Source organism: Tersicoccus phoenicis, from assembly GCF_001968835.1.
In the GTDB taxonomy this organism is placed as follows: Bacteria; Actinomycetota; Actinomycetes; order Actinomycetales; family Micrococcaceae; genus Tersicoccus; species Tersicoccus phoenicis.
Map to the genome: position 1 here is coordinate 1 of NZ_MRDE01000015.1, position 43,194 is coordinate 43,194.

31 protein-coding genes are annotated in these 43,194 nt (G+C 70.6%); 16 read left to right on the forward strand and 15 right to left on the reverse strand.

What is annotated here, in order from left to right; translation table 11 throughout:
* Positions 1–372 precede the first annotated feature (372 nt).
* The 4 genes from BKD30_RS16985 to BKD30_RS02435 all read right to left on the reverse strand — a co-directional run bounded on the left by BKD30_RS16985 (position 373) and on the right by BKD30_RS02435 (position 9,260).
* A complete protein-coding gene (locus tag BKD30_RS16985) occupies positions 373–2,376 on the reverse strand; it encodes an HNH endonuclease signature motif containing protein (protein ID WP_076701495.1) in 2,004 nt (667 codons plus the stop codon).
* Between the two features lie 439 nt (positions 2,377–2,815).
* Positions 2,816–6,493 (reverse strand): thiol reductant ABC exporter subunit CydD, encoded by a 3,678-nt coding sequence (gene cydD / locus BKD30_RS02425; RefSeq protein ID WP_076701557.1) that lies wholly within the window; start codon positions 6,491–6,493, stop codon positions 2,816–2,818.
* A gap of 61 nt (positions 6,494–6,554) precedes the next feature.
* The gene (gene cydB, locus BKD30_RS02430; RefSeq protein ID WP_076701498.1) at positions 6,555–7,598 is read right to left on the reverse strand and encodes a cytochrome d ubiquinol oxidase subunit II; all 1,044 of its coding nucleotides are present in this window, start codon (positions 7,596–7,598) and stop codon (positions 6,555–6,557) included.
* A gap of 48 nt (positions 7,599–7,646) precedes the next feature.
* The gene (locus BKD30_RS02435; protein WP_076701500.1) at positions 7,647–9,260 is read right to left on the reverse strand and encodes a cytochrome ubiquinol oxidase subunit I; all 1,614 of its coding nucleotides are present in this window, start codon (positions 9,258–9,260) and stop codon (positions 7,647–7,649) included.
* Positions 9,261–9,452: 192 nt separating this feature from the next.
* On the opposite strand from BKD30_RS02435, the gene BKD30_RS02440 reads away from it, so the two are divergent.
* Together BKD30_RS02440 and BKD30_RS02445 are read left to right on the forward strand one after the other, a co-directional pair.
* Positions 9,453–9,824: a BlaI/MecI/CopY family transcriptional regulator gene (locus tag BKD30_RS02440; protein ID WP_076701503.1), complete on the forward strand. Its 372-nt coding sequence runs from the start codon at positions 9,453–9,455 to the stop codon at positions 9,822–9,824.
* Positions 9,825–9,831: 7 nt separating this feature from the next.
* Positions 9,832–10,896: a M56 family metallopeptidase gene (locus BKD30_RS02445; RefSeq protein ID WP_076701505.1), complete on the forward strand. Its 1,065-nt coding sequence runs from the start codon at positions 9,832–9,834 to the stop codon at positions 10,894–10,896.
* Positions 10,897–11,012: 116 nt separating this feature from the next.
* Here the strand turns inward: BKD30_RS02445 and BKD30_RS02450 are convergent, their stop codons facing one another.
* Positions 11,013–13,124 carry a DNA gyrase/topoisomerase IV subunit B gene (locus BKD30_RS02450; protein ID WP_076701508.1) on the reverse strand — a complete coding sequence of 704 codons (2,112 nt, stop codon included), beginning with the start codon at positions 13,122–13,124 and terminating at the stop codon, positions 11,013–11,015.
* Between the two features lie 224 nt (positions 13,125–13,348).
* Between BKD30_RS02450 and BKD30_RS02455 the strand changes: the two genes are divergently transcribed.
* Entirely contained in the window at positions 13,349–13,570 is a 222-nt protein-coding gene (locus tag BKD30_RS02455; protein ID WP_076701510.1) for a DUF7455 domain-containing protein, read from the forward strand.
* 130 nt (positions 13,571–13,700) lie between these two features.
* On the opposite strand, the gene BKD30_RS02460 is transcribed toward BKD30_RS02455, so the two are convergent.
* The 4 genes from BKD30_RS02460 to BKD30_RS02475 all read right to left on the reverse strand — a co-directional run bounded on the left by BKD30_RS02460 (position 13,701) and on the right by BKD30_RS02475 (position 19,178).
* On the reverse strand, positions 13,701–15,209 hold the full coding sequence (locus tag BKD30_RS02460) for an RNA polymerase sigma factor (RefSeq protein ID WP_076701513.1): 1,509 nt from the start codon (positions 15,207–15,209) through the stop codon (positions 13,701–13,703).
* Positions 15,210–15,489: 280 nt separating this feature from the next.
* On the reverse strand, positions 15,490–16,779 hold the full coding sequence (locus BKD30_RS02465) for a DUF4192 family protein (protein WP_076701515.1): 1,290 nt from the start codon (positions 16,777–16,779) through the stop codon (positions 15,490–15,492).
* Positions 16,780–16,901: 122 nt separating this feature from the next.
* A complete protein-coding gene (locus tag BKD30_RS02470) occupies positions 16,902–18,158 on the reverse strand; it encodes an MFS transporter (RefSeq protein ID WP_083955941.1) in 1,257 nt (418 codons plus the stop codon).
* A gap of 36 nt (positions 18,159–18,194) precedes the next feature.
* Entirely contained in the window at positions 18,195–19,178 is a 984-nt protein-coding gene (locus tag BKD30_RS02475; protein WP_076701521.1) for a proteasome assembly chaperone family protein, read from the reverse strand.
* 197 nt (positions 19,179–19,375) lie between these two features.
* On the opposite strand from BKD30_RS02475, the gene BKD30_RS02480 reads away from it, so the two are divergent.
* From BKD30_RS02480 to sucB, 3 genes are all read left to right on the forward strand, one after another.
* Positions 19,376–20,947, forward strand: a complete 1,572-nt coding sequence (locus BKD30_RS02480; RefSeq protein WP_408033348.1) for a leucyl aminopeptidase — start codon at positions 19,376–19,378, stop codon at positions 20,945–20,947.
* A 98-nt stretch (positions 20,948–21,045) separates the two neighbouring features.
* The gene (gene lpdA, locus BKD30_RS02485; RefSeq protein ID WP_076701523.1) at positions 21,046–22,431 is read left to right on the forward strand and encodes a dihydrolipoyl dehydrogenase; all 1,386 of its coding nucleotides are present in this window, start codon (positions 21,046–21,048) and stop codon (positions 22,429–22,431) included.
* Between the two features lie 54 nt (positions 22,432–22,485).
* The gene (gene sucB / locus BKD30_RS02490; protein ID WP_076701526.1) at positions 22,486–24,294 is read left to right on the forward strand and encodes a 2-oxoglutarate dehydrogenase, E2 component, dihydrolipoamide succinyltransferase; all 1,809 of its coding nucleotides are present in this window, start codon (positions 22,486–22,488) and stop codon (positions 24,292–24,294) included.
* 164 nt (positions 24,295–24,458) lie between these two features.
* On the opposite strand, the gene BKD30_RS02495 is transcribed toward sucB, so the two are convergent.
* A complete protein-coding gene (locus BKD30_RS02495) occupies positions 24,459–26,300 on the reverse strand; it encodes a protein kinase domain-containing protein (RefSeq protein ID WP_083955943.1) in 1,842 nt (613 codons plus the stop codon).
* Here BKD30_RS02495 and lipB point away from each other — a divergent pair.
* From lipB to BKD30_RS02515, 4 genes are all read left to right on the forward strand, one after another.
* Positions 26,299–26,997: a lipoyl(octanoyl) transferase LipB gene (gene lipB / locus BKD30_RS02500; protein ID WP_076701531.1), complete on the forward strand. Its 699-nt coding sequence runs from the start codon at positions 26,299–26,301 to the stop codon at positions 26,995–26,997. The two genes, BKD30_RS02495 and lipB, sit on opposite strands and share 2 nt — an antisense overlap.
* Complete coding sequence (gene lipA / locus BKD30_RS02505) at positions 26,994–28,001, forward strand: lipoyl synthase (protein ID WP_076701533.1); 1,008 nt, start codon at positions 26,994–26,996, stop codon at positions 27,999–28,001. Before lipB ends, lipA begins: the two co-directional genes overlap by 4 nt.
* 211 nt (positions 28,002–28,212) lie before the next feature.
* Complete coding sequence (locus BKD30_RS16430) at positions 28,213–29,118, forward strand: PRC-barrel domain-containing protein (protein WP_076701536.1); 906 nt, start codon at positions 28,213–28,215, stop codon at positions 29,116–29,118.
* A gap of 162 nt (positions 29,119–29,280) precedes the next feature.
* On the forward strand, positions 29,281–30,009 hold the full coding sequence (locus BKD30_RS02515) for a DUF4191 domain-containing protein (RefSeq protein WP_076701539.1): 729 nt from the start codon (positions 29,281–29,283) through the stop codon (positions 30,007–30,009).
* A 2-nt stretch (positions 30,010–30,011) separates the two neighbouring features.
* Here the strand turns inward: BKD30_RS02515 and BKD30_RS02520 are convergent, their stop codons facing one another.
* Positions 30,012–30,443: an RDD family protein gene (locus BKD30_RS02520; protein ID WP_076701563.1), complete on the reverse strand. Its 432-nt coding sequence runs from the start codon at positions 30,441–30,443 to the stop codon at positions 30,012–30,014.
* A gap of 210 nt (positions 30,444–30,653) precedes the next feature.
* Here BKD30_RS02520 and glnA (BKD30_RS02525) point away from each other — a divergent pair, with 210 nt between their 5' ends.
* Both glnA (BKD30_RS02525) and BKD30_RS02530 read left to right on the forward strand, forming a co-directional pair.
* Positions 30,654–32,078: a type I glutamate--ammonia ligase gene (gene glnA, locus BKD30_RS02525; RefSeq protein WP_076701541.1), complete on the forward strand. Its 1,425-nt coding sequence runs from the start codon at positions 30,654–30,656 to the stop codon at positions 32,076–32,078.
* Between the two features lie 94 nt (positions 32,079–32,172).
* Positions 32,173–32,595, forward strand: coding sequence for a hypothetical protein (locus tag BKD30_RS02530; RefSeq protein WP_218189240.1), 423 nt, complete (start codon positions 32,173–32,175; stop codon positions 32,593–32,595).
* Positions 32,596–33,195: 600 nt separating this feature from the next.
* Here BKD30_RS02530 and BKD30_RS02535 read toward each other — a convergent pair.
* Positions 33,196–34,320 carry a flavin-containing monooxygenase gene (locus BKD30_RS02535; protein WP_076701545.1) on the reverse strand — a complete coding sequence of 375 codons (1,125 nt, stop codon included), beginning with the start codon at positions 34,318–34,320 and terminating at the stop codon, positions 33,196–33,198.
* A gap of 71 nt (positions 34,321–34,391) precedes the next feature.
* Between BKD30_RS02535 and BKD30_RS02540 the strand changes: the two genes are divergently transcribed.
* Positions 34,392–35,060: a TetR/AcrR family transcriptional regulator gene (locus tag BKD30_RS02540; RefSeq protein ID WP_083955944.1), complete on the forward strand. Its 669-nt coding sequence runs from the start codon at positions 34,392–34,394 to the stop codon at positions 35,058–35,060.
* Positions 35,061–35,111: 51 nt separating this feature from the next.
* On the opposite strand, the gene BKD30_RS02545 is transcribed toward BKD30_RS02540, so the two are convergent.
* The 3 genes from BKD30_RS02545 to BKD30_RS15745 all read right to left on the reverse strand — a co-directional run bounded on the left by BKD30_RS02545 (position 35,112) and on the right by BKD30_RS15745 (position 39,777).
* Positions 35,112–38,180 carry a bifunctional [glutamine synthetase] adenylyltransferase/[glutamine synthetase]-adenylyl-L-tyrosine phosphorylase gene (locus BKD30_RS02545; RefSeq protein WP_076701548.1) on the reverse strand — a complete coding sequence of 1,023 codons (3,069 nt, stop codon included), beginning with the start codon at positions 38,178–38,180 and terminating at the stop codon, positions 35,112–35,114.
* 8 nt (positions 38,181–38,188) lie between these two features.
* Positions 38,189–39,529: a type I glutamate--ammonia ligase gene (gene glnA, locus BKD30_RS02550; protein WP_076701551.1), complete on the reverse strand. Its 1,341-nt coding sequence runs from the start codon at positions 39,527–39,529 to the stop codon at positions 38,189–38,191.
* 83 nt (positions 39,530–39,612) lie between these two features.
* Positions 39,613–39,777: an SPOR domain-containing protein gene (locus BKD30_RS15745; protein WP_143588022.1), complete on the reverse strand. Its 165-nt coding sequence runs from the start codon at positions 39,775–39,777 to the stop codon at positions 39,613–39,615.
* A gap of 144 nt (positions 39,778–39,921) precedes the next feature.
* Here BKD30_RS15745 and BKD30_RS02555 point away from each other — a divergent pair, with 144 nt between their 5' ends.
* From BKD30_RS02555 to BKD30_RS02565, 3 genes are read left to right on the forward strand one after another with little or no spacing between them, the layout of a single operon-like run.
* On the forward strand, positions 39,922–41,145 hold the full coding sequence (locus tag BKD30_RS02555; protein WP_076701553.1) for an LLM class flavin-dependent oxidoreductase: 1,224 nt from the start codon (positions 39,922–39,924) through the stop codon (positions 41,143–41,145).
* Positions 41,146–41,148: 3 nt separating this feature from the next.
* On the forward strand, positions 41,149–41,856 hold the full coding sequence (locus tag BKD30_RS02560; protein ID WP_076701556.1) for a CE1759 family FMN reductase: 708 nt from the start codon (positions 41,149–41,151) through the stop codon (positions 41,854–41,856).
* Entirely contained in the window at positions 41,831–42,361 is a 531-nt protein-coding gene (locus BKD30_RS02565) for a MarR family winged helix-turn-helix transcriptional regulator (RefSeq protein WP_083955945.1), read from the forward strand. The genes BKD30_RS02560 and BKD30_RS02565 overlap by 26 nt, the downstream gene beginning before the upstream one ends.
* Positions 42,362–43,194: the final 833 nt, after the last annotated feature.

The following is a 43,194-nucleotide window of genomic DNA, read 5'->3' on the forward strand; positions in this document are numbered from 1 at the left end:
CACCCTGACCGGCGACTCCTACCGAACCCGCAGCCGCAGACAGCTCCTCGCCACCGGCGCCGAGCACTGACCAAACCAGACCATCAACAACCGAGCAGGGGGTCAATATTCGAACGACGCTACGGGGTCAATATTCGGCCGACGTTGACACCTGGTGTCGATCCGGCACACACTGCGCCAAGTGGTCAACGTCAAGGGCGACTGACCGGACCGTTATCGGTGGCCGGTCCCCCGGTTCTGCCGGGGGACCGGCCGCCGGTCCGAGCAGGGAAAGCTGGCGGTCGAACCAGGTGAGCGCCGTGCGGCCGACTCGTCCGCCAAAGACGTCAGGCCACTGTGGCCGGGAGCCGTGCCGGGTCGGGCAGGACTGGTTCAGCCCACCGACAGAACAGCGACCGGTTCGCTGCCGGCGGGATCCACGGCATCGGCGGCCTGGGCCAGACCTGCGGCGCTCACCGTCCCGGGCGGGCCGGCCGTCCCGACCCGCTCAACCGTGCGGGCCGTCCTGGCCGATACCGGGGTCCGGTTCGTCCCGGCCGACCCGGCCGTTCCGGCCGTTCTGGCCGTGTTGACGTTGCCGGTGCCGGGTGCCGGGGGTGCGGTGGAGGTGTAGGTGTGGCCGGTGGGGGTGGTGGTCACCACCGTGTGGCGTGGCCCGTCGACGGGGACGGCATCCCAGCCGGGGGCTTCCTTGGCGTGGTTGCACCGTTCGCACAGGCCCTGCCCGTTCACTTCGCTGGTGACCCCACCGGCGGCGTGGGCGTGCACGTGGTCCACGTGCCGGATCGGCGCGTCACACCACGGGGTCCGGCAGGTCCGGTCCCGGACCTGGATGAACCGGCGCAACCCCTCGGGCATCAACCGGGCCCGCGAGTCCATCCCGACCAGTTGCCCGGTGTCCGGGGCCAGGAACAAGCGACGGAGGAACACGTCGGTCCGGCCATCGACCAGCTCCCGCGCCCACGGAGCCGGGACCACCCCGTACCCGGCCAGATACGCCGGCTCCGCCCCACCGGCCAGCAACGCCCGATCCGTGATCACCACCTGCAACTCCACCCGCGCCCGGCTCACTACCCCACCGGCCCCGTTGTCGGCCCGGCCGGCCGGCCCGGGGAGCCCGCCGTCGGCCCCACCATTGGCCCGGCCGGCCGGTCCGGCGGGCAGTGGCGCCCCGGCACCGTGACGGTCGGGGGACACGTCACCGCCGGGCGCTCCACTGGCGAGCGCGTCGTCTCGGGACTGATCACCGGGCGCTGCACCACGGGAAACCTCATCACGGCCCGCTTCGCGACCGCGCGAGTCACCGCCGGGCGCGTGACCACGGCGCGCGTGGCCGCGTTCCGCTTCGCCGCTGGATGTTTCGTCCCCGCGATGCGCTTGGCTGCGTTCCGCTTCTCCGCCAGATGCTTCGCTTGGGCACCCATCAGCACGGGCTTGGTCGTCGCGCGGCGTTCCGTCACCGGCCGGACCCGGCCAGGACGGGCCCGGCCAGGACGGGCCCGGCAGCGTGCGCCGCGGCTGCCCGATCCGTACCTGCCCGCCGGGCGCCTGCCCGCCGGGCGCCTGCCCGCCGGGTGTCAGCTCGTCTGGTGCCTCCACGCCGGGTGCCTGCACGCCGGGTGCCTGCCCGCCGGGTGCGTACCCGCCGGCCTGCTCATTCGGCTCTTCGTTCGGCTCCATGCCGGACTGGGTCCGGCGGCGGGCGGTGACCGGGGGGTGGCCGGTGACCCGGGCGGTCAGGGTGTCGGCCATGATCTGCCCCCGACCACGCCCGTCCCCCCGACTGGTCAGGGTGTCCGCCTCCCGGGACAGGGCCGCATACACGGCCACCCCGTCAGCGACCGGCAGCAACCCGGTCAGATACGTCATCGTGTCCGGCGCCGGCCGGCACGTCACATGCCGGTCCGCCTCAGCCCGCCGCGCCCTGGCCGTCACCGCGGCCGGGTCCACCCGGTACGAGATCCTGCGGGCCGCCGCCACCAACGCCCCGTCGCCCAGGCCGTCGACCCCACCGGTGTCCGCGCTCAACGCCGCGTCCACCGCACGCCGGTCCGCCGCCTCACCCAGGTACACCGTCTCCCGGGCGATCAACGTCGCCCGCCACTCACTCAACGTCCCCGCGCTCATCGCCGCCAACGTGTGCGGCAGATCCGCCACCAGCAGGTGCGCCAACCCCAGATACCGGCCACCCCGGGCCGGGGACTCCCGACGCGCCAACGCCACCTGCGCCCCCACCCCCGCACCCCGCTGCCCCACCGGCACCCCCACCGCCGCCTGCGCGGCCCGCTGCACCACCGCGAACAGCGCGGTCGCCCGCACCTGAGCCGCCGCAGCCGCGGTCTTCAACTCCTCCAGAGCCCGGATCCGATCGATCAACCCCGCCCCGTCATCGGAGCGAGGATCGCCGGCCTCAACACCGCCAGCCCGAACACCGCCAGCCCGAACACCGGCGTCCACTCGGGAACCGATCCGGCGCGGGGACTCCGTCGACCACTCGGATCGACCAGTGACAGAGACCGGGACAGCCAGGGAACGGATCCAGGAACCGATCGTCGACGTGGTCACCGCCGTCCCCCGCGATGCTGACCCGTCCAACGGTTCGTCGGATGACTGTTCCATGAACCCACTTTACTCGAACATACGTTTGAATGGAATGCTCGGACGACACGAAGTTCGAGGTGCTCGCGCAGCGCGGTGTATGCCTCATCCGGGTTCTGCTCGCGGAATGCTGGCCGCGGCGGATGAGTGACCTCCTCGACGCGAGCGCACAGCCAGAGGGCCTCATGACGTGCATCCGCACGTTCCCCGACTGGCGTCAGGCCACCGTGGCCGGCACCCGTGCCGGGTCGGGCAGGTCGATGACGGCGTCGCCCGGGAGGATCTGCGTCGGGTCGTGGGTGACCAGGGCGACCATCCGGTTCCGCAGCCCGCGGCGCAGATCCGCCATCATCGCCTCGGCGGTGGCGGTGTCCAAATGCGCGGTGGGCTCGTCGAGCAGCACCAGCTCGCCCTCGGCCAACAGGGTCCGCGCGATCGCCACCCGCATCCGCTGCCCGCCGGAGAGGGCGCTGCCCGACGCCCCGATCCGGGTGTCGAGTCCGTCCGGCAGATCCGCCAGCAACTCTCGCAGACCGACCGCGGCCAGCGCCCGGCTCAGCTCCGTCTCGCTCGGCGGGTGCTCGCGGTCCCGGGCCAGCAGGAGGTTGGCGCGCAGACTGGAGTCGAACAGGTGAGCGTCCTGCGGGCACCAGGCGACGCGGGTGAGGCGGTGTCGGCCCGCGACGCTCGCGGTCGCGCTCCCGACCGGATCCCCATCCAGCGCGTATCGACCGTCGGCGGACGGCAGGAAGCCCAGCAGCCCGGACAGCAGCGTGCTCTTGCCCGATCCGGAGGGACCGGTGATCACCAGCCACCCCCCGGGACTGCCCGGGACCGGCAGCTGCCCGCTCACCGGCCCGACGGCGAACGATTCCCCGTCCCCCGTCGACGGCCACGCGAACACCGCGTCGTCCAGCTCGGCACCGGTCAGCGGATCGGCGTGCACGGGACCTTCTTCCCGCTCGTCCTCCAACCGCGTGCGCGGGGTGGCCGGTTCGGGACCGGTCAGATCGGTGAACCGGTCGACGGCCGCCCGTAGCGCGGGCAGCTGCTGCACGGCGGTCACCGTGCCGAGGAACGGGTCGACCAGGGCCAGCTGCGTCAGCACGACGACGGCGACCGCCTCGGGGTCGAGGGTGCCGGCGAGCACCGGGCCCGCACTGGCCGCCGTCATCACGACGGCCGACAGCAGCATGGCGAGCACGATCACGGCCCCGGCCGCGCCCTGTGCCCCCGTCGCCCGGCGCGCCGCATCCGTGGCCCGCCGGTCGGCTTCCTTCAGCCGGGACAGGAACGAGCCGGCCATGCCGTTGGCGCGCAGGTCGGGTGCGGCCAGCATCAGGGTCGCCGTCCGGTTCAGCACCTCGGCGCGTAGCCGCTGCTCAGCGACGGCCGCCCGCCGGTCCGCCAGCAGGGCGACGACGGGGGCGATCAGCAGGACGACGGCGAACGCCGCGAGTTGGATCCCCAGCAGCCCAGGTGCCAGTAAGCCGGTCGCGACCAGCACCGCGGCAGTGGTGGTGACCGCCACGACGGGCGGCAGCAGCACCCGCGGCGCGAGGTCCCGCAACTGGTCCACGTCGCCGATCAGTCGCGAGACAGCCACCTCGCCACGCGCCAGCACCCGCAAGGACCCGGCCCGGCGGCTCAGCGAGCGCCATACGGTCGTGCGCAGGTCGGTCAGGGACGCGAAGATCGCGTCGTGCAGCCACAACCGCTCGAGGTAGCGCAGCACCGACCGGCCGATGCCGAAGAAGCGGACGCCGACGATCGCCGCCAGCAGGTAGAGGATCGGCGGCTGCTCGCTCGCCCGCACGATCAGCCAGCCCGAGAGCGCCGTCAACGCCACGGCGAAGAGGGTGGAGAGGGTGCCGATGAGGACGGCACCGAGGAAGCGGGGCCGCAGCGGATCCAGGGCCAGGCGCAGGGCTTGCCAGCTCGCGGAGAGCGGGCGGCGCCTCGTCGGCGCAATCGGCGGGGTGGCGTCGACCGTCGCATCGGCTCCCTCCGCTTCCGAGAGCGTCGGCGCAGCGACCGGGGAGAGCACGGATGCGGCTCCGGAACCGGTGGCCGGTGCGTGAAGAGCGGCGACGTGAGTCGGCGTGGGAGCGGGTCCGGGTCCGAGCGGCACGGTCGTGCTGCCTTCCGGCCACCGGTCGAGGATGCTGTCATCGACGGGCCGGCGGTCGGCGGCGGCCGTGACCCGCTCACCGGTCACCGTATCCCCCGAGGGCGCGGACGGCAGGGTGATCACCGCGTCCGCGAGCGCCAGCGTCGCTCGGCTGTGCGCGACGAGCAGCACGGTGGTCCGGCCGCGGAGGGAGTCGATGACGTCCCCCATCAGTCGCGCGGTAGCGGTGTCCAGGTGGGCGGTGGGCTCGTCGAGCAGTACCGTTGTCGCGCCGCGCTCCACTCGCGCCAGCACCCGGGCGAGCCCGAGCCGACGCAGCTGGCCGGGACTGAGCCGGCCCGGGTCCGCGTCGGCCTGATCGCTCAACCCGACCCGGTCCAGCAGCCGCCGGACGAGGTCGCCCGCGCCGGCGCCACCGTGCATGTCGCCCTCGGGACCGGCGCTGCCGCCGACGGGTCCGGCCGCCCACGCGCGCACCTCCGCGGCCACGGTCGGTTCCGTCGTCACCGGATGCTGCGAGAGCCAGGCGACCCGGCCCGGGTCGACGCCGCCCACCCGCCCGGTCACGCGCGCGATCGCGGGATGGTCACCGAGGGTGCCGGCCAGAACGGCCAGCACGGAGGACTTGCCGCAGCCGCTGGGGCCGGCGAGGGCGGTGATCGCGCCGGCCGGGGCACGCACCGCCAGACCGGATACGGCCGGCCGGGCGCGGCCGTGGTAGGTGATGGTCAGGCCCTCGACGACGACGTCGGTGAGCGGCCCGGCGGTGGTGCTGTCGGCACGGGCAGCGCCGGCTGGACTCGTGCCGGGGGTCACATCGCCGAGCCGGCGCATCGGCGGCGCGTCGATCAGCTCCTCGGCCCGGACCCGGGCGGCCAGGCCGTCGTCGCTGGCGTGAAAAGCCGCCCCGAGCTGCCGCAGTGGGAGGTAGCACTCGGGCGCGAGGACGAGCGCGAGCAGCCCGGTCTGCAGGTCCAGCCGACCGTCGATGAGCCGGATGCCGATGAAGACCGCCACCACCGCCACCGAGATGGTGGCGATCAGCTCGAGCGCCAGGGAGGAGAGGAAAGCGACCTTGAGCGTGCGCATCGTTCGGGACCGGTAGTCGTCCGAGAGCGTCCGCAGCGCCCGCAACTGGGCGCCGGCCCGGCCGAGCCCGACCAGCACGGGAAGGCCACGCGCCAACTCCACCAGGTGGTCCGAGAGCCGGGAGAGCGAACCGGCCGCGGCGTTGACCGCGTCGCGCGTCTCGAGCCCGATCAGCATCATGAACACGGGTACCAGCGGCACGGTGAGCACGACGATGAGGGCGCTGACCCAGTCCGCGGCGAGGATCTGCAGCCCGACCAGCAGCGGCACCACGGCGCAGCCGACCAGGGCCGGCAGGTATTGCGTGTAGTAGCCGTCCAGGTCGTCGAGGCCGCGGGTGGCGAGCACCGCGACCGAGCCGGCGCCGCCACCGGGCAGGTCCCGGCCCGCGCCGTCGACGGCCCGGCGGGTCAGACGTGCCCGGAGCCGCTCCTTCTCCCCCAGCGCGGCACGGTGGGCGGCGACCTGACCGGTCCAGTGCGCAACGGCCTGTAGCACGGCCCCGACGACGCCGATCGCCAGGGTGGCGTCGGACGGTGCCCGGCCGGCGGCCAGGTCCGCGATGCCGGTGGCGATGGACTGAGCCACGGCAACGAGTCCGGCCGCCTTCAGCGCGGCGCACAGGCCCAGCAGGTACAGCGCCCGGGGCGCCGCACCGGCCCACGGCGAGGTCACGGCCCGACGACTCGTCCCCCGGCGGCTCTCCCGTTCCGGAGCGTCGGGGCCGGGCGCCAGGTCAGCGGCCGGCACGGTCGGCCGCTGACACGGGGTCGAAGTCGTGGGCGTCGGGAATGTGGTCCGCGCTCACCCGCTTGCGGAACACCCAGTAGGTCCAGCCCTGGTAGGCCAGTACCAGCGGTATCCCGAAGGCCGCAACCACGCTCATCACGCCCAGCGTGTACGCCGAGGACGACGCGGAGGAGACGGTCAGGTCCCAGACGGAGTTCAGGGACGACGGCAGCACCACCGGATACGCGGCGGAGAAGATCGCTGTCATCGCTCCGAGCAGGAACACCGCGAGCCCCGCGAACGCGCGGCCCTCCCGGTCGCGGCGCGCCTGGATCCAGGCGATCACCGCCCCGGCGACGGCGACGATGATCGGCAGCCAGGTCAGCAGCGTCCCGCCACGGGCCTGCACCACGAGCGCCCACGCGGTGATCGGCAGCAGTCCGACCGGCAGCATCTTCGCCAGCAGGGCGCGCGCCCGGTGTCGGATCGGGCCGTCCGTCTTGAGCGCGGTGAACGCCAGGGCGTGCACCAGGCAGAAGCCGACACCCGCCAGCGCGCCGAGGACGGCGTAGCCATTCAGCCACGCGAACGGGCCGCCGACCCGGTCCCCGTTGGCGTTCAGCGGCAGCCCCGTCGTCGTCAGCGCGAGCATGGCGCCCACCCCGGCGGCCGCGATCAGCGAACCGCCGGCGAGCGCCCAGTCCCAACCGGTGCGCCACCGCACCGAGTCCCGCTTGCCGCGGTACTCGATGGACACGGCCCGGAAGATCAGGCCGAGCAGGACGACGACGAGCGGGAGGTAGAGGGCGGAGAACAGGGAGGCGTACCAGAGGGGGAAGGCGGCGAACATGGCGCCGGCGGCGGTGATCAGCCACACCTCGTTGCCGTCCCACACCGGGCCGATAGTGTTCAGCAGCACCCGTCGCTCCCGCTCGTCGCGCGCGAACGTCTTCATCAGTATGCCGACGCCGAGGTCGAAGCCCTCGAGGAACAGGTAGCCGGTCCAGAGCACGGCGATGAGCACGAACCAGACGGTGGGCAGGACGTCCATCAGAACACTCCGGGGTGGTGGCGGAAGATGATCGATCGCATGGCCGAGTCAGTAAGCGAACCCGAGCACATCGCGGCCCTTCCCGTCGTCGGGCCGGTCCGGCGAACCTGTGTCGTCGCCGTCGCCGTCGGCGTCGTCGTCGGACGGCGTCGTGTGGGCCAGTTCGGGCATCGCCGAGGCCACGCCACCGCGGATGAACTTGACCAGCAGGCCGACCTCGACGACGGCGAGCACCGCGTACACCGACGTCAGCACGATCAGCGACGTCAGCACCTCCCCGAACGAGACGCCGGGCGAGACCGCGGCCGCCGTGAACATGAACACCTGATCCACGCCGCTCGGATCGGGATTGGGTGCGACGACGAACGGCTGCCGGCCCATCTCGGTGAAGATCCAGCCCGCCGAGTTGGCACCGAAGGGAGCGAGGATGCCGAGGACGGCGCTCACCATCAGCGGTTTCGACAACGGCACGGTGCCCTTCCGGGTGATGAGCAAGCCGATGAAGCAGGCCAGGGCGGACAGCGCACCGAAGGTGATCATCAGACGGAAGCCCCAATAGGTGACCTCCATGACCGGCACGTACTGGATCGGCTGGCCCGCACGCTCCCCGTACATGGGATCGTTCGGCAGGTTCGTCCCGTACTTCTGCTGGTACTGCGGAAGCAGCTCGTTGACTCCCTTGACCGGAGTGGTGAAGTCGGCGTTGGCCAGGAAGGAGAGCACGCCGGGCACCTCGAACACGGCGACCATGTTGGAGCAGTCGCGGGAGCCGAGCTGCCCCACGGAGAACACCGAGAAACTGGTGCCGGACTGGCAGGCGGCCTCCGCGGCGGCCATCTTCATGGGCTGCTGCTGAAACATGAGCTTGCCCTGCACATCGCCGGTGATCGCCGTACCCGCGAACGCGGCGACGGCGACCCAGCCGCCGATCACCAGCGAGCGGAACCACACCTTGTGCTCGATCACGTCCCGTCCGACGCCCTTACCGGCACCCGGGATGACGAAGCCCTTCGCGTCCACCGTGTCGATGCCGTCCTTGCGCCGGCGCCACAGGTGGTACCAGCTGACGCCGAACAGCATCGCTCCGCCGACGGCGAACGCGCCGACGATGGTGTGGGCGAAGGCGACGAGGGCGGTGTTGTTGGTCAGCACGGCGACGACGTCCGTCATGCGCGGCCGACCGTCGACCATCTGCACACCGACCGGGTGCTGCATCCAGGAGTTGGCGACGATGATGAAGTAGGCGGAGCCGATCGTCGCGAGGGACGCCGCCCAGATGCAGGCGAGGTGGATCCGCGGTGGGAGGCGCTTCCAGCCGAAGATCCACAGACCGAGGAACGTGGACTCGACGAAGAAGGCCAACAGGGCCTCCATGGCCAGGGGCGCCCCGAAGACGTCACCGACGAAGCGGCTGTACTCGCTCCAGGCCAGGCCGAACTGGAACTCCTGCACGAGGCCGGTGGCCACGCCCATGATGAAGTTGATCAGGAAGATCTTGCCCCAGAACTTCGTCATCCGCAGGTAGTGCTCGGCACCGGTGCGGTGCCAGAGCGTCTGCATCACGGCGACGCTGAGGCCCAGGCCGATGGTCAACGGGACCATCAGGAAGTGGTAGACCGTCGTGATGCCGAACTGCCACCGGGCGATCTCGAGGGGGTCCATACCGTGCGCTCCTCCACCGGGGAATCGTGAGCACCGTACACGGCGGGAGCGCCGCACCGGTTATTTCTACGTCGCGTAGAAAGCTCAGCTTCTACCGAGTGTAGAACAGCCGGGCGTGGCACGGTAATCTGGTGACCAGCATGACATCCACCGGTGCCCACGGGCACTCGCCATCCATTCAGAGGGGGAAGCATGGCGTCACTCGGGGATCTGGAGCGTTCGATCATGGATCAGTTGTGGTCCAGCGCGGATCCGATGACCGCGACCACGTTGCGGGACCGGCTGGCCGAACGCCCGGATACCGCCGCGGGCCGCGAGCTGGCCGTGACCACCGTGCTCACGGTGCTCTCTCGGCTGGAGAAGAAGGGACTGGTGGCCCGCAGCCGAACCAGCCGACCGCACCAGTACCGGCCGGTCTCCAGCCGCGAGGCGCACACCGTCTCCCTCATGAACGAGGTGCTCGGCGAGGCCCCGGACCGGGACGCGGTGCTCAGCCGCTTCGTCGGCTCCATGTCGGAGGAGGATGCCTCCCTGCTGCGGGAGATCCTCCGCGGCCGCGACTGACGCCGGCATGGTCGGCACGGGTCTGATCCTGGGAGTTCTGGCCGTCCTGCTCGCGTGGCCCGTGCCGGTGGTGCTCGTGCGCGCCCGCTGGCCGGCGCGGAGCCCGGCGCTCGCCCTCGTCCTGTGGCAGGCCATCGCGCTCTCCGGCGGCATGTGCATGATCGGCGCCCTGCTCGCCTTCGGACTCGCGCCCGCCGGGCACGACCTGGTCTCCGCGTCCACGGCCGTGCTGGCCTCCGTGGGCGGCGGCATCGATCCCGGTTCGACGTTGGGCGTGCTGTCCGTGTTCGCTCTCTGCGCGGCCGTGCTGCTGGGCGGACACCTGCTGCTGACGCTGGGGCTGACCTGGCGGCGGATCAGCCAACGCCGACGCGCGCACCGGGACGCCCTCCGGCTGCTGAGCCGTCCCGTCACGCGGGACGGTCCCGAGTCGGACAACCGGATGCGGGACGGAACGGTGCGGGACAACACCATCGTCGTCGACCACCCCACTCCCCTGGCCTACTGCCTGCCCGGGGGCACCAAATCGGTCACCGTGCTCTCGGACGGACTGCTACAGGCCCTCGAACCCGGCGAGCTGGACGCGGTGCTCGCGCACGAGCGCGCCCATCTGAGCCAGCACCACCACCTGCTGCTGCTCGCCTTCGCCGCGTGGCGGTCGTCACTGCCCTGGCTGCCGACCTCGCGCCTGGCGCTCGGCGCCGTCACCGACCTGGTGGAGATGCTGGCCGACGACGAGGCCCTGCACACCGTGAACCGTGCCACCTTGGTCCGGGCGATCGCCATCGTCGGGGGCGCTTCCGCGGCGGCCGACGGAACGAGTGCGGTCGACGCGGCCGGTACGAGTGACGACGGTCCGGGTGCCGAGACCACGGGGCCGGTGGTGGGCACCGATCCGGTGGTGCGGGTGGACGGCGTGGAGGCGGACGCGATGGCAACGCCGCGCCGGGTCACCCCGGCGCGGGTCACTCGCCTGCTGCGGCCGCAGGCCCCGATCGGCGCTCTGCCACGGGCCGCCGTCGGGCTGCTCTCGCTGCTCCTGGTCGTCGCGCCGGTGGCACTGCTCGCCTGAGCGCGGACCCACCCGTTCGCCGTGGGCTCACCGCGGAGGCCGTCCCTCGGCACGCCGACATCCGCCGGGACATCGCGCTTCACCCCCGAGTCACGCGACATGTTCCGACCTGATGCTCAGGCGTCGATACGGTCCCGGTCCAGCATCGCGGCGCCCGCGACGATGAAGTCCTTGCGCGGGGCGACCTCCGAGCCCATCAGCAGCTCGAACACCGTCTCCGCTGTGGCCGCTTCCCGGTAGCGGACCCGGCGCAGGGTGCGGTGGCGTGGGTCCATCGTGGTCTCCGCCAACTGGTCCGCGTCCATCTCGCCCAGACCCTTGTACCGCTGGATCGGCTCCTTGTACCGGCGACCGGACTTCTCCAGGCCGGTGAGCACCCGGTGCAGTTCGGCGTCGGAGTAGGTGTAGACGGTCTCGTTGGCCTTGCCGCCGGGGTTGACGATCTCGACCCGGTGCAGGGGCGGGACCGCGGCGTAGACCCGGCCGTCCTCCACCATCGGCCGCATGTACCGGAAGAACAAGGTCAGCAGCAGGGTGCGGATGTGCGCACCGTCGACGTCGGCGTCGGTCATCAGGATCACCTTCCCGTACCGGGCCGCGGTCAGGTCGAAGGTGCGACCGGAGCCGGCCCCGACCACCTGGATCAGGGCGGCGCACTCGGCGTTGGAGAGCATGTCCCCGATCGAGGCCTTCTGCACGTTGAGGATCTTGCCGCGGATCGGCAGCAGCGCCTGGTAGTCGGAGGAGCGGGCGAGTTTGGCGGTGCCCAGCGCGGAGTCACCCTCGACGATGAACAACTCCGACCTCTCGACGTCGTTGATCCGGCAGTCGGCGAGCTTCGCCGGCATGGTCGACGTCTCCAGCGCGTTCTTGCGCCGCTGCGTCTCCTTGTGCTGCCGGGCCGAGACCCGGGACTTCATCTCGTTGACGATCTTCTCGAGCAGCGCGTTGGCCTGGGTCTTCTCGCCCCTGGCGGTCGAGGTGAGCTTCGCCGTCAGCGCCTCCTCGACGACCCGGGAGACGATGCCGCGCACGGCGGGGGTGCCCAGCACCTCCTTGGTCTGACCCTCGAACTGGGGCTCGGCGAGGCGGACCGTGAGCACCGCGGTCAGGCCGGCGAACACGTCGTCCCGCTCGATCTTGTCGTTGCCGGCCTTCAGCCTCCGGGCGTTCGCCTCGACGGTCTTGCGGAACGTCTTGAGCAGCGCCTGCTCGAAGCCGGACTGGTGGGTGCCGCCCTTGGGGGTGGCGATGATGTTGACGAAACTGCGGATCGTCGTCTCGTACCCGATGCCCCAGCGCAGCGCGACGTCGACCTCGCAGTCCCGGGTGACCTCGGTCAGCCGGGAGTGGCCGGACCCGTCCAGCACCGGCACGGTCTCGGTGAACGAGCCACTGCCGTGGATGCGCCACGTGTCGGTCACCGACGCGTCGACGGCGAGGTAGTCGGCGAACTCGGCGATGCCGCCGTCGTGCTGGAACACCTCTTCCGCCATCTCGTGCTCGCCGGGGGTGCCGGGCAGGCCACGCTCGTCCCGGATGGTGATCCGCAGGCCGGGGACCAGGAAGGACGTCTGCCGGGCGCGGGTGACCAGCTCGTCGTAGTTGAACCGCGCGTCCGGGGTGAAGATCTGCCGGTCGGCCCAGTAGCGGATCCGGGTGCCGGTGACACCGCGCTTGGCCTTGCCGACGACGTCGAGCGTGGACGCCTCCTCGAACGGGGTGAAGACGGCGTCGGCGGTCGGTCGGGGGCCACGGTCGGCGAAGCGGCCCGGTTCCCCGCGGCGGAACGACATCTGGTGGGTCTTGCCACCCCGGTCGACCTGGACGTCGAGGCGGGCGGAGAGGGCGTTGACGACGGAGGCCCCGACGCCGTGCAGGCCGCCCGACGCGGTGTACGAGCCCCCGCCGAACTTGCCGCCCGCGTGCAGCTTCGTGAAGACGACCTCGACACCGGTCAATCCGGTGCGCGGTTCGATGTCGACGGGGACGCCGCGGCCCTCGTCGTGGATCTCGACGGAGGAGTCGGCGTGCAGGATCACGGTGATCGACTGCCCGTATCCGGCGAGTGCCTCGTCGACGGAGTTGTCGATGATCTCCCACAGGCAGTGCATCAGGCCACGGGAGTCGGTGGAACCGATGTACATGCCGGGGCGCTTGCGGACGGCTTCCAGCCCCTCGAGCACCGATAGGTGCCGGGCAGTGTATTCGGAGCGCTGGGCAGTCACGTGATTCTGATCCGTTTCGGTGGGGTCGTCCGGGTTGCGCGGCCGGCGACGTCGGTGCCGCGGGGGCGCGCTCTGGCGGTGGTCGGCTTCTCGATCCTAGGGCAGTGCGCGGTGCCGTGAAGGCAGGCGCACCCGTACGCGGTCAGCGAAAGAGGTTCGCGCCTGGGATGACTCGACCGCTCGGGGTGGTTGGATGGAGTACAGCATTCAGCGAGGAGGTAGTGATGAGTACAGCAGTGGCAGACCGGGAATTGACCGCCACGGACCGGTGCGACAGCTGCGGTGCGCAGGCGTACGTGCGTGTCGTGCTCGAATCCTCCGGAGGCGAGTTGGCGTTCTGCGCGCACCATGCGCGCAAGGTGGAGGCACAGTTGCGGCCCCTGGCCGCCTCGTGGCAGGACGAGACCGCTCGGCTTCACGAAGCCCCGGCCACCGCCTCGGACTGAGTCTGAGCCGACCGGCGCGAACCGGCCGACGGTGTCGGCCGGCCCATCGACGCACGAGAGGGCCCGCCCCCGGGGCGGGCCCTCTCGTACGTCCGGATACCTGCGGTTCGCCGCGGCGGGAGCGGGCTGCTCAGTCCAGGTAGTCCCGCAGCACCTGGGACCGCGACGGGTGCCGCAGCTTCGACATGGTCTTCGACTCGATCTGCCGGATCCGCTCGCGGGTGACGCCGTAGACCTTGCCGATCTCGTCCAGGGTCTTGGGCTGACCGTCGGTCAGACCGAAGCGCATCGCGACGACGCCGGCCTCCCGCTCGGAGAGCGTGTCGAGCACCGAGTGCAGTTGCTCCTGCAGGAGCGTGAAGCTGACCGCGTCGGCCGGGACGACCGCCTCGGAGTCCTCGATCAGGTCGCCGAACTCGGAATCGCCGTCCTCGCCGAGCGGGGTGTGCAGGGAGATCGGCTCGCGCCCGTACTTCTGCACCTCGACCACCTTCTCGGGGGTCATGTCCAGTTCGAGCGCCAGCTCCTCGGGGGTGGGTTCACGGCCGAGGTCCTGGAGCATCTGCCGCTGGACGCGGGCGAGCTTGTTGATCACCTCCACCATGTGCACCGGGATGCGGATGGTCCGCGCCTGGTCCGCCATGGCGCGGGTGATCGCCTGCCGGATCCACCACGTCGCGTAGGTGGAGAACTTGAAGCCCTTGGTGTAGTCGAACTTCTCCACCGCACGGATCAAGCCGAGGTTGCCCTCCTGGATCAGGTCCAGGAACAGCATGCCGCGGCCGGTGTAGCGCTTGGCGAGGGACACGACGAGACGCAGGTTGGCCTCGAGCAGGTGGTTCTTGGCCCGCCGGCCGTCGTGGATGATCCATTTCAGTTCGCGTTCGAACTTCTTGTCGAGCTGCTTGCCCAGACCGGTGGGGTCCGCCTGCATGTCGGCGAGCTTGTGCTCGGCGTAGAGGCCGGCCTCGATCCGCAGGGCGAGTTCGACCTCCTGTTCGGCGTTCAGCAGGGCGACCTTGCCGATCTGCTTGAGGTAGTCCTTGACCGGGTCCGCGGTCGCGCCGGCGGAGACGACCTGGACCGCCGGCGCGTCGTCGTCGTCGGCGTCGGAGTAGACGAAACCGGTACCGGTCTCCTCCCGCCGCGCCGCCGACGTGCCGTTGGCGTCCTGAGCGTTCTCCTCGTCGGAGGCGGTCGCGTCGTTGCCGTTGGTGCGGGAGTTGCCGTTCTCGTTGCCCTCGGGCACCGTGGCTTCCGCCTCGGCGTCGAGGTCCGTCTCGACGGGCTCCGAGTCCTCCATGGTGTCCTCGCCGACGGTCTCCGGACTCTGATCCTCGTCGGCTGCCGTGGTCTTCTTCCGGCTGCTCCCACCCGGGGTGGCCGTCGACTTCGTCTTCCGGGTGGTCTTCTTCGCCGTGCCCGAGTCCGTAGCGGACTTCGCCGTGCCCGAGTCCGTAGCGGACTTCGCCGTGCCCGACGTCGGGGCCGGCTTCGCGGTGCTGGACTTCGCCGCCGGCTTGGCAGCGGCCCTGGTGGCGGTGCCACTCTTGCGCGCCGGAGTACGGGAGGCGCGCTCCTCGGTGAGAGTGGCCGTGGTCTCGTCGGATGCGGTACTGGACTTCTTCGCCGGTGACACTGAAAACCTTTCGCAGACTGTCCGCGGCGCCCCGAGACTGGGTAACACCACTATGACCCTGTCAAGTCCGTCGCACGGCGCACCTGAAGGGTCTTGCTTCTTCAAACACCGGTGCCACCCGGAATGTTCCCGCAATTACGACAGAACGGAGTGAGCACCAGGATCGAACCGGGGGCGTGCTGGATGCCGCGGATGCGGCGAAACGGACTCGAAGGGTCGTCCGTCCATTGTGACACGGCGGCGGCGACCGCGGCGCATCCGGCGTGGGGTCCACGGTGGCTCACGCGGTGTCCGGGCTATCGCCCTTCCACGCCGTGGCCCGGTGGCGGGCCCATTCGTGCACCTGACCGAGATCGAGGAACCGGTCGAACAGCCGGGCCAGTTCGTACCTGCTGTCCACGCGCAGGGCGGCATCGAGGAAGTGATGCGCGCGGGACCCGCGGCCCCGGGCGAACTCGATCCAGCCGAGCAGGGTCAGCGTCGCACAGCGGACCTGCCCGTCCGCGTGCGGGGCCAACGCCTCGAGCAGCCGGTACGCGGCATCCAGCCGCTGCCAGTCCGGCCCCAGGGCCACGGACCCCGTGATCACCGATGCCAGCAACGGCACACCGCCGGCGCGCAGGCGAGCGTCCCGGTCCGGCGGCTCGCGCGGGCACTGTTCGGCGGGGGTACGCGTCCCTGTCCGCGCCGTCGTTGTCCGCGCCGCTGCTGTCCGCACCGTCGAGTGGTTCAGCGCGGGATCGCCCGAGCTCGGGTGGGCTGGGGCGCCGCCGGAGTCCGCGGACAGGATCAGCTCGGAGATGACAGCGGAGGGGCCCACGGCGCTCTGGAACAGCACCAGGTCCCGGATGGTCCGGCTGCGCAGGCCGGCCAGCAGCAGGCCCGCGATGTCCGGCCGCACCGGAAGCCCGGCCACGGGATCCGGTGCGGCGGCACTCAGGGCTCGGTCCCACGCCGCGGCGACCCGGCGTGCCCACGCCGGGTCCGGCGGGTCGGGGTGCGACCCGGGGTCGTGGACGCCGGCCCAGCGCCGGACCTCCTCGGCGTCCGGACCGGTCGGCGTCGGCACGATCACGGACTCCGGTGCCGGACCCCAGGCCCGTCCGGCGAACACCAGCTCGGTGTTGAGCACGCTCGCGGACACGGCGTCGAGTGACCGGCGACGGGACCACGGCGCGTCCGGCTGCGCGGCGTCGATGTGGCCCCAACCCTCGTCCCCGACGTAGAGGCAGTCCCGCACGGTCAAGCCGAGGCGTTCCAGCGTGCGGACCAGTCGGTGAACCAGGACCGGCAGGCCCGCACCGGCGCGCGGACGGTCGGCGGTGTACACGATGACGAACACGCCGCTCGGCGCTCCAGGCGCGAGGACGGCCTGCACGTAGCGGCCGATCTCCGCGCCGGCGGAGGCGGTGCACCGGGGCGGCAGGTCCAGACGGAGCAGCCCACCGGCCGCACCGCCCGAGTCGGCCAGCACGACCAGGCTCTCCCGGGGCCAGTGGCCCAGGCCGTGCGGGATGTAGGCGAGCAGGTCCTCGGCGGAACGGATGGCGGCGGAAGGAGGTCGAGTCATGAACTCAACGGTCCTCTCCGCCACCGGCGCCCGGGCCGCCGTCGGACCGCGTGTGGACAACCCGAGGCAGCCGGACGCCTGGGGAGGAAGACTGGGCCGGAGCGACAGCCCGGGGGCGGCGGTCAGGGCGAGCGAGTGCGGCCGCGCAGCACACGCCGGACCCGCAGCAGGGCGAGCGCGCCCAGAACGATGAGCACGCCCTGGACGCACAGCGCGATCCGGAAGGCGTCCAGGGCGTAGAGGTCACCGCCGGAGAATCCGGTGGCGTTGAGCACGTCCAGGACGAGGCCGATCAGGTACATGCTCACCAGAGCCGCGGTGAAGCCGCCGATGTTGACGATACCGTTGGCGGTCCCCAACCGGTGGGGTGGGTTGTACTCGCGGGCGAAGTCGAATCCGACCATGGACCCCGGGCCACCGGCGGCGAGCACGATGACGAGCACCGTGAGCAGGCCGAACGGCGCACGCCCCGGATACAGCAACACCGCCGCCCAGGCCAGCAGGATCGCGACCGCGACCCCGAGTACGAGTCGGGACCGCAGTCGAGGCCGCAGTGCGACCACGCGCCCGAAGATCGGGCCGCCGATCGCCCCCGCCACCACGAACACCGTCATCAGCACCGCCACCCGTTCGACCGGGACGCCCTCCGCGGAGACGAGGAACGGATAACCCCACGCCAGGATGAAGACCTGGCCGGGGAACTGCACGGTGAAGTGGCTCCACAACCCGAGGCGGGTGCCCGGCTCGGCGAACGCGTCCGCGATCAGCCGGCCGGTCTGCCGAACGGTGGGGGCCCGTCCCCGCACCGGGTGATCGGGCGGTTCGCTGCGGACCGCCGCCGCTGCGAGCGTGGCGGCGAGGACGCCCAGCCCGGCGAGCGAGAGGAAACCCACCGACCAACCGAAACGTTCCAGCAGGCCGGCGAACGGGATGGAGGAGATCAGCTGCCCGCCCATCCCGACGATGCCGGTCAGTTGGCTGAGCACGGGCACCTGCGCGGCCGGGAACCACAGCGGCACCAACCGGAGGACGGAGATGAAGGTCATGGCGTCGCCGGCTCCGACCAGCACCCGGCCGAAGACCCCGGCCGGGATCGTGGTGGCGACCGCGAGCTGGAGCTGACCGACCGCCATCAGGGCGGCGCCCCCGGCGACCATCACGCGGGAACCGAACCGGTCCGCCAGCACCCCCACGGGGATCTGCAGGCCGGCGTAGACGATCAACTGGATGACGGCGAACGCGGAGAGCGCCGACGCGGTCGCGTCGAACCGCTCGGTCGCCGCCACCCCGGCCACACCGAACGACGTGCGCTGCGTGATCGCGACGATGTAGGCGGCCAGCCCGGCGATCCAGACCACCCAGGCACGACGCGTTCCCACCGTCCCATTATGGGTACCGTCAGCCCCGCGGTCGGATCAGTGGTGCGGATCGCCGCCGTCGTCGTCCGGGTCGGCGGGCGGTGTGTCGAGGGTCAGCTGGTCCGCGTCGCCTGCGTCCATGGTGGCGAGGTAGGCCTCCACCGCCGCGCCCAGCTCGTCGGCGTCCGGCAGTTCGCCGTCCGGTCCCTCCAACAGGGACCGACGCGGCTCCCGCCCCCGGTGGTACTCGTCGTACTGGGCCTGCAGACCACTGACCAACTGCTGGACCTCGGCCGAGGCCGCGACCTGTTCGTCGATGGACTTCTCCAGTTCGCGCCCGGCCTCGCGCAGCCGGTCCGACGGCAGCATCAGCGCGGCCGCGGCGCTCAGGTGTTCCAGGCCCGTGACCGCGGCCTGCGGGAAGCGCGCCTCCGCGAGGTAGTGGGGAACGTGGACGGCGAAGCCGACGACGTCCTTACCGGCCTCCGTCAGCCGCACCTCGAGCAGCTGCCCGGCGGACGCGGGCATGCGCGCCGTCGGTTTCCAGGCGGAGATCCTGTCGATCAGATCGGGTCGGTTGCCGTGCGCGGTGACCGCCAGCGGGCGGGTGTGCGGCACGGGCAGGGGAAGGGAGTGCACCCAGCTGACCAGCTGCACGTCCAGTTGCTGGACGAGTTCGACGACGGCACCCGCGAACCGCTCCCACTGGTAGTCGGGCTCGAAGCCGCTGAGCATCAGGAACGGCTGACCGGTCTCGTCCTTGAGCGCGTGCATCTGCAGCCGCGGCCGTTCGTAGTCGGTGAAGTGGTCGCCCTCAAATCCGATGATCGGACGACGACCCCGGTAGTCGTAGAGCGCGTCGGCGTCGAACTCGATCACCAGTTCGTGCTCAAGTCGGTCGAGCAGTTCGGCCCGGATCTGGTCCGCGGCCTGGCCCGCCTCGGCGGCGCCGGTCAACCCGATGATCAGGTTGAGACCGCGGATCTGCGGGGTGTGGACCAGGTCCGAGACCGCTTCGTAGAGCGTGGACGGATCCTGCACGGTGACTCCTCGACGGTCGGGACGGCAACGGGTGACGGTGGTTCGCGCACGGTGACCGATGACGCCGCTGCGCTCACTCCTGTCGCTGATGTCAACGTTCGCACGGCCACCTCGCATTCCCCCGGCGGCGACGTCGCGTCGGTGCGGCGTGATTGGATCGACACAGCAGCCCGATACCGAACCGTGGAGGAGTCCCCGTGGCGCCGAAGAAGAAGAGCACCGACATCGCCCCCGGCGTGAGCACCGAGCCGATCCGCGTCGACGCCTGCCGGCAGGACCTCGCCCGGGTGCGGGCCGACGTGGTGGTGATCGGCGTCGCGCAGGGTCCGGACGGGCCCGTCCTGCTGGACGCCCCGCTGCCGGCGGCCGAACGGGCCCGGGTCGGCGCGGCGTTGACCGCCCTCGCGGCCACGGGTGCACCGGATGAACTGCTGCGGTTGCCGGCCGGTGAGACGCTTCCGGCCGCGCCCATCCTGGCCCTGGCTGGGGTCGGGCGTCTCCCGGAGCAGGCTGCGGCCCGAGCCGAGTCGCTCCGCCGGGCCGCCGGCTCGGCCGTGCGACAGCTGGCCGGCGCGGGCACCGTCGTGCTCGGGCTGCCCGCCGACACCGTCGAGGACGTGGCCGCGATCGCCGAGGGCGCCGCCCTGGGCGCCTACGCCTACACTCCCTACCGGCAGGCGACCAGCGCGGGCCTGCGCGCCCCCGTCGGTCGGGTGCTGATCCCCACCGGGCTCGGGGGCCGCGTGGTCCGCCCGGTCTTCGACCGGGCGCGAGCGATCGGCGCCGGTGTCGGGCTCACCCGCTCGCTGGTCAATCAGCCGCCTCGGGATCTCTACCCGGAGACGTTCGCCGATGCTGCGGTCGCCGCGGGCGCGTCCCGCCCGGTCACCGTGACCGTGCTGGACGCGGACAAGCTCGCCGCGCAGGGGTACGGCGGGCTGACCGGTGTGGGCCAGGGCTCGGTGCGCGGGCCCCGGCTGGTCCGGGTCGATTACGCCCCCACCGGCGCCCGCGCCCACCTGGCCGTGGTCGGCAAGGGCATCACCTTCGACTCGGGTGGGCTGAGCCTGAAGCCGCCGACGGGCATGACGACGATGAAGTCGGACATGGCCGGTGCGGCGGCGGTCCTCGGCGCGGTCCTGGCTGCCGCGGACCTCCGGCTCAAGGTGCGCTTCACCGGGTGGTTGTGCCTGGCCGAGAATCTCCCGTCCGCGACCGCTCAACGCCCCTCGGACGTGATCCGGATCAAGGGCGGCCGGACGGTCGAGGTGCTGAACACCGACGCCGAGGGCCGCCTGGTGCTCGCCGACGGTCTGGTCGCCGCCGGTGAAGACCGGCCCGACCTGCTGGTGGACATCGCGACCCTCACCGGTGCTCAGATGGTGGCGCTCGGCACCCGCGTCGGCGCGGTGATGGGCAGTGACGCCGCGCGGCAGGCGGTCGTGGACGCGGCCACCACCTGCGGCGAGGAGTTCTGGCCGATGCCCCTGCCCCAGGACCTGCGCAGCGGACTGGACTCGACGGTCGCCGACATCGCGAACGTGGGCGGCAAGTACGGCGGCATGTTGACGGCGGGCTTGTTCCTGCACGAGTTCGTGCCCGAGGTGGGTGGGCGGCGTGTGCCCTGGGCGCACCTGGACATCGCCGGACCGGCTTTCAACGAGGGCGGCCCGTGGGGGTACACGCCGAAGGAGGGCACGGGCGTCGGTGTGCGCACGCTGGTCTCCCTGGCGGAGTCCGTGGCGCGTCACGGCGCGGTGCGCGAGTAGAGTCGAGAGGCGCGCCCCCAGTAGGGTGAAGCGCGGAAACGACAGTCGAGCGGGGGACGATCCCCGCTCGTCGGACGAACAGGCGAGGGAGCATCCACGTGGCCGATTCGGCAGCTTCGCAGGCATTCGACATCCTGATCCTCGGCGGGGGTAGCGCCGGTTACGCCTGCGCGCTGCGCGGTGCCGAACTCGGCTTCTCCGTGGGGCTGGTGGAGAAGGGCAAGCTGGGCGGCACGTGCCTGCACAACGGCTGCATTCCCACCAAGGCCCTGCTGCACTCGGCGGAGATCGCGGAGAACGCGAAGACCGCAGCCAAGTACGGTGTGAAGGCTTCGTTCGAGTCGATCGACATGCCCGCGGTCAACGCGTACAAGGACGGCATCGTCGCCGGCAAGTTCCGCGGTCTGACCGGCCTGATCAAGTCCAAGGGCATCACCGTCATCGAGGGCGAGGGGAAGCTCACCGGTCAGGACACCGTCACCGTGGACGGGACCGCCTACACGGGCAAGAACGTCGTGCTCGCCACCGGCTCCTACTCCCGTAGCCTGCCGGGCCTGGAGATCACCGGCAACAAGGTCATCACCTCCGATCACGCCCTCACCATGGACACCCTGCCGAAGAAGGCCCTCGTCCTCGGCGGCGGCGTCATCGGTTGCGAGTTCGCCTCGGTGTGGAACTCCTTCGGCGTCGATGTGACGATCATCGAGGCCCTGCCGTCCCTGGTTCCCAACGAGGACGCCGCCATCGTCAAGCAGCTCGAGCGCGCGTTCAAGAAGCGGGGCATCGCCTACAACACGGGTGTCCGGTTCGCCGGCGTCGAGGAGAACGAGAACGGCGTCGTCGCCACCCTCGAGGACGGCAAGACCTTCGAGGCCGACCTGCTGCTCGTCGCCGTCGGGCGTGGACCCGTCACCGCGAATCTCGGCTTCGAGGACGCCGGCCTGACCATGGACCGCGGCTTCGTCATCACCAACGAGCGCCTTCACACCGGTGTCGGCAACGTCTATGCCGTCGGGGACATCGTGCCCGGCCTGCAGCTGGCGCACCGCGGCTTCCAGCAGGGCATCTTCGTGGCCGAGGAGATCGCGGGCCGGCAGCCGGTGGTCGTCGAGGACGTCAACATCCCGAAGGTCACCTACTGCGAGCCCGAGATCGCCTCCGTCGGGCTCACGGAGGCGAAGGCCAAGGAGAAGTTCGGCGACGACGCCGTCCTCACCCAGGAGTACAACCTGGCCGGCAACGGCAAGACCTCCATCCTCGGCAGCGCCGGCCTGATCAAGCTCGTGCGCCAGGCGGACGGCCCGATCGTCGGCGTGCACATGATCGGCGCTCGCATGGGCGAGCAGGTCGGCGAGGCGCAGCTCATCGTCAACTGGGAGGCGTTCCCCGAGGACGTCGCTTCCCTCGTGCACGCCCACCCGACCCAGAACGAGGCCCTCGGCGAGGCCGCCATGGCCCTCGCCGGCAAGCCGCTGCACGGCTGACGCCCACCCATCACGCGACCAGCATCACTCGTACACAGTAGAAACGGGGACGACATGTCTGAAACCGTCAGCCTTCCCGCCCTCGGTGAGAGCGTCACCGAAGGTACCGTCACGCGGTGGCTCAAGTCCGTCGGCGACGAGGTCGCCGTCGATGAGCCGCTGCTGGAGGTCTCCACCGACAAGGTCGACACCGAGATCCCCTCCCCCGTCGCCGGGGTGATCGAGGAGATCCTCGTCGAGGAGGACGAGACCGTCGAGGTCGGTGCCGCGCTCGTGCGCATCGGTTCCGGCGAGGGAGCCGCAGCGGCGGGGGACGACGACGCCGCACAGAGCGCGCAGGACACGCAGCCGGCTACGCAGGAAACGGAGCCGGCCCCCGGGCAGGAGAGCGCCCAGCAGAGCGAGCCCGCCGCGGAGGAACCGAGCCAGCAGCAGCCGGACCAGGGGCAGCAGGGCGGCGGATCCGGCGGCGAGAGCAGCGACGTGACGTTGCCCGCCCTGGGCGAGAGCGTCACCGAGGGCACGGTGACGCGGTGGCTCAAAGCGGTCGGCGACGAGGTCGCGGTCGATGAGCCGCTGCTGGAGGTCTCCACCGACAAGGTCGATACCGAGATTCCCTCCCCCGTGGCGGGAACGTTGCAGGAGATCAAGGTTGCCGAGGACGAGACGGTCGAGGTCGGTGCGGTGCTCGCGGTGATCGGTTCGGGCCCGGGTGCGCCCGCGACCGCCGAGGCCGGCGCCGAACCCATGGCCGCCGCTCCCTCCGGTGATCGGGAGGAGCCGGCGCCGGCGCCCAAGCAGCAGGAGGAACCGCAGCAGCAGGAGGAACCGCAGCAGCAGGAGGCGCCGAAGCAGGCTCCGCAGCAGGAAGCTCCCATGCAGCAGGCGCCCAAGCAGGAGGCACCGGCGGCCGGTCACGAGGCCGGTGGCTATGTCACCCCGCTCGTGCGGAAGCTGGCCCAGCAGCACGACGTCGACCTCTCCACGGTGACCGGGACCGGCGTCGGCGGCAGGATCCGCAAGCAGGACGTGATCGAGGCCGCGGAGGCGCAGAAGGCCGCGGCAGCACAGCCTGCCCCGGAGGCGGCGGCATCAGCCGCACCGGCAGCGGCCGGTGGGGTCTCCGAGGAGAGCGCGCGACTGCGGGGAACCACGCAGAAGGCGCCGCGGATCCGCCAGGTCATCGCGCAGCGGATGAAGGAGTCGCTGGACGTGTCCGCCCAGCTGACGCAGGTGCAGGAAGTGGACATGACCCGCATCGCGAAGCTGCGCGGCCGGGCCAAGGATCGGTTCTTCGCTCAGGAGGGCGTCAAGCTGACGTTCCTGCCGTTCTTCGCGAAGGCCGTCGCCGAGGCACTGAAGCAGCACCCGAAGGTGAACGCGTCCTACCATGCCGAGTCCAAGGAGATCGAGTATCACGACTCCGAGCACCTGGCCATCGCGGTGGACACCGAGAAGGGCTTGCTCGTCCCGGTGATCCACGATGCCGGCAATCTCAACCTCGCCGGGATCTCCCGGGCCATCGCCGATCTGGCCGAGCGGACCCGGACCAACAAGATCGCCCCGAACGAGCTGTCCGGTGGCACGTTCACCATCACCAACATCGGCAGTGTCGGCGCCCTGTTCGACACGCCGATCATCAACCAGCCGCAGGTGGGTATCCTCGGCACGGGTTCGATCGTCAAGCGTCCCGTCGTGGTCACCGACCGGGACGGGAACGACACGATCGCGATCCGGTCGATGTGCTACCTGTCGCTGACCTATGATCACCGCCTGGTCGACGGCGCCGACGCCGGGCGCTTCCTGCAGTCGCTCAAGCAGCGGCTCGAGGACGGCGCCTTCGAGGCCGACCTCGGCCTCTGACCCGGTCAGATGTCGGTACGGGGCGGGAGCGCGGTCGCGCTCCCGCCCCGCTGCTTCTCTGCGGTCGGTCGCCGGGCCGATCGGTGAGCCTTCCGATCGGTGAGCCTTCCGATCGGTGAGCCTTCCGATCGGTGGGCCGTCCGATCGGTGAGCCTTCCGATCGGTCAGCCCGTCCCGCGGACGAGTTCGATGCGCCAGCGCCCGCCGGATCTCGCCAGTTGCAATTGCACCTCTTGACCGGTTGACGCCTTCACCGTGCGTACCACGCGGCCGCTCGCGTCGACCTGACGATAGGCCGTGAAGCGAGCACAGATCCGGACGAGAGCGCGGTCGTCGGGCAGGCCGGGAGCCCGCACCCGCTGGCCGCACGTGAGTTGGACGCTCAGCCCGTCCAGGCGGCCGGAACCCGCGACCAGCTCGGTGGCGGCGGCCCGGTCGGCGGCCGCCGCGGACGAGCCCGGCACCGTGAGGTCCGCCAGCCGATCCCAGTTCCCGTCCCGGAAGACGCGTGTGCGCGTCTCGGTGAGGACTCGGGCCGCCACCACGGGGTCCGTGTCGCTCGCGGATGCGGATGCGAGTGGGGTCGACAGGGCGATGCCCGATGGAGGCGCCACCGGTCCGGGCGTCCGTTCGGGCGTGGTGGTGAACCAGCCGGCGCCGAACGGCGTGAGCAGCGTCGCCGCGCCAGCCAGGGTGATGACGACGATGCCGACCAGCAGGACGAGCGCCGATCGGTGCAGCCCGCGTCGTGACCCGGTGACCGTCCCCGTCGCGGGGTCGCGGCGCGTAGGTCCAGGACCCACAGCGAGCCGTCCGTCGCCTCGTTCTCGACCGAGGCGGGCGAGCACCCACACGTGGTCCCGGCGTTCGCGTCGATCCGGCACCGGGCCGGTCCCCTGCGCCAGTCCGCCGCGCAACCGGCGCCGCGGCCGTCCGCCGGCGGGGGTCTGCCGACGGGTCACCAGCTCGGGTCGTACACTCGCGTGCGCGCTGGCATGCAGATCCACCGGCTCGGGTGCCGTGACCGTGAACACGCCGCGCGCCAGCTCTCCGGCGTCCGGGCGCGCTTCCGGGTCCGGATCCATCCCCCGGTCCAGCAGCAGTGCGAGGGACCGCGGGGCCCCCGGGAGGAGCACCGGCAGCGGCGGCCGGTGCTCGGCGGGTCCCGGCACGCGCCCGGTGAGACAGAACCAGGCCAGGGCAGCGAGCGCGTACACGTCCGACGCCGGGTGCAGCCGGTCCTCCGCGCCCACCGTCGGGTCGCGGAACCCGTCCGTTCCCGCCCCGGGCGGCCCCGGCCGACCCGGCAACCCGGCCAGGTCCCAGTCCGCGAGGACCGGTCGGCCGTCCACCGCGAACAACACGTTGTTCGGGCTGACGTCCCCGTGGGTGAAACCGGCCGCATGACCGGCGGCCAGCAGTTGAGCCAGCGGCGTGATGACGGTCACCATCTCCCCGGGACCGAGCGGGCCACGGGCGGCCACCACCTGGGCGAGACTGCCACCGGGCAAATAGTCCATCAACGTCACCCGGTGCTGGTGCTCCGGCACCGCACAGGTGGCGACCAGATCACCTCTCGGTCGGGCCAGATGATCCAGTGCGAGCGGCCCGATCGCGCGCGCCACCCGGCCGAGCCGACCCGTGCCCAGCACGTCTGCGCCGGGCACGCCGCCGGACGGGGAGGCTTGGTTCGAGGATGACGCCGGATCCGATGAGGCGACGGTATCCGGCGTCGCAGTCACCCGACCCGCGAACAAGGCCCCGTCCTTCCGCCGGCGGACCAGCCAGACCACCGACGACGCGCCTTCCCCGAGCCGCCGCAGCACCTCGTGCTCGGGCATCGTCGGCGGGGTGTCGAGGATGCATCCGGCGGGTCTTGGTGCGGCGTCGATTCCGTCCATGCCCCAGTGTGCGCCGCGAACGGTCACCGTCGTGGAAGTTTTCCACAGGTCACGCAGCACCTCGGTCGCGTACCTGTCGGCGGGCCCAGCTAGGCTGAGTGCCATGACGTTGAGGTTCCCCCCCGCACGATTCGCCCCGGATTTCGTGGACTACCGCGAGGCCTGGGACGAACAGCAACGACTGCAACGCGCCGTGGCGGCCGGTTCCTCGCCCGACACCGTGCTGCTGCTCGAGCACCCACCCGTGTACACCGCCGGTAAGCGCACCGAGCCCGAGGACTACCCCTACGACGGCACCGACGTCGTCAAGGTCGACCGCGGCGGTCGGCTGACCTGGCACGGTCCCGGTCAGCTGATCGCCTATCCGATCCTGCGGCTGCCCCAGCCCCTCGACGTGGTCGCCTATGTCCGCGCCCTGGAGACGATCATCATCGCCACCCTCCGGGAGGTCGGCGTCGAGGGCGTCACCGTCGAGGGCCGTTCCGGCGTCTGGCTGCCCGGCGACAATCGCGGCCCCGACCGGAAGATCGCCGCCATCGGGATCCGCGTCGCCGATGGGGTGACCATGCACGGGTTGGCCATCAACGCGACCTGCGACCTGCGCCCCTTCGGCACGATCGTGCCCTGCGGGATCTCGGACGCCTCCGTCACCTCCGTTCGCGAGGAGACCGGGCGAGACGTCACGCCCGCGGACCTGGCCCCGCTGCTCCAGGCCCAGATGCTCGCTCACGAGGCGCTGCTCGTCGGCTCTGCCGCAGCCGCACCCCCCCTAACGTCCCGCTCGGAAGGAGCACTCCTGTGACCATCGCCCCCGAAGGTCGCCGCTTGCTGCGGGTCGAGGCCCGCAATGCGGAGACTCCGATCGAGAACAAGCCCGCCTGGATCCGCACCACCGCGAGGACCGGCCCCGAGTACAGCGAGCTGAAGTCGCTGGTTCACTCGGAGGGCCTGCACACCGTGTGCGAGGAGGCGGGTTGCCCGAACATCTTCGAGTGCTGGGAGGACCGCGAGGCGACCTTCCTCATCGGCGGCGCCCAGTGCACCCGACGCTGCGACTTCTGCCAGATCGACACCGGCAAGCCGGCACGGCTGGACGTGCAGGAGCCACGGAAGGTCGCGGAGTCGGTGGCGCGGATGGGCCTGCGCTACGCGACCGTGACCGGTGTGGCCCGGGACGACCTGGCCGACGAGGGCTCGTGGCTGTACGCCGAGACCATCCGCGCGATCCACGCCATGAACCCCGGCACCGGCGTGGAGATCCTGATCCCGGACTTCACGGGCCACATCGAGCACCTGGACGCCGTGATCGACGCCGCGCCGGAAGTGTTCGCGCACAACGTGGAGACGGTGCCTCGCATCTTCAAGCGGATCCGGCCCGCTTTCCGGTACGACCGGTCCCTCGGCGTCCTCACCCGCGGCCGTGAGCGCGGCATGGTCACCAAGTCGAACCTCATCCTCGGCATGGGCGAGACCCGCGAGGAGGTGTCGCAGGCGCTGCGCGACCTGCACGAGGCGGGTTGCGACCTGATCACCATCACCCAGTACCTGCGCCCCTCGCCTCGGCACCACCCGGTGGAGCGGTGGGTCAAACCGCAGGAGTTCGTCGACCTGCGGGACGAGGCCGAGCAGATCGGCTTCCTCGGGGTGATGAGCGGGCCCCTGGTGCGCTCCAGCTACCGCGCCGGCCGACTGTGGGCCACCGCCATGCGGAAGAAGGGGATGAGCATCCCACCGGAGCTGGCCCACATCGGCGAGTCGGGGTCGACGTTGCAGGAGGCGGCGAGCGTCCTCGCCCGCGTCAGCTGAAGCGTCTCGATCCACCGGAACGGAGTGGTCGGTCCCTGCCGGCGCCGGCCGCTTCGTCGCGCCCGGAGACCACCGTCCACCATTGACTTGGCTGGCCCTGCGGGAAAGGATCGGGACTGGGCACGGCGCCGGGAACCGACACTCGGTGTCGGCTCGACCGATCGGAGGTGGCTGAGAGTCAGCCGCCGGTACCAGGAAGGGAACCGTCTCCATGAGCACCAATCTCTCGATCGAACAGCTGCAGAGTGCGACCGTCGTCGATCAGGACGGAGACAAGATCGGCGACGTCGGTCAGGTGTACGTCGATGACGCCACCGGCGAGCCGAACTGGGTCACCGTGCGGACCGGGCTCTTCGGCACGAAGGAGACCTTCATCCCCCTGGACCGGGCCGAGAGCGACGCCAACGGGATCCGCGTTCCCTACGAGAAGCGCTTCGTCAAGGACGCACCGAACATGGATGAGGACCAGCACCTCTCGCCCGAACAGGAAGCCGAACTCTACCGCTACTACGGTCTGAACGCCGGGACCAGCTCGGTCGCGGGCATGGAGACCGGACGGGACGCCGACGTCGGGCGCGCCACCGGCACGGATACGGTGGGCCTCGAGGACGAGGCTGCCCGGGGGCCCGGTGCCGCGGCCGAGGGCGGGTACACCGACGTCGACGGACACCGCGCGGCCCAGCAGAGCGAGGGCGAGTACACCGACGTCAACGGTCATCAGGCGCTCCGGCACGAAGAAGGGGAGTACACCGACGTCGCCGGCGATCCACACCGCCCCGAGGGCGAGGGCGAGTACACCGATGCCGATCGTTCCCGCTCGCGGCTCACCGACACGGGCGACACGGCGGGCACCGCGGGTTACACACGCCCGGGATCGCCATCCCGCCTGGACGACACGGCCACCGGGACCAGCGGGGTCGACGACGAGGCCATCGGTACCACCGGCTACACCGCAGACCTGCGCGAACCCGAAACCACCTCGACCGACACCACGAGCCATACCACCGGGGCGACGGGACCGACCGGCACCGGGACCCCGGAAACCGGCAGACCGCGTCTGCGCAAGCATGTCGGCACCGGCACCGACCGGGGCACGAGGGACACGGACCGGCACTGACCCGTCCTGTCTGACCCGCTCTCCCGACGCCGAGCGGGACGGGGCCGCGCTCGCCGAGCACGGCCCCGTTCGGCGTCCTCCGGCGACGCAGCGCGACGCCACACTCGCACCGGCCATGACCTAGGATGGAGACGCTCCCGACCGCGATCGAGGTACTCCACCGTGTCCACATCACCGCAGCCGAAGAAGCGCCGATTCGGCCGCAAGCCCGCCGGCGCGCAGAAGAAGCCGGGCCGCTTCGCCCAGATGAAGCAGGTCTTCAGCATGACCCGCCGCCACGACCCGATGGTCGTGTGGGTCATGCTGGCCGTGTTCCTCGGCGTGATCGCGGTCAGCCTGGTCGTCGGGCTGCTGATCAACAACATCATCACGATGGTCATCATCGGCGTCCCGCTCGGCGTCCTGGCCGCCCTCGTCGTGCTCTCCCGCAAGGCCGAGCGCGCCGCCTTCGGGCAGATCGAGGGGCAGCCCGGCGCTGCCGGAGCGGCCCTGAGCACCCTCAAGCGCGGGTGGATCGTCGAGGAGCAGCCGGTCGCGGTCGATCCCCGGACCAAGGACACGGTGTTCCGCGTGGTCGGCCGCCCGGGCATCATCCTCATCACCGAGGGTCCCTCCCACCGGGCACGGCGCCTCGCCGACACCGAGCGGAAGCGGCTAACCCGGCTGCTTCCCAATGTCGCGGTGCACGTCATCGAGTCCGGCCGCGACGAGGGCCAGGTGCCCCTGCCGAAGCTCTCCCGATCGATCACCAAGCTCAAGCCCCAGCTGACCCGGCAGGAGGTCGGCGCCGTCGGCAAGCGACTCTCCTCCCTCGCACCGCGGCTGCCGATCCCCAAGGGCATCGATCCCACGCGCGCCCGACCGGACCGCCGCGCCCTGCGCGGTCGCTGACGTCAGAACCGGGTCAGGACGGTGCCGGCCGCCCGGTCGTGCAGGCCCCGCTGGTCCTGGTCGTTGATCAGCGCCGGTACCACGAGCAGTAACAGCAGCGTGCGCAGCGCGGACCTGCCGAGCCCCGGTGCAGTGCCGTCGAGCCGTTGCAGGCGCATCCTGAGCAGTCGATGGCCGACGCCGAAGCCGGCGGTACCGAGCAGCACGATCTGTTCCAGGGCGAAGATCGTCAGAATGGCGATGTTCTCTCTCCCGAAGAACGCCGAGGCGATCAGGTAGCACAGACCCCAGTCGATGAACAGAGCCAGGATGCGTCGGCCCAGCCCGGCGACCGACCCGGGACCGCGTTCCGGTGGGCCGAGTCTCTTGCCCGGGTAGTCCGTCGCGCGCGGCGGACCCTGCAACCACGACCCGATATCCCTGCGATCGACCACGCCCACAGCTTACCGGCCGCCTGGCCCGGATCGGCCGGCCGGTGGCCCGGCCCGGCGATGACCCGGTCGGCAGGAGCTCACCCCGCCCGCGTTACGTGGCCGAAACATCGCCGACACGTCCGAGCACATTCGTGTGCCTAGGGTGGAAACCAGCACCGCCAGCCGACAACCAGCACCGCCAGCCGACAACCAGCAGAGGGAGCACGGTCGATGTTCAACAGCGCCAGTGAAGTGCTGAGCTTCATCAAGGAGGAGGACGTCAAGTTCGTCGACGTCCGTTTCACCGACATGCCCGGTGTGCAGCAGCACTTCAACGTACCGGCCGAGACCGTCGACGAGGACTTCTTCGTACACGGGCAGTTGTTCGACGGATCCTCGATCCGCGGTTTCCAGGGCATCGCCGAATCCGACATGCAGCTGATCCCGGACCCGGCCACCGCGTTCGTCGACCCGTTCCGGGTGGAGAAGACGCTGGCGCTGAATTTCTCCATCGTCAACCCGCGCACCGGTGAGCCGTACCATCGGGATCCTCGCGGGGTGGCCCAGCGCGCCGAGGCGTACCTGGCGTCCAGCGGCATCGCCGACACCGCGTTCTTCGCTCCGGAGGCCGAGTTCTACGTCTTCGACGACGTTCGGTTCCAGAGCTCGCCCGGTCACTCCTTCTTCCGGATCGACTCGGAGGAGGCCCCGTGGAACACCGCCCGCAAGCAGGACGGCGGCAACCTGGGCTACAAGACGCCGTTCAAGGCCGGCTACTTCCCCGTCGCGCCGCAGGACCACCAGGCGGATCTGCGCGACGCGATGTGCATCGAACTCGGCAAGGCGGGCTTGAAGGTCGAGCGGTCGCATCACGAGGTGGGCGCTGCGGGCCAGGCCGAGATCAACTACACGTTCACGACGCTGCTGCATGCCGCCGACGACCTGCAGAAGTTCAAGTACATCATCAAGAACACCGCGTGGGCCTACGGCAAGTCGGTGACCTTCATGCCCAAACCGATCTTCGGCGACAACGGGTCCGGGATGCACTGCCACCAGTCGCTCTGGAACGGTAGCGAACCACTGTTCTACGACGAGACCGGGTACGCCGGCCTGTCCGACGTCGCCCGCTGGTACATCGGCGGCCTCCTGGAGCACGCCGCCGCGGTGCTCGCGTTCACCAACCCGACGGTGAACAGCTACCGCCGCCTGGTCAAGGGCTTCGAGGCACCGGTCAACATGGTGTACTCGCAGGGCAACCGGTCGGCCGGCATCCGGATCCCGATCACCGGCTCGAACCCCAAGGCCAAGCGCATCGAGTTCCGGGCGCCGGATCCCTCGGGCAACCCGTACCTGGGCTTCGCGGCCCAGCTGATGGCCGGCCTGGACGGTATCAAGAACCGCATCGAGCCGCCGGCCCCGATCGACAAGGACCTCTACGAGCTGCCGCCGGAAGAGGCCAAGGACATCCCCAAGGCGCCGGACTCGCTGGAGGCTGCGCTGGCCGCCCTGGAGGCCGACAACGAATTCCTGCAGGCGGGTGACGTGTTCCCGCAGGACCTCATCGACAGCTGGATCGCCTACAAGCGCGAGGTGGAGATTCTGCCGCTCGCCGCTCGCCCGAACCCGTACGAGTTCGAGCTCTACTACGGAGTCTGAGCCAGGCCGGCCCGCCACCGTGGTGGCCGCGCCCCGACCGGTGCGCGGCCACCACGTTCCGAGGCCTCCGGGCCGCGAACATGCAACACTTGAGGTGGCTGTCGTCCGCTTGGCACCCCGGATTAAGGTGAACGTTATGTACCCCGCAAGTACCGAGTCCACCGTCGAGGACGTCATCGTAATGGTGACTGCGGATCTTGCGGCGCGCCCACTTGATCTCAAGCCGAAATCGATGAACGCGACCGCAGTGAGGGACGGCCTCGGCGAAGACGCTTGGCAAGTCACCATCGTTCTCCCCAAGCCCGACGGTGCAACGTGGGACGCCGAGGCGCTATTCGCAGTCCGCCGAACCGTCGTCGACGCGTTCGATGGTGCTCTCGAAGGTCGCCTTGTACTTCCCGGACAGACTCTCGCAGTGGTGACGACCGATGAAGCCGATCCTGCTGACATCGCCGCCGAAGAAACGCCCGTCGAAGGGGAGGATCCGTCAGGTGATGCGAGCGAGAAGGCGACGTGACTCGCCCCATCCTTGCTTCTGGCTTGCTATTAACCGCCGAAAGGCTCGCCGGCGCAAACGCTGGCGCTGGCCGACCAGCATTGGCCGATCTTCGGCGCGCAACGTCTACTGCTTACTACGCCTTGTTCCACCAAGTCGTGACCCACGCCTCCAAAGATTTCCTCCCCGATGGGACGGATTCGGAGATCGCCGATGTGGCGCGATGGTTCACACATACGGGTGTCTACTCGGCGGCGGGAGTGGTGCTGGCTGGAGCTCGAACGGCTCAGCCGAGGAGGGACCTGGTTACTCCTGTACAGTCACTTCGATCGGCATGCGGCGGCACGGTGAGCCATGACCTCTTGGTCGTCGCCGACGCGTTCAAGAGCCTTCAGGACGCACGTCACGACGCGGATTACAACGGGAACTACGACCCGTCAAGAGCTGTGACCCTCGCGCACGTGCAGGAAGCGTCTCTGGCGGTACGCAAGACATGGGCATTGTGGAGCGCTCGAACGTCGCCCCGAAAGAACCGACAAGCCCTTCACGCGGGACACGCGACCTTCCTCCGCCTCTCGTTGCTGTACTCCGGTGGCCCGAAGGCGCGGTAAGGCCTCTCGCTCAGCGTCGCTCCGGCGTCGCTCCTGATCCGAGTGCGACGTCGTCCCGGGTCGAGCGGCGGGCCAGCTCGGCCGCGACGTGGGCGGCGTCCCGGCCCACGCCGCCGACCAGGCCGGAGGTGAGGCCGTACTGGAACGGCATCCCCACCACATACACGCCCGGCAGGCCGGTCACCACTCCCCGGTCCGTGGACGGCCAACCGTGCGCATCGGTACGCAGACCGTCCACCCAGCCGAACTCCGGCCGGTATCCCGTGCACCAGATGACGGTCGCCACCAGTTGAGCACGCCCGTCCTCCAGACGGGGCACCCCGTCCTCGGCCCCGGTGACGCGGGGCACGGCCGTGACGCCGGCGCGGGCCAGGTCCGCAACCGAGGACCGGATCAACGGCGCGCCGCGGTCATGGAAACCGCGCGCTGCCGCTCGTCCGACCGGTGTCCTCAGGGTCAGCAGATGATGCAACAGCGCCCAGTACAGTCCGCCGGCGTACCGCGTGACCGCGTGCGAGATCTGGACGGTGGGGCGGCCGGCGATGACGGTGCGGTGTGTCGCCGCCAGTTCGAGCGCGATCTCCACCCCGGAAGGGCCGGCACCCACCACCAGCACGTCCCCCGGGGGCAGCGATCCGGGATTGCGGTACTGCGCCGAGTGCAGCTGATGAATGGCCGGGGACAGGTCGCTGGCCAGATCCGGAATCCGGGGGACCGGCGTTCCGCCGGTAGCGATCACGACGTTCTCGGCGGTCAACTCCCGGCCCGCGCTGGTGCTCACCCCGTAACCGCCCGCGACGGGCCGCACCCGGAGAACGGTGGTCTGCGTGAGCACGGGGATCTGCTGCTCGGCAGCGTACCGCTCGACATAGTCGGCCATCTCGCCCTTGGTCGGGAAGTGGCCGCGGGGGCTGGGGAACGGCAGGCCCGGCAGCCCGTCGTACTGGGCCGGAGTGAAGAGCCGCAACGAGTCGCAGCGTTCGCGCCAGCTCTCCCCCACGCGGCGGCCGGCGTCCAGCACCACGAAGTCACGCCCCTGCCGCGCCAGATGATGACCGACGGCCAGACCGGCCTGTCCCCCGCCCACCACCACGGTGTTCCACCTGGTCCGTATCGTTGATCCTGTTTCACTCATGACGTCCTCGATCCGATCGAGCCAACGACATTAGAATAATGCTCCACTGACTGGAATGCTATTCTTTTCCGATGGCGGACGACGGCAGCGCATCCCGGACCGGTACCCGCCGCGCCGCCGCGCAGACGGCCACCCGGGAGCTGATCGTCAGCACGGCGCAGCAGCTGTTCCTCGAGAACGGATACATCGCCACCACGATCCCCGTCATCGCGGCGCGCAGTGGCGTAGCGGTGCAGACCATCTACAACGCGGTCGGCAACAAGGCGGCACTGCTCTCCGCCGTCCTGGATGCGATGGCCGCGGGACCGCACGCGCCGCTGGCGGTCCCGGACCACGTCCGGGCCGAAGTCAGCGCCGCATCGGACGGTCCCGCCGTCGTCCGGGTGCTGGCGGGGTGGTTCGCCGAGGTGAACCAACGCCTCGCCCCGCTCACGGTCGTCATCGCGCAGGCCGCGGCGGTCGACGTCGACGCCGCCGCCCTCGAGCGAGAATGGCGGCAGCGGCGACTCGCCCGCTATCAGCAGGCAGCCTCCGCGCTGCGAGCGCGGGACGCCTTGGAACCCGCGATGTCGGTCGAGGACGCGGCAGCGGTGATCTGGAGCATCGGCAGCCCCCAGACCTTCCGGACGCTGGTGGTCGAGCACGACTGGCCGATCGACCGGTATCGCCGGTGGGTGGACCACACGTTGAGCCGCGCACTGCTCGACCGGCCCGACCCCGCGTCGCGCCGCAAACGGTGACCCATCACCGTTTGCCGTACTTCTTGTGCACCGCCTGCCTGCTCACACCGATCAAGTCCCGTAGAACCGCCGCTCGAAGATTGCCCGCGCCCGGCGGGTCAGCCGGAGGTAGTCCTCCTCCAGTCGTGCCGCGGACCCGGCAGGGTAACCACACCAGCGGGCTACGGCTTCCAGCGCGCGGCGATCGGACGGCAGCACGTCGGAGGACCGGCCGGTCCAGACGATCGTCCCGCACCGCACCCGGCTGGCGAGCAGCCAGCTCGCTTCGAGCACGGCGGCGTCCTGGCCCGGCACCAGGCCCGCCTCCGCCGCGGCGTGCAGGGCGGCCAGGGTCGACGTCGTGCGCAGTCCCGCGACGGTCGAGGCGTGCTGGAGCTGGAGCAACTGGACCAGCCATTCGACGTCGCTCAGTCCCCCGCGGCCGAGCTTGACGTGCCGGGACGGATCCGCCCCGCGGGGCAGCCGCTCCGCCTCCACCCGCGCCTTGATCCGCCGCACCTCACGCACCGCTGCCGGATCCAGCCGCTCGGGGTAGCGGACCGGGTCGATGAGCTCGATGAAGCGGCCCGCCAGAGCGTCATCACCGGCCAGCGGGCGAGCTCGCAGCAGCGCCTGGGCCTCCCACGTGTCGGCCCAGCGCTGGTAGTACTCCCGGTAGGACGAGAGGGTGCGGACGATGGGTCCCTGCCGGCCCTCCGGGCGCAGCGCGGCGTCGAGGGTGAGGGGGCGCTCGGCCAGCACCGGTGGTGTGCACCGCTGTTGCAGCAGCGTGCTGATCCGGGCGACCAGCGCCTCCGCCGCGCGGCGCGCCTCCGCCGGCTCGGCACCGGGCCGCGGGTCGTGGACGTACAGCACGTCCATGTCCGATCCGTAGCCGATCTCCCGGCCGCCCTGCCGGCCCATGCCGACGACGAGCACATCGGTCGGCACGTCCCGCCGGTCCGGCGAGTCCCCGAACATCTCCCGCTCCGCGACGTGCAGGGCACCGAGGACCGCCGCCTGGTCGGCATCCGCCAGCGCCCGGCCCACTGCCGCCTGGTCCAGGAGGCCGGAGGCGTCGGCGATCGCCGTGCGCAGGATCTCCCGACGCCGGATCAGCCGCACCAGGCGCATCCGCGCGTCGGCGCCGGTGTGCCGAGACAGCTTGGAGCGGATCTCCGCCCACTGGGCCGCGAACGGCACCGGCCGCAGCTCGTCGTCGTTGCCGAGCCAGGCGACCGCCTCGGGTTCGACCTCGAGCAGGTCGGTGATCAGCCGCGAGCTGGAGAGGACGTGGCAGAGCCGTTCCGCCGCCGAGCTCGAGTCCCGCAGCAGACCCAGATACCAGGGACTGGTGCCGAGGGCCTCGGAGACGCGACGGAAGCCCAGCAGCCCGGCGTCCGGGTCCACCCCGTCGGCGAACCAACCGAGCAGCACCGGGAGCAGCTGGCGCTGCAGCGCCGCCCGGCGGCTCACCCCCGCCGTCAGCGCCTCGATGTGGCGCATCGCGCCGCGCGGGTCCCCGTACCCCAGAGCCGCCAGCCGAGCCTGCGCGGCCTCGGGGCTGAGTCGCACGTCATCGGCGCTCAGATGCGCGGCGGTGTTGAGCAACGGGCGGTAGAAGATCCGCTCGTGCAGGGCTCGCACGTCCCGCTTGGCCCGCGCCCACTCCCGCAGCAGGTCCTCCGGGGCGGGGCGCGCCGGCTCGTTCGGTTCGAGCACCGCCTTGGCCAGCGCCCGCCGGGCCTGCATGCTCTCGGGCATCAGGTGAGTGCGGCGCAACCGAACCAGCTGGATCCGGTGCTCGAGCAGGCGCAGGAACCGGTAGTGGTGTCCCATCTCCCGGGCATCCGCCCGGCCGATGTAGCCCGCGGCGGCGAGCGCGTCGATCGCCGCCGTCGTCGTCGGCACGCGGACCGACTCGTCCACCTTGCCGTGCACCAGTTGCAGCAGTTGGACGCTGAACTCGACATCCCGCAGGCCGCCGGCACCGAGCTTGATCTGGCGCTCCCGGTCCCGTGCCGGGATGTTCTCGCTGACCCGTCGGCGCATGCCCTGCACGGACTCGACGAAGCCCTCGCGCTCGCTGCTGGACCACACCATCGGTCCGAGGGCAGCCAGATACTCGTCCCCGAGTTCGAGGTCACCCGCCGCGGGCCGGGCCTTCAGCAGTGCCTGGAACTCCCAGTTCTGCGCCCACCGCTGGTAGTAGGCGATGTGGGAGGCGAGCGTGCGCACGAGCGGTCCCTCACGTCCCTCGGGCCGGAGGTTCGTGTCGACCTCCCACAGCGGGGGCTCGGGTGCGGTCGCAGAGATCACGCGGGCGATTCCGGCGGCCAGTGCGGTACCGATCGCCACCATCGTCTCCTCCGGCAGTTCCGGCCCGGCACCGTCGGGTTCGCCGGTGACATCGGGCGGCGGGCTGGACGTACCGACCACATGGACGACGTCGACGTCGGAGACGTAGTTCAGCTCTCGCGCCCCGCACTTGCCCATGGCCAGCACGCACAGCCGGACGGCGGCGACGTCGCCCGGGTCGAACGCGGCGGCGGCCTCCGCGCGCGAGACCGCCAGCGCCGCGTCCAGGGCGGCGGAGGCAAGGTCGGCCAGTTCGGCGCCCACCACGGGCAGGAGCGCGAGCGGGTCCAGGGCACAGACATCGCGGATGGCCAGTTCCGTCAGCAGCCGGCGGTACGCGACGCGCAGCGCCACCCACGCGTCCGGCCCGGTACGGTCGGCGACCGGGGCCCGGGCGTCCGGGTCGGCGCCGACGGCCGTGAGCAGGGCGGCCCGGAGCCGGACCGCGGGAACCCCCTCCGGTTCGGGATCGGGCCGGACGGTCAGCACGTCGAGGTGCTCGGGCCGGCGCATCAGGAACTCGGCCAGTGCCTCGGAGGCTCCGAGCAGCCGGAACAGAGGCAGGGTGGCCGCTTCGGGCTGCTCGAGCAGGCTGCGCAGTTGCGGCCGGGACGCGAGCAGCCGGACCAGCGACTGCAGCGCCAGATCAGGATCGGCGGCCTGAGTCAGGCCGGCGAGCAGCCGCTCGCGGTCCAGGCAGCCGAGTTCTGGGGCCTCGAGGAACCGGGTGGACTTCTCCAGGTCGGCGAAGCCGCCACTGATCAGCTGCCGGGTCAGGCTCATCGTCGTCCTCAGAGCACGCTCAGGTGCCGTTCCAGCTCCCAGCCGGTCACCTTGCGCCGGTACTCGTTCCACTCCTCGCGCTTGTTCCGCAGGAAGTGCTCGAACACCTGTTCGCCGAGGATCTCCGCGACCAGTTCGGAGTCCTCCATGGCGCGGATCGCGTCGTGCAGGCTGGACGGCAGGGGGTCGTGACCGAGAACCCGCCGCTCGGCGCTGCTCAGCGCGGAGATGTCCTCCTCGGCGGCCGGGGGCAGGTCGTAGCCCTCCTCGATGCCCTTGAGCCCGGCGCCGAGAATGCAGGCGTAGGCCAGGTACGGGTTGGCGGCCGAGTCCATGCCCCGGTACTCCAGCCGCGCCGCCTGGCCCTTCTCCGGCTTGTACAGGGGGATCCGGATCAGGGCGGACCGGTTGTTGTGGCCCCACGACAGGTAGCTGGGCGCCTCACCGCCACCCCACAGCCGCTTGTACGAGTTCACGTACTGATTGGTCACGGCGGTGAACTCGGGTGCGTGGCGCAGCACCCCCGCCATGAACTGGCGGGCCGTGCGGGAGAGCTGGAACTGCGCCCCGGCCTCGTAGAAGGCGTTCGAGTCGCCCTCGAACAGGGAGAAGTGAGTATGCATGCCCGAGCCCGGGTGCTCGGAGAACGGCTTGGGCATGAACGTCGCATAGGTGCCGCTCATCAGGGCGACCTCCTTGACGACGGTGCGGAACGTCATGATGTTGTCCGCCGTCTGCAGCGCGTCCGCGTACCGCAGGTCGATCTCGTTCTGACCCGGGCCGGCCTCGTGGTGGCTGAACTCCACCGAGATGCCGACCGACTCCAGCATGGTCACCGCGGTCCGACGGAAGTCCTGCGCCACGCCGCCCGGCACATGGTCGAAGTACCCGGCCCGGTCCACGGGTACCGGCTCGCCGTCGCGGCCCACCTCGTCGGACTCGAGCAGATAGAACTCCGCCTCCGGATGGGTGTAGCAGGTGAACCCGAGGTCGGCGGCCTTCGCCAGGGCCCGCTTCAGCACGTTCCGCGGGTCGGCCGCGGACGGTTGCCGGTCGGAGGTGCGGATGTCGCAGAACATCCGCGAGGTCTTCTCCTGCTCACCGCGCCACGGCAGGATCTGGAACGTCGTCGGATCCGGGACGAGCAGCATGTCGGACTCGTAGATGCGGGCCAGCCCCTCGATCGAGGACCCGTCGAACCCGAGGCCCTCCTCGAACGCCCCCTCCACCTCCGCGGGGGCGAGCGCCACGGACTTCAGTGTGCCGACGACGTCGGTGAACCACAGCCGGACGAAGCGCACGTCCCGCTCCTCGATGGTTCTCAGAACGAACTCCTGCTGGCGGTCCATCGGGCCCTTCCCTGACGACGACGGGCGGTCGTTGCCACTCTACTGGTCGGCTTCTTCCCGATCGGCGGCGCCCGCGAGGAGACTCACTCCTCGTCGCCGGCGTCCCACGCGTCGTTGTTCGCCTTGACCCTCGCCATCGCCTGCTGCGCCTCCGCTTCGGTGTCGTAGGGGCCCAGCAACTGCGTGTAGTCCGACTGCGCCCCCTTCTCGACCTGATGGGTGTTGACGTTGTACCAGTAATCGGCCATGGCCGGCCTCCTCCATCGCAGGTAGCGAACCGCCGTCGCGGCCCGGGACTCCATGCTAGGCGCGCCCGGGAATACCTCGGTGGACAGAGCGTTGTACGAGGTGATTCAAATTTTAAACAATCCACCAGCACCGCAGGAGTGGTCATGCAGTTCGGCATCTTCACCATCGGGGACATCACCACCGACCCCACCACCGGGACGACCTCCACCGAGCATCAGCGGATCAAGGACACCGTGAAGATCGCGAAGCACGCCGAGCAGGCCGGCTTCGAGGTCTTCGCCACCGGTCAGCACCACAACCCGCCGTTCGTGGCGCCCGGCAACCCGCCGACCCTGCTGGCCTACCTCGCCGCGCAGACGGAGAAACTGACCCTCTCCACCGCCACCACCCTGATCACCACCATGGATCCGGTGCGCCTCGCCGAGGACTACTCCTACCTGCAGCACCTGGCCGAGGGCCGCGTGGACCTGACCATGGGCCGCGGCAACACCGGCCCGGTCTACCCGTGGTTCGGCAAGGACATCCGCCAGGGCATCGGGCTCGCGGTCGAGAACTACAACCTGCTGTACCGGCTCTGGCACGAGCAGCACGTCGACTGGACGGGCCGGTTCCGCACCCCGCTGCAGGACTTCACGCTGACGCCACAGCCGCTGGACGGCGTCGCCCCGTTCGTCTGGCACGGCTCGATCCGCTCCCCCGAGATCGCCGAGCAGGCGGCGTACTACGGCGACGGGTTCTTCCACAACAACATCTTCTGGAACAAGGAGCACATCATCGCGATGGTCCAGCTCTACCGCCAGCGCTACGAGTACTACGGCCACGGCAAGGCGCACCAGGCGTACGTGGGCCTCGGGGGTCAGGCATTCATGGCCAAGAAGTCGCAGGACGCGGTGAGCCGGTTCCGGCCGTACTTCGACAACGCGCCGGTCTACGGGCATGGCCCGTCGTTGGAGGACTTCTCGACGATGACGCCGCTGACCGTGGGATCGCCGCAGCAGGTGATCGAACGCACCCTGTCCTTCCGGGACTGGGTGGGCGACTACCAGCGGCAGATGTTCCTGATCGACCACGCCGGCCTGCCCACCGACGTCGTGCTCGAGCAGATCGACATCTTCGGCGAGCAGGTGCTGCCGGTGTTGCGGAAGGAGTTCGCCGCCCTGAAACCCGCCGATGTGCCGGATGCCCCGACGCACGAGTTCCTGGTCGCCCGCCACGAGCGCGGCGAGGACCCGGTGCCCGGCGGCGCCGAGGGTTCGGCTGCTTTCGCCGAGGCCCGCGAGCGCGCGGAGAACGCTGCGCGCGCGGAGAACGCTGCGCGCGCGGAACAGGCGACCGCTCCGGCGGCGTCGACCGCGAAGGGGGCGTGAGCGGTGGCGAAGTTCCCGGGTCTCGGCGCCGGCGCTCTCGGCGGGGAGGCCACCGATCCTTTCACCCCGGGCGCACGGCACCTCGTGGTGGTCTCCGGTGGCCTGAGCGACCCGTCGTCGTCCCGGCAGCTGGCCGACCGGATGGCTGCCGCGGCGGCCGACGCGTTGTCCGCCGACGGCATCGTGCTCCAGCTGCACGTCGTGGAGTTGCGCCTGATCGCCATCGAGATCGCCGAGGCGATGGTCAACCCGTCACAGTCGGAGGCACTGCGGTCCGCCCTGGCCGAGGTCGAGCAGGCCGACGCCGTCATCGCGGTCTCACCCACCTTCAAGGCGAGTTACTCGGGGCTGTTCAAGTCCTTCTGGGACCTGGTGGACGACGACGCGCTCCGCGGGGTGCCCGTGTTGCTGGGGGCCACCGGCGGCACCCCGCGGCACTCGCTGATGATCGACACCGCCCTGCGACCGCTGTTCTCCTACCTGCGCACCCGGATCATGCCGTCTTCGGTCTTCGCCGCCTCGGACGACTGGGGGGAGGTCGAGGGCGGCCAGGTCTCGGCACGCACCGCTCCCCTGCAGTCCCGGATCGAGGCGGCCGGGACCGAGCTGGCCTCCGTGGTCGGCCGCCTGCCGGCGCGCCCCCGCCGCGACGTCGGTGCGGCCAAGCCATTGGCGGTGATCCCCTTTGACCAGCTCCTCGGCGGCAACTGACCGCGACGACACCGACGATCGGGTGGACGCCCGGACCCTGTCTGCCATCCCCGGTGCGGGCCGTCCGACCGAGAAGCGGCACGCCTGGCGGGCCTACTTCGAGACGACCGCCGCGCTGCAGGACCGGCTGGAACGGTCGCTGCGGGCGGGCACCGGACTGCACCTGGCCGACTACAACCTGCTGCTCCTGCTCGCCGAGGCGCCGGGCCACCGGATGCGGATGGGCGAGCTGGCCGGCCGCATGGTCTTCTCACCGTCCCGGCTCACCTACCAGGTCAGGACGCTCCAGGAGCGCGGGCTGGTCACCCGGTGCGCGGCGCCGGGAGACCGGCGCGGCGCGGAGGCCGTCCTCACCGACGAGGGCCGGCACCTGTTCCGCCGGGCGGCCGCGCTGCACTTCCGTGATGTCACGGACCTGGTCCTCGACCGGATCGACGACGAGGAGGCCGACGTGCTGCTCCGCGTCTTCTCCCGGTTGGGGGACGCGCTGGGCGACCGCGGCTGATTGCTCTGACAAGATCTGCTTCGACCATCGACGCGCGCACCGGCATGGCGATCACTTGTCACTCATCTCGGCAAGCAGGTTCTACTTCCCGACCTCGTTCCCAGATTTTATTGACACTGCAGGTGATAAGGCCCAGGGAACTATTGCTGCGAAAACGCGGATCGCCCACAACAAGAGAGCTGCACGTACGCCCCCAACCGATGCCACAACGCCCCCCACGACCGCTCCGAGCGGCATAATTCCGAGAGTGACCGAGCGCAGAGCGCCCAACGTCTCGGCCAGGACGCTCCGTGGGATCAGCCGAGGAATTGTGGCCTGGCCCGACAATCCGACGAGTATAGTCATGAACGCCCATACTGCGGTCGCCACTAAATACCATACTTCTATACTGCCGGGAAGCACGCCGAGTCCAAGCTGAATCATTACAGAGACGCCCGCAATGCTGAGAGCGACAAGGCGAAGCAGACCCACACCTACGATGCGAGAAATCCGTTCAGCCGTCACTGCCGCCAACAGCCCCGAAATTGCACCCACAGCGTTCGATGCTAGATAAACGGGCTCTTCGCAGCTGAGAGTGTAGTCGGGTTGGGCGCGTCGGTCGCTGGATAGGGGTCGAGGCCCTCCGAGGATGGAAGTTCTGACACTGCCCATCCTGAGGACCTCGACATGGATCACGCTACTCGCCGACGTGCCTCAGCTTCTTTGAGCGCGGGGGTCGGGCCGGTGCCTCAGCTTCTTTGAGCGCGTAGTCCCCGGTGGGCGGGGCAGGCTTGCCGATGTGGAAGGCAAGATTCCGATGGCCGCGAGGCGACACGTCACCAACAAGCTCCGGG

Bases quoted from the DNA above. Each gene is read 5' to 3' on its own strand.
- cydB (WP_076701498.1), bottom strand. From the start codon at position 7,598: ATGGACGTCCTGCCCACCGTCTGGTTCGTGCTCATCGCCGTGCTCTGG.
- BKD30_RS02435 (WP_076701500.1), bottom strand. From the start codon at position 9,260: ATGGACCCCCTCGAGATCGCCCGGTGGCAGTTCGGCATCACGACGGTC.
- BKD30_RS02440 (WP_076701503.1), top strand. From the start codon at position 9,453: ATGGCGTCACTCGGGGATCTGGAGCGTTCGATCATGGATCAGTTGTGG.
- BKD30_RS02445 (WP_076701505.1), top strand. From the start codon at position 9,832: ATGGTCGGCACGGGTCTGATCCTGGGAGTTCTGGCCGTCCTGCTCGCG.
- BKD30_RS02455 (WP_076701510.1), top strand. From the start codon at position 13,349: ATGAGTACAGCAGTGGCAGACCGGGAATTGACCGCCACGGACCGGTGC.
- BKD30_RS02465 (WP_076701515.1), bottom strand. From the start codon at position 16,779: ATGACTCGACCTCCTTCCGCCGCCATCCGTTCCGCCGAGGACCTGCTC.
- sucB (WP_076701526.1), top strand. From the start codon at position 22,486: ATGTCTGAAACCGTCAGCCTTCCCGCCCTCGGTGAGAGCGTCACCGAA.
- lipB (WP_076701531.1), top strand. From the start codon at position 26,299: ATGACGTTGAGGTTCCCCCCCGCACGATTCGCCCCGGATTTCGTGGAC.
- BKD30_RS02495 (WP_083955943.1), bottom strand. From the start codon at position 26,300: ATGGCACTCAGCCTAGCTGGGCCCGCCGACAGGTACGCGACCGAGGTG.
- BKD30_RS16430 (WP_076701536.1), top strand. From the start codon at position 28,213: ATGAGCACCAATCTCTCGATCGAACAGCTGCAGAGTGCGACCGTCGTC.
- glnA (WP_076701541.1), top strand. From the start codon at position 30,654: ATGTTCAACAGCGCCAGTGAAGTGCTGAGCTTCATCAAGGAGGAGGAC.
- BKD30_RS02535 (WP_076701545.1), bottom strand. From the start codon at position 34,320: ATGAGTGAAACAGGATCAACGATACGGACCAGGTGGAACACCGTGGTG.
- BKD30_RS02540 (WP_083955944.1), top strand. From the start codon at position 34,392: ATGGCGGACGACGGCAGCGCATCCCGGACCGGTACCCGCCGCGCCGCC.
- BKD30_RS02545 (WP_076701548.1), bottom strand. From the start codon at position 38,180: ATGAGCCTGACCCGGCAGCTGATCAGTGGCGGCTTCGCCGACCTGGAG.
- glnA (WP_076701551.1), bottom strand. From the start codon at position 39,529: ATGGACCGCCAGCAGGAGTTCGTTCTGAGAACCATCGAGGAGCGGGAC.
- BKD30_RS15745 (WP_143588022.1), bottom strand. From the start codon at position 39,777: ATGGCCGATTACTGGTACAACGTCAACACCCATCAGGTCGAGAAGGGG.
- BKD30_RS02555 (WP_076701553.1), top strand. From the start codon at position 39,922: ATGCAGTTCGGCATCTTCACCATCGGGGACATCACCACCGACCCCACC.